Source organism: Lysinibacillus sp. NPDC056185 (genome assembly GCF_047737915.1).
Lineage (GTDB): Bacteria > Bacillota > Bacilli > Bacillales_A > Planococcaceae > Lysinibacillus.
The window spans coordinates 57672-115342 of sequence record NZ_JBLLLQ010000015.1; the positions used below are offsets into that span (position 1 = coordinate 57672).

Consider the following 57671-nt stretch of genomic DNA (forward strand, 5'->3'; position numbering starts at 1 on the left):
CATTTTCGGTGGAAGAGTGTTAGCTTATATTGATGAAATTGCTGCTATTACGGCAATGAAGCATGCGAAAGGGCATGTAGTTACAGCCTCTATTGATTCGGTTGATTTTTTATCGGCAGCACATGTAGGGGATATTTTAGAAATTGAAAGTATTGTTTCGTCAACTGGACGTTCTTCAATGGAAGTTTACGTTCGGGTTATTTCACGAAACATTGAAACTCGTGAGGAAAAATTAACGACGGAATCTTTTGTAACGATGGTTGCAGTTGATGATGACGGTAAACCTAAGCCAGTTCCTGCAATTTATCCTGAAACAGATGCAGAAAAACGTCTGTTTGAAACCGGCCCTGCAAGACGAGAACATCGTAAACAAAAACGGGAATTACCGCATTAACAGTGAAAAGGGAAATTGACGAATACTGTCAATTTCCCTTTTTCGTGCTTACATTTTTAACTCATTTACCACATTAATAAGTGAATCGGAAGAAGAAGAGACTAGTGTAGCTCCTTGTGACAGTTCAGTAATCAGGTTAGAGATTGCTGAAATATCTCTTGATGTATTTACATACTGCTGTTGAATTCCAGAAACAGCATCGGCGATATCATTAAATGATTTAGATAAACTGTTTTGAGTATCTACGCTATGTTGAATCTTTTGATCAACGTTAATAACTGAATTCGACATTGTTGTAATATTACTTTCTGTTTCTTTAATGAGATGAGAAACATTTTGTACAGCATTTTTTGTTTCTTCTGCAAGCTTCCGGACTTCCTCTGCTACAACAGCAAAACCTTTACCATGCTCACCTGCACGGGCTGCCTCGATAGAAGCGTTCAATGCTAATAAGTTAGTTTGATCGGCAATCCCTGTAACTAGCCCTACAATCTCTGATATTTTTTGAGAAGATGTGCGTAACTGGTTCATCGTAACTTCGAGACTGTTTACACTTTGCAAAATAACCTGTATTAAATCATTTTGATCTTGTAGCTGCTGCTGTCCGCGTCTGGATTTTTCCTGTGTATCAGCAACGAAGGTTAAGCCTTGCTTAGTAGCTACTGCGATATCGTCCGTTTGAGAAGAAATGACTAATAAAGAAGCTGCTGTTTCTTCACTAATCCCATTGAGTTCCTCTGCCGTTTTTTGAATGGTCGTAACAAGTGCATGTTTTGTGTCATCAGCTGCTGCTCGAATGCGTTCCTCTTCTTTTTCATAGGCTTCGATTACAAGCTGCTGCTCGAAGTTAATGATTTTGCAGAAGGCATTGATAGCACGTATGGCATCATTTTTCGATAAATCTAACTCATTTGTAAAGCGTGTAAATGTCGTTGTTAATGACTGGAATGAGGCGATATACCACTTCGATTGTAGACCAATTCGAACATGGACTTCGGCGATTGCCTTCCGTTCATCAATATAAGAGTCATTAATATGACTTTCAAAAATGTCACTCAAGTGCTTATGTAAAGTAACTTTTAAACGATCGATTTGTGACGTTCTGTTTATAATATCTAACAAATCTTGGCTCAAACTAATGGCTGCATAAAATTGATCCACCATTTCAGGAACTAAATCCTTAGCTAAAGGCTGTAGTTGTTTAATGATGGCTAAATCCTCAATTGTTAAATCTAAAAGCTGCAACTGTTTTAGAAGTCTTGGATGATTTGATACATCCAATTGTACATTGTGCTTATAATTTTCAGGTGCTAATGTAATTGAGTAGCTAGAATCGTTCTTTTTTGTAAACCAACTCATTGTCGTTTGCTCCATTCTTTATAAATGCATAGTAAGTATATAAAAAATCGAATTGCGTAGTCTGTTAATTTTTCGAAATATATGGTATTTAGTCTATTCTACTATTTTTTGTAGTAAATTTGGTTAAAATTTTACTTTATTTCTTTATTTTTTTATAGGTATTATAGATGACTGTCGATTAAAAGACATGAAATAGACTATTAAAAAGGTAATAGGTAAATTGAATTTGAAATAGGAAACCTGTAAAATACGAACTGTTTAGGTTGAACGTAACAATAGTTTTGGGGAGGTATTACATGGAAAAGAAACGTTTCAAATTTGTTATTCCGGTTATGGTAATTGTAGCAATTGGATCGGTTTACATGTTACGAAACTACTATGCTGAAGTACCAGACTTAGATCAACTATTAATTACTGTCTGTGCAACATTAGTATCTGGGGTACTCGCTTACTTTTTATTTCCACAGCAAGGCGAAGATAAAATTGATGATCGTGGTCCTTACTGACAGTAAAAAGGCACCTTAGAAAAATCTCTAAGGTGCCTTTAGCTTGTCGACAAAAGAATAGCTGGCTGATTGCTTGGCTTCGATCTGTGATGTTGGTCCCAAAGGAGTTATTAGCAATAAACTATCATTTTAAGATTTAAATAAACCGAACCATCCTTTAAGTTTAAAGACTCCCAACATAAATAAAACGATAAGAATCATAATTCCGAGTACAATAAAGTAGCTAAATTTCCCGTGTAGCTCTGGCATATAGTCAAAATTCATTCCATAAACACCAGCAATAAATGTCAGAGGAATAAAGATTGTTGAAACAATTGTTAGGGTCATCATGATGCCATTCATGCGACTAGAGCTCATCGCCATATAACTATCACGCATATCCGCCGTGAGCTCACGATTGGATTCGATCATTTCGGTGAGTTTAAGTAGATGATCGTAAATATCTCCGAAATAAGCTCGCTCTGATTTCTTTAGTGAAAATCGGTAAGAGTTAAGGATACGATATAATAGATCGCGCATTGGTAAAATGGTGCGTCGTAGATCCAGCAAATCACTACGGAATTCAAACACAACTTTCATAGCATTGGGGTTACTTTGATAAGTAAGCTCATCTTCTAGTGCATTTAAATGATCCTCAATCTTATAGACAAGCGGGAAATAGCTATCAACGATTTTATCGATTACCTGGTATGTTAAATATACTGTGCCGCGTTCCCAATTCTTTGGCTGTTTTTCTAACATCATTTGTACTCGATCTATTTCCGGAGCTCCGTTTTTATGAAATGTGACAATAAATTTATTAGAAACAAAAATGTTTACTTCCTCAGCTGTTAATTCTTCGTTAACTCTTTGGATAACAAAGAAATGAAAATCATCATAAAAATCGAGCTTTGGCCGCTGTAAACGCATTAAACAATCTTCTATAGCGAGTGGATGAAAGTGGAAAAATGTATCTAACAGTAGTTCTTCCTCATCGGTCGGACAATTAAAATCGACCCAGTACCATTCAAATTCGTTTTTGTATATATCTTCAAGCGGAAAATCCTTTATAAGCTTTTGATCTTTTGTAATTCCAATTGTGCGTATCACAGCATTCACCTCAATCCTGTTCATTCTATCCTAACAGGTGTATATATCTTCAAAAGAAACTTTCTTTATAACATATCCAACCACCAAATAAAGTCGTAGCAAAGAACCTAGATGGTTTTGTAAAGCCTGCCTGCTGTAATAGTGATAAAATGTCCTCTTCACGCATAAATGAAAGAGAACGTATGGATTTCTCCATTTCCGCTACGTCTGATGGTGATAGCTTTGTATGTTGTAGCCAATAAGCACGCCATAGATCAAATTGTAGCTCAGTTTCTATGGAACCAGGTTGCCCGTATTTTGAGACGAGGACAAATGGAGCACCGGGCTTTAAATTATTCGCTATTTCTTTTAATGTTGCAAGCTTCTCTTGATCATCTTGTATGAAATGAAGCACTAATAAACAGCTTGCTGCATCAAACTTCTCTGTAGGTAGCTGAGTGTCCAGTATAGTTCCTTGATATAAAGAAATATTATTAGGTAGAGATTTTAAACGTTCACTAGCTATTTGCAGCATCGATTCTGACGGATCTAAGCCAACAAATGACCAATGAGGTCTTTTCTCAGCGAGCTGTAAAATTTCATTGCCGCTTCCGGAGCCAACTACTAAAAATTCAGCTTTTTCATGTAACGCAGATTGGTAAAAGGTTTGTGTCAAACGTAGCATTGCATCATAGCTTGGGAGCGTGCGACGAATACCTTTTTCGTATTCGTTTGCAAGTTTGTTATTAAATTCCATCGGGTATCACATGCCTTTCAAAAAAATTTTTAAAATCCAATTTATATTTGAAACTATTTAAGGGATAGGTCCGTAAATAGTAGTACATAAAATAAAAAATCAAATGGAAGGGTTGATATAAATGGAAACTAAATGGTCTAAGGTAATCATACACGCAAGTGCGTTTTTTGCGCCATGGTTAGTACCAATTATATTTTTCTTAATTGGCTCGGATGAAGAGGTAAAGAGTCTCTCTGTGCAAGCTTTATTGTTCCAAGTTGTGATGATAGTGTTACTTACAATTTCGGGTATTTTCAGCGTCCTACTCATTGGGATACCGTTCTTGATTGTATTTGGTATTATGTATTTTATTGCGCCAATTATTGGTATTGTGAAGGCTTTATCTGATGAGCCTTGGCGTTATCCAATTGTTGGTCGATGGGTATAATTTTTATAGACGCAAGTATATGCTAGTTGCATATGCTTGCGTTTTTTCTATTGCTGAAACGGGTATCTTATAACTAAGGACAGGGCACTTTAATTTTTCTATGTGCGAATTAATTGCAATTATTTTCAAGCGTTTTGTATAATATACTCAAAGAAAGTCAAAGATAGTCAAAGTCAGTGGAGTAAGCGAGGTGTATTCCTAAAATGCGTAATATATCAGACATCATAGAAGGCTACTTAAAGCAAGTACTTGAATTAGGTGGAGAAGGGCATATTGAAATAAAACGTAGTGAAATCGCAGATAAATTTCAATGCGTGCCCTCACAAATAAATTATGTAATCAATACAAGATTTACTGCCGAACGAGGTTACCTTGTTGAAAGCAAACGTGGTGGTGGTGGATACATTCGAATTTTACGTGTCCGCGCGAATTCACAAATTGATTTAATCGATGATGTCCTCAGGCAAATAGAAGGTGGGGCATCGCAAATAATGGCAGAAGATTTAGTGTATCGACTAATTGATGAGCAGGTAATTTCAAAGCGAGAAGCGAAAATAATGTTAGCAGCAGTTGATCGCTCAACTATCGATTTGCAACTCCCGTTACGGGATAACATTCGAGCAAAAATTTTACGAGCGATGCTAACAACGATTAAATATGAACAGCAAAAATAAAAGAGGTGATGGAAATGATATGCGAACATTGCAAGCAGCGTAATGCGACAGTTACCGTAACACAAGTTCAAAGTGGCCAAAAAGTGGAGCATCATTATTGTGACGTCTGCGCCTCGCAGTTCCATCCATTTCATGCTGAATTTAAGCAAGAGCCAGTATCTATTCAACAGCTATTATCTAATTGGTTTGGCTCCCCTACATGGCAGCAACAACAAGTGGGTGAAAAACAGCAGGCACCACCACAACCGCAAACTTGCCCACAATGTGGATTTACCTATAAACAATTTTTAAAAGAAGGTAAATTTGGATGCCCTAGCTGCTATGACACCTTTAGCGAGCATTTGCCGAAGCTCTTTAACCGTATTCAGGCTGGCCCTCAACATATAGGGAAAATGCCCGGTGCTCGAAACAATGTTCATGTCATCAAAAAGCAAATTGAAGATATTCGTAAACGTATGAAAATTGCTGTAGTTGAAGAACAATTTGAAGAGGCAGCAAAGCTTCGTGATGAAGCGAAGGAACTTGAGAAGCAGCTACAATTTGAAGGTGGTGATGTGTCGTGATGATTGAGTCGTTTTTAGAGCGTGCTACACCAATATGGATGAGTGTAGAGGACGATTATTCAGATATTGTCATAAGTACACGCATCCGCCTTGCGCGAAATTTAGATGGTTATCGTTTTCCATTAGCCTTTACAGAGGATGAAGCATTACAGGTGGAACAGGCAGTTACACATGCAATTAAGGATAGTACAGAACTTCGAGAAAATTATTCATATTTTGCTATTAAAGACTTAACGTCTTTACAGCGTCAAATACTTGTGGAAAAGCACTTGATTAGTCCTCAGCTTGCAAAAAAAGAGCGAGTTGGCTCCATGCTCTTATCTGATGACGAATCAACTAGCATTATGGTGAACGAAGAAGACCATTTACGCATTCAATGTATGACAGCGAGTTTTCAACTTCAAAAGGCATACGAGCAAGCTAATAAAATTGATCGTACCCTAGAGAAAGCTTTGCCTTACGCATTTCGAGATACATTTGGTTATTTAACAAGTTGTCCAACAAATATTGGTACTGGTTTACGAGCATCTGTCATGATGCACCTGCCGGCCCTTACACTTACGGGTCAGATGAATCAAATCATTAATGCAATGACACGATTAGGAATGACCGTAAGAGGAATATATGGGGAGGGTAGCGAAAATATAGGGAATGTTTACCAAGTGTCAAATCAGATTACACTAGGAAAAACAGAGGATGATATTTTAGCCGATATCCAAAGTGTCGCTGAAAAAATAATTCAAAAAGAAAGGCATGCAAGAGGTAAGTTAATGGAAAAAGCAGAGCTTGCCTTAGAAGACCGTGTATACCGTGCTTTAGGGACATTAACTCATGCTCGAATTTTAACGAGTGAGGAAGCTGCTACCTGTTTATCTAATGTTCGTTTAGGGGTAGATTTACAGTTAATTGAAGGTATTAAAGCGACTAAATTAAACGAATGTGTAGTTAGTATGCAACCTGGATTTTTACAGAATTACGCAGGTGACGTTTTGCCACCTACTGAGCGAGATCGCGTACGAGCGGAAATGCTTCGTGAGGCACTATCTCGAGAAAATATGAGTAAGCCTATTATTCGGGGAAAAGGAGAGGATTCATTTGATGTTTAATCGTTTTACACAACGCGCGCAAAAAGTATTACAGCTTGCACAAGAAGAGGCAATTCATTGGAAACACGAATCAATTGGAACAGAGCATATTCTATTAGGCCTTATCCGTGAAGGTGGCGGTATTGCTGCAAAAGCATTAGAAGCCATTGATATTAGTCCTCAAATGATTGAAGCAGGTATTGAAGAGCTTGTAGGGAAAGGTAAAGAGGATGTTGGTCCGATTGTCCACTACACACCTCGAGCTAAAAAGGTAATAGAACTATCTGTTGATGAATCACGTAAATTAGGTCATTCCTATATCGGCACAGAGCATTTACTATTAGCGCTTATTCGTGAAGGTGAAGGTATAGCGGCCCGTGTATTAAATAATGCTGGTGTCGGATTGAATAAGGCTCGTCAGCAAGTGCTATTGTTATTAGGCAATAACGATAATGCTCAATCTGGTCAACAAGCTGCACAGGCTGCCAATACGCCAACATTAGATAGCCTTGCGCGTGATTTAACGCAAATTGCTCGTGAAGGCACTTTAGATCCAGTCATTGGTCGAAGCAAAGAAATTACACGTGTTATTGAGGTTCTGTCACGTCGTACAAAAAATAACCCTGTATTAATTGGGGAGCCAGGTGTTGGTAAAACAGCTATTGCTGAAGGCTTAGCACAGCAAATCATTAATAATGAAGTGCCAGAAATTCTCCGTGATAAACGTGTTATGACACTTGATATGGGGACAGTTGTTGCTGGAACAAAATATCGTGGTGAATTCGAGGATCGCTTGAAAAAAGTAATGGATGAAATTCGCCAAGCAGGAAATGTTATTTTATTCATCGATGAATTGCATACATTAATCGGTGCAGGTGGTGCGGAAGGTGCCATTGATGCGTCGAATATTTTAAAACCATCTTTAGCCCGTGGCGAGCTTCAATGTATTGGTGCAACAACTTTAGATGAGTATCGCAAATATATTGAGAAGGATGCGGCATTAGAGCGCCGTTTCCAACCAATTCAAGTTGATGAGCCAACTGTAGAAGAAGCGATTCAAATTATTCAAGGTTTACGTGATCGTTATGAAGCACATCACCGTGTGAAAATCACAGATGAAGCAATTGAAGCGGCAGCAAAAATGAGTGATCGATATATTTCTGATCGTTTCTTACCAGATAAGGCGATTGACTTAATCGATGAAGCGGGTTCTAAAGTACGCTTACGTTCATTCGCAGTGCCACCAAACTTAAAGGCACTTGAAGATAAGCTTGAAAATGTGCGCTCTGAAAAGAATGCTGCTGTCTCAGGTCAAGAATTTGAAAAAGCAGCGTCATTAAGAGATACAGAGCAAAAGCTAAAAGATGAAATTGAAACTACGAGAAAAAATTGGAAGGAAGAACAGGGTAAAGCCGAGTCAAAAGTTACAGTAGATGATGTAGCAGCGGTAGTATCTATGTGGACTGGAATTCCAGTTTCAAAAATTGCTTCAGAAGAATCTTCTAAGTTATTACAACTTGAAGAAGAGTTACACAAACGAGTTGTAGGTCAAGGAGAAGCGGTAGAGGCAATTTCTCGCGCAATACGTCGTGCAAGAGCTGGTTTGAAAGATCCGAAACGACCAATTGGCTCATTTATTTTCTTAGGCCCTACAGGGGTTGGTAAAACAGAGCTTGCTAGAGCACTAGCTGAGGTTATGTTTGGTGATGAGGACGCAATGATTCGCGTTGATATGTCTGAGTACATGGAAAAACATTCGACTTCACGTTTAGTTGGTTCACCTCCAGGCTATGTAGGCTTTGATGATGGCGGTCAACTAACAGAAAAGGTTCGTCGTAAACCGTATTCAGTAGTATTACTAGATGAAATTGAGAAGGCTCATCCAGATGTTTTCAATATCTTACTTCAAGTACTTGAAGATGGCCGTTTAACAGATTCTAAAGGTCGAGTAGTAGATTTCCGCAATACAGTTGTTATTATGACATCAAACGTTGGTGCAGATGCTTTAAAATATCGTAAAAACCTTGGTTTCAATGTAGGTAGTACTGATACGAAGTATAAAGATATGAAGGGTACAATGCTTGAGGAATTGAAAAAAGCATTCCGTCCAGAGTTCTTAAACCGTATCGACGAAATGATTGTCTTCCACTCACTAGAAAAAGAACATTTAAAAGAAATCGTAGCAATGATGGCGAATGCTTTAACAAAACGTCTGAAAGAGCAAGACATTTCGTTAGAGTTAACGGATTCGGCACTCGAGAAAATTGCTGAGGAAGGCTACGATCCTCAATACGGTGCTCGTCCACTACGTCGTTCATTGCAAAAACAAGTAGAAGACCGATTATCGGAAGAACTGCTGAAAGGCAATGTAGAGAAGGGCAACCAAGTTATCATTGATTACGTAAATGATGAGTTTGTTGTGAAGAAAAAAGAGGAAGTTTCTACTTCTAAATAATCTTCATCTGTGGGGGGCTTCTCCATCTCCCCTCTGCCCATTAAATGTTTATTTAAAAAGGACAGCGAGGCTTTAAGTGCCAAGCTGTCTTTTTTTATGTACAATAATAAATATAAGAACAAATATTCGAGGTGGATGCAATTTGGCAAAGAAAAAAACAAAATTTGTATGCTCAAGCTGTGGCTATGAATCTGCAAAATGGATGGGAAGATGTCCAGGGTGTGGGGAATGGAATAAGATGGTTGAAGAGGTGGAGGTCGTCGCGAAAGGGCCACGTGGGGCATTCCAACATTCTGCTACGGTTACCCAAAAGGCTCTCCCTATTATGCAGATTGAAGCTGCTGAGGAATCACGAGTTGCAACAGAAATGGGTGAGCTTAACCGAGTGTTAGGTGGAGGCATCGTGCCGGGTTCTCTTGTGTTAATTGGGGGAGATCCTGGGATTGGGAAGTCGACGTTGTTATTACAAGTATCTGCATTGCTATCGAATAAAGGGCATCGTGTGCTCTATATTTCTGGTGAGGAATCCATCCGTCAAACAAAGCTACGTGCAGAACGTTTAGGAGTGGTATCACAAGAGCTGTATATCTATTCTGAGACGAATTTAGAGTTTTTAAATCAGACCATTGACGATGTGCAGCCAAAGTTTGTTATTGTCGATTCTATTCAAACTGTTTTTCATCCGGAAGTAACGAGTGCACCTGGTAGTGTATCACAAGTGCGTGAATGTACAGCAGAACTTATGCGGATTGCAAAAACGAAGGGAATTGCAATTTTCTTAGTTGGACATGTAACAAAAGAGGGACAAATTGCAGGGCCACGTATTTTGGAGCATATGGTTGATACAGTATTGTATTTTGAAGGAGAACGCCATCATAATCACCGTATTTTACGCAGTCAAAAAAACCGTTTTGGCTCTACGAATGAAATTGCTATCTTTGAAATGCTCCAGGGGGGCTTAAAGGAAGTGTTAAACCCGTCTGAGTTGTTCTTACAGGAGCGTTCACAGGGAGCGGCAGGGTCAACAATCGTAGCCTCAATGGAAGGTACACGGCCAATTCTAGTTGAAATTCAGTCACTTGTAACACCAACAAGCTTTAATTATCCGAAACGAATGGCAACAGGTGTCGATCAAAACCGTGTACAACTGCTTATGGCCGTTCTTGAAAAGAGAATGGGCCTCATGCTACAGGCTCAGGATGCATATATTAAAGTTGCTGGCGGCGTGAAGCTTGATGAACCTGCAATTGATTTAGCGGTGTTAACAAGCATCGTTTCAAGTTTTAAGGATCAAGCTGTCAGAGCAACGGACTGCTTGATTGGGGAAGTAGGTTTGACAGGCGAGGTGCGTCGTGTATCTCGTATTGAACAACGTGTGATTGAGGCAGCAAAGCTCGGATTTAAACGGGTCTTCATACCGGCTTCGAATATCGGTGGATGGGATTTCCCGCAAGGTATTGAGATAGTTGGTGTGGAAACGATAAAGGATGCATTGACTGCTTGCTTTAGAGAGCTATAAAGAAGCTTGTGCATGTTGGACAATGTTCTGACATGCACTTTTAATTTATTTCAGCGGGTGTACAAACACCCGCTGAAATAAATTAAAGCCTAAGGCGGATGTCACGGAAATCGGCAAGGAGTTCTTTGTGCATGCACAAAGCCGATTCCGGACGCAATTATGCCGAGGCATAATTGATTTGCAAACTTTTGTAATTCAGAGATAGAAGGTAGGAAACTCTAAGAGGGGAAACGGCGTCTAAGATAACGTCTGTGAAAAGGCTCCTTTAATGCCCAGCAGATGCTTAAGCGTTTCTAATTTGAGTGTGAAGGATTTCGGTAATTGGTTTCCTCTTTCATTAGAATCGAAATGATTGTTCAAAAGAAGAGATATAATGATGCTTTGGTGGGTTCATAAAAGATTTTCTACAGTAAACTATGTATAATTATATATTAAAAATGGGAGGTGACAGTTTATGAAAAAATTTGTTCAAATTGCTTTTTTACTGATTGGAGGAGCATTAGGCCTTGTTTTCTTACCGCCATTATACGAATTGCTTCATTTATCATCTAATCCTTGGCTTGATAATCCCTACGTATCAGTAGCTTTAGGAGCGCTTTTACTGTTTACACTATCGTTTGCCTTTTCGGATTATTTCGTAAGGCTTATTAGTTGGATGGAAGAGGTGCTATTTAAAGTACCTGTTGGAGATTTATTATTTGGTACACTGGGACTTATTATCGGGCTAATCGTTGCTTATTTTTTAGGCTTTGCAATTGATAGTATGGATTTACCGAAATTTACAAAGGTTTTACCAGTTATACTGTCATTTGTGCTTGGCTATTTAGGGTTCCGTGTAGGCTTTAAAAAGCGAGATGAATTAATCCAGCTATTTACGTTACGTGGTAATAATACGAAGAAAAAATTAGCGGAAGGTGTAGAGTCTCAAGAAGTACGAGGCAGCTATAAACTGTTAGATACTAGTGTTATTATTGATGGTCGTATTGCAGATATTTCTGAAACAGGCTTTATAGAAGGTACTCTAGTTGTACCTCAATTTGTCCTTACTGAGCTTCAGCATATTGCTGATTCTTCGGATACATTAAAGCGTACAAGAGGTCGTCGCGGCTTAGATATTTTGAAGAAATTACAAGATGAACGTATGACGAAGGTACAGATTTCGGAAGAGGACTTTGAGGATGTGCAAGAGGTTGACTTAAAACTAGTACGCCTTGCAAAGAAAATGGGGCACGATACACAAATTGTGACGAACGACTTTAACCTGAACAAAGTTTGTGAGCTCCACCACGTTAAAGTGCTGAACATCAATGATTTAGCCAATGCAGTAAAGCCTGTCGTAATTCCAGGTGAGGATATGCAAGTGATGGTCATTAAAGATGGCAAAGAGCATAATCAAGGGGTTGCCTATTTAGATGACGGCACAATGATCGTTGTTGAAGGTGGACGTAGCTATATAGGACAGGCAATTACAGTAACCGTAACAAGTGTTCTTCAAACATCAGCAGGTCGTATGATTTTTGCTAAACCAAAGGATGACTAGGAAGTGGGAAATGTGCAATATGAAGTAGTGTTGCCTGCTGCGGGAAGCGGAAAGCGAATGGGTGCAGGGCAAAATAAGTTGTTTTTAAATCTTTTAGAAAAACCGATCCTCATACACACGCTGGAGGTATTTGAACAGGATAGCCAGTGTACAGGTATTTGGCTTGCAGTGAAGCCTGAAGAGCGTGTATTTATTCAAGAAATGCTAGAGAGGTATGGAATTACTAAAGTTAAAGGTTTACCTGATGGTGGTGCAGAGCGACAGCATTCCGTCCATTCGTGCATGAAAGAAATGAAGCAGGTTGATATTGTGCTTGTGCATGATGCTGCGCGTCCATTTATTACGCATGATATTATTGCGAATCTTGTACAAAGTGCGCATGGATTTGGCGCTGCGATTGCGGGAGTTCGTGCGAAGGATACAATGAAAAAAGTACGCAATGGTATTATTGAAGAGACAATTGATCGAGAAAGCTTATGGATGATTCAAACGCCACAAGCATTTCAATTTGATTTGATTGTCGAGGCGGAGGATGTCGCTGAGAAGGTAGGCTTCCTTGGAACCGATGAAGCAATGCTTGTTGAACGTCTCGGCCATGAGGTGCATATTGTAGAAAGCAGCTACGAGAACGTAAAGATGACAACGCAAGAGGATCTAGTTTTCGGTGAAGCGATATTGCGTAAACGTGCTTTGTATGAGAATAGTTGAGTGAGATATATTAGGTAAATTAAAATGGTAGCGGCTAGAGCAGCTATACAAAATCCCGTAAAGAAGTAGCACTATAACTTCTTATGGGATTTTATTTTAACTTCTTTCAGCTATGTTCTTAAATGCTTCAATTCCTCAAAATGTAAAGCTGTTAAGAAACTCTTTTTGCAGAGAAAATCCACTATTTCATAATACTCTTTAATTCCTCTATAAAAGCAGGGCGCTTTGGGTAAGTTTGCAGTAAATCAGTAATCAACCGTTCAGCTTCTACGGTATAGCCAGCCTTACGCATAATATTGATAGAACGACAGACATCTTTATAATTTTTTCGATTAGCGGAAGATTGAGCATCGATAGTGACGGCGTCAATAAAGAGTGCACAAACTTCTTCATAGTACTGCTCTTTAATGAATTGATAATAGTCCTCTATTCGTGTTGGGTATTCTTTGCAATAGTCTAGAATACGTTTAGATTGCTGTTCCTCTACAATAAGTCTTGCATATAATTGTGAATTGGTAAGGCTGTTTAATAATTCTTCCAGAACCTCCGGCCATTGTTCAGTAGAGTGAAGAGCTTTGAACTCCTTGTAAAAATCATAATCACCCTGTTGTAATAGCGTTAAAGCTAATTCGCGCATCTCTTCTGTATGCCCTAAATGCTGATGAGCTAGAAAGGCATAGCGTTGCCACATGCTCACAATTCCTGGGAGTTGTTGATCTTGCTGGATCCCATCTGCTGTTAATTGTAATATTTTTTCATATTCACCGCGGTTAATGGCAGATTGAATAATTTGTTCACGCATATGGTAGTCCTCAATATGCTTCTCCAAAAATGCCTCTACTTCCTTACTGCTGTATTTATCCTTTAGTAAATGAAGTTCAATCTGTTTTAACTCTTTATTTATATATTGTGCATTCCAATCATCTGATGTACTTTCCATTGAATGAATAAGGGTTTTAAACTGCTCCTCAATCGCATCATCCACACAAAGAGGAACACAGGCATGGAGTAAATGAATTCGACAGTCTACCCAGCCATCTAACTCGTGTTGCATTGCTTTTTGAATAACAAGTTCATAGACTGTTTCATACTGCTCTTTTGACCAAAGACTAGCTCCTTCTTCAATCGCTTGACTAATTAATTCAAGACTTTCATTTATGGCATCACCGAAATGACCATCGGAATCATCACCATATTGTAGTGCCTCTAATGTGTATTGAAGGCACAGAAAACTAAGCTCAATAGCTGTAATATAATTCTCTTCGTCAATATGCTCCTTAGCGTGTTGAAGTGTTGAGTAGACACCTTTTAGTGCTTTCGATGCCCGATGACGTGGGATAAAACCGCTACGCCCCTCCTGCCCGCTTTTTAGATGCTGGACAATCATTTTTTTAGCGGCCTTTACTATATCTGTTGGCTCTATTAGTCGCATTTCTAATTCTTGCAAAAAATTAGGGGAGTTCTCCCCAACTGTTAGAATTAGGCTTATTAAATTTTCTTTTGTTTGTGTTGTTAGCAATTGCTGTAATGTTGATTTTTTGACTTTAGATGATCTAGATACTGGTACAGGAGGATTGTTAAGTTGTTCCTTAATCGCGTATAGCACAGCGGCAATATGCTTGCAATCATCATCGTAAGGGCAGTCACAATTCGCATATGTAATATCGCCATTTGATGTGATGACGACGTCTACAGTATACGGTTCAGTTCCTTCAACCTCTGCCTGCCAATTGCTATTGTCAATTTGCATAATATCAATGACATGATTTTTTACATAATAATCGTGTCCACGCTGTATAATTACTTTTTTAAATTGCTTTTCAAAAGTATTGATGTTCATGTCAGTCCCGCCTTATCGTATTCGTATTAGATTAATGCAAGCATAACAAAAAATACGAGGGAAATGAGAGCCCAATAGTATATAACTTAGTCGAGACACTCATTTCCTAGGAAATATGTTAAAATGTGAGGGTATAATATAGAGTAAATATAAAAGTGAAAGAAGGTGAATGAGACTGCCTTATGAGCTGAATAGACGCTTTTTAAGTCTGCATATTTTTTGAAGTAAATAGGCTTCATGTGGTGGATTTTATTTATCTTATTAGACAGTCTCAAAATCATATGTTTCGAGTGGGACAAGGATTTGACGTGCATGCATTTGAAGAAGGGCGTCCATTAATTATTGGTGGTATAACAATTCCTCATGAAAAAGGGTTAGTAGGGCATTCGGATGCAGATGTTTTATTACACACTGTAACAGATGCAGCGTTAGGGGCTATTGGTGAGGGAGATATCGGTCGTCATTTCCCAGACACAGATCCCGCGTTCAAAGATGCTGATTCAGCAAAATTATTAGAGCATATTTGGAAGATTGTTGAGGACAAGGGTTATGTTTTAGGCAATGTGGATTGTACGATTATGGCACAACGTCCGAAAATGGCACCATATATTGAACAAATGCAAAATCGTATTGCTGAATTACTTCATGCAGAGCCTTCTCAAGTGAATGTTAAAGCAACAACAACTGAACGTTTAGGTTTTACAGGTCGCGAGGAAGGGATTGCGGCTATGGCGACAATCCTATTGATTAAGAAGTAAAAGCAGGCTCTCAGCGCTTTTATTTCCTGTAACAGAGTGGTAAAATGAACAAAGTCAATTTTTTGAACGAAAATTTAGGAGGCTTTTAATTATGGCGAAAGAAGTTCGTGTTCGTTACGCGCCATCCCCTACTGGTTTCTTACATATCGGTGGAGCGCGTACAGCGTTATTTAACTATTTATATGCAAAACATCATGACGGTAAATTCATCGTACGTATTGAGGATACAGATATTGAGCGTAATGTAGAGGGCGGAGAAGCATCTCAGCTAGATAATTTAAAATGGTTAGGTATTGAGTATGATGAGTCGATCGATATTGGTGGACCATATGCACCTTATCGCCAAATGGAGCGTCTTGATATTTATAAAGAGCACGCTGAAAAGCTACTAGAACAAGGTTTAGCTTACAAATGCTTCTGTTCTTCTGAGAAATTAGAAGCGTCTCGTGAAGAACAAAAAGCACGAGGTGTTGCAGCTCCAACTTATGATGGCACTTGTCGTCATTTATCAGCAGAGGAAGTTGCGGCTAAAGAAGCTGCTGGTGAACAATATACAATTCGTATGCGCGTACCTGAAAATGTAACATATGAATTTGAAGATTTAGTACGTGGACAAGTAGCATTTGAGTCAAAAGATATTGGTGATTGGGTTCTTGTTAAAGCAAACGGTATCCCAACGTATAACTACGCGGTAGTGCTAGATGATCACTTTATGGAAATTTCACATGTATTCCGTGGTGAAGAGCATTTATCGAATACACCAAAACAAATGATGATTTTTGATGCATTTGGCTGGGAATATCCACGCTTTGGTCATATGACATTAATCATTAATGAAAACCGCAAAAAATTATCAAAACGTGACGAATCAATTATTCAATTCGTTACGCAATATAAAGATTTAGGCTACCTACCTGAAGCGATGTTTAACTTCTTCGCATTACTTGGTTGGTCTCCTGAAGGGGAAGAAGAAATTTTCTCAAAAGAAGAATTTATTAAACTTTTTGATGAAAAACGTCTTTCAAAATCACCATCTATGTTTGATAAACAAAAGCTTACTTGGATGAATAACCAATACATTAAAAAACTATCTTTAGAAGAAGTGGTAGCATTATCTTTACCGCACTTACAAAAAGCTGGTTTATTACCAGAAGAGTTAACAGAAGAAGAACGTGCATGGGCTACAGATTTAATCGCACTTTATCATGAACAAATGAGCTTTGGTGCTGAAATTGTAGAACTATCTCGCCTATTCTTTAACGATCATATTGAATATGATGAAGAAGCAAAAGCAGTTTTAGCAGGGGAGCAAGTACCTGAGGTAATGGCTGCATTTAAAGCACAGCTTGAAGGTTTAGAGGAATTTACACCTGATACTGTCAAAGCGGCTATTAAAGCTGTTCAAAAAGAAACAGGTCACAAAGGTAAAAATCTATTTATGCCAATCCGCGTCGTAACGACAGGTGAAACGCATGGTCCAGAACTTCCTAACGCGATTTGCTTAATTGGTAAACAGAAAACAATTGACCGTGTAGAAAAATTTGCACAATAAGTAGAAATTGATTGACAATTTATTAGTTCGTTGTAAAATGTATTTACATTGAGAAAGCGTTGATAAGGAGAAGTAAGTGGCGCATGCTCCAAAGAGAGGACCATCACCGGCTGAAAGTGGTCTGAGCCTAGGCAAAACTGAAATGCACCTTTGAGTATAAAGCTGAACAACTAGTAGGCTTTATCGATTCGTTCCCGTTACAGAACGTCCAGAGTGGAAGGCTTTCGCCTTCAATCAGAGTGGAACCGCGCAAATTTAGCGTCTCTGTCATCCCTTTTTGGGATGATAGGGGCGCTTTTTTATTTTCTGGACAGTGAATTGAAGCGATGGATGCGCCGGATTCTACTCCATTAACTCTGTGATGAAATCAACGTCATCTATAGTATTTCAATGGCCAGGGATGCAAGTGGTTGTGTGGAATTAAAGCAGATCAAAATGAAAAGGGGGAGCTTTTTGTGTTTAAAAGAATGAAGGAAGATGTAGAAACAATTTTTGAGAATGATCCAGCGGCGCGTAGTGTATTCGAAGTTATACTAACATACTCAGGTTTGCACGCTACTTGGTCACACCGAGTTGCCCATTGGTTCTTTAAAAAGCGTTTTTATTTTATAGCCCGTACCATTTCACAAATTAGTCGCTTCTTTACTGGAATTGAAATTCATCCTGGAGCGAAAATTGGTCGACGTTTCTTTATTGACCATGGGATGGGCGTTGTAATTGGTGAAACATGTGAGATTGGTGATAATGTAACGTTGTATCAAGGTGTAACTTTAGGTGGTACAGGAAAAGAAAAGGGGAAACGCCACCCAACATTAGAGGATAATGTACTAGTTGCGACAGGTGCAAAAGTTTTAGGTTCTATTACAATTGGTGAAAATAGTAAAATTGGTGCAGGTTCAGTTGTCTTAAAAGAAGTGCCACCAAATGCTACAGTTGTCGGTATTCCTGGTAAAATAGTGATTAAGGATGGGGTTCGTCTAGAGAAAAAACTAGACCACCAAAATATACCTGACCCTGTAGAAGAACGTTGTCAAGCTTTCGAGAAGCAGATTGCAGCATTGAATCAGGAAATCGAGCGCTTACAAAAGGAGAGAGAAACACAATGAGTATTCAAATTTTCAACTCATTAACACGACAAAAAGAAACTTTCGTACCGCTGGAAGAAGGCAAAATAAAAATGTACGTTTGCGGTCCAACGGTTTATAACTACATTCATATTGGGAATTCACGTCCTGTAATTGTCTACGATACAGTGCGTCGTTATTTCCAATACAAAGGCTATGATGTGAAATTTGTTTCAAATTTCACAGATGTGGACGACAAAATTATTAAGGCTGCAAATGAGCTTGGAGAAGAAGTTCATGAATTAACGGAGCGCTTTATTGCCGCATACTTTGAAGATGTTTCAGCGCTAGGTTGCAAGAAAGCAGATGTACATCCGCGTGTAACAGAGCATATGGATGATATCATTCAATTCATTCAAGTTTTAGTCGATAAGGGCTATGCTTATGAGTCAGCTGGTGATGTCTATTACCGAACTCGTAAATTTAATGGTTACGGTAAATTATCTCACCAATCGGTGGATGATTTAAAAATTGGTGCTCGTATAGAAGCAGGCGAGAAAAAAGATGATGCGTTAGATTTCGCTCTATGGAAAGCTGTAAAGCCAGGTGAAATTTACTGGGAAAGTCCTTGGGGCAAAGGACGTCCGGGTTGGCATATTGAGTGCTCTGTAATGGCACGTGAGCATTTAGGAGATACTATTGATATTCATGCAGGTGGGCAAGATTTAACATTCCCGCATCATGAAAATGAAATTGCACAATCTGAAGCTCATAATGATAAAACATTTGCGCGTTATTGGATGCACAATGGGTATATTAATATTGATAATGAAAAAATGTCCAAATCCCTTGGTAATTTTATACTCGTTAATGATATTCGTAAACAAATTGACCCACAAGTTTTACGCTTCTTTATGCTCTCTGTGCATTACCGTCATCCGATTAACTTTGCGAAGGATTTAGTAGATGCAGCCGCAAATGGGTTAGAACGAATTCGTACTGCCTACAACAATGTGAAACACCGTTTAACAGCAACTGCGAGCTTAGGTGATCACTCAGAAGAATGGCTTGAAAAAATTGCTGAACAAAAAGCTTACTTTGAAGAAGCGATGGATGATGACTTTAATACAGCCAACGCCATTTCTGTATTATTCGAATTAGCGCGCATCGCAAATATTTATCTAAATGAAACGAATACTGATGAAAAAGTATTAGTAAGTTTTACTGAAACTTTTGAGGTGTTAGGTGACGTCTTAGGTATTGAATTTGCAAAAGAAGAAGAGCTATTAGACGAAGAAATTGAAGCACTGTTACAGGAACGTGTAGATGCACGTAAAAATCGTGATTTTGCTCGTTCGGATGAAATTCGTGACCATTTGCAAGCGCAAGGTATCATTTTAGAAGATACGCGACAAGGAACTAGATGGAAACGAGGGTAAGTAACTTGGATAAACTCCGCAACGAAGATGTTAAGCAATTGAATGCATTAGCGTTAGCCTATATGGGAGACGCAGTTTTAGAACAAAAGATACGAGAGCATTTATTACGTGCCGGCCGTGTCAAACCTAACACACTTCATAGAGAAGCGACGCGTTACGTATCAGCTAAAGCTCAATCTATGATTGTACATCGAATGATGGATGAAGGCTTTTTAACAGAGGAGGAGTTGGCTGTGTTCCGTCGTGGACGCAATGCCAAATCCGGCTCTGTGCCCAAAAATACAGATGTTCAAACATACCGTAATAGCTCAGGTTTTGAGGCTGTGCTCGGTAGTTTATATTTATTAAATGAATTAGAACGCGTCTATGCAATCATTGCATACGCTATTCAAATCATCGAGGAATCAAAAGGAGTGTCGAATTAATGGCAGAGCAAAATGGTGAAATTATTGCCGGTAAAAACCCAGTGTTAGAAGCACTTCGTTCAGGACGCGATATGAATAAAGTATGGATTGCAGAAGGTGTGAAAAAATCAGGGGTTAATGAACTCCTAGATTTAGCACGAGAACGTGGCGTCATCGTTCAATTTGTCCCGAAAAAAAAGGTGGATCAATTATCAGATGCCAACCACCAAGGAATAGTTGCCTCTGTTGCAGCATATAGATATGCAGAGTTAGAGGACTTATTTGCTGCAGCGGCAAAAAAACAAGAAGATCCATTCTTCTTAATTTTAGATGAGCTAGAGGACCCTCATAATCTGGGCTCTATTATGCGAACTGCTGATGCGATAGGTGCGCATGGTATTATTATTCCGAAGCGCCGTTCTGTGAGTTTGACAGCTGTAGTGGCAAAGGCATCGACTGGAGCAATTGAGCATGTACCTGTCGTGCGTGTGAATAACCTAGCGCAGACGGTGGATGAGCTGAAAGAGCGAGGGGTTTGGATTGCGGGTACAGATGCAAAAGGTTCTGCAGACTATCGTAAAATGGATGCAACATTGCCGCTTGCGATTATTATTGGTAGTGAAGGCAAAGGAATGGGCCGCTTATTAAAAGAGAAATGTGACTTTTTATATCATTTACCGATGGTTGGGCATGTCACATCACTAAATGCATCGGTAGCTGCTGCACTTTTAATGTACGAAGTGTATCGTAAACGTCAAGAAGCGAATGATTGACAATGAACAATATTTTGCTTGTTGACGGCTATAATATGATAGGAGCTTGGAAAGAGCTACGACCATTACGTGATACTAATTTTGAAGATGCCCGTAAGAGGTTGATTGAGCTTATGGCTGAGTATAAGGCAACTATGGGGTGGCGCGTAATTATAGTTTTTGACGCGCATCTTGTACCAGGTGTGGAGCAAACTTATTTAGAAAACGATGTCGAAATCATTTATACACGGAAAAACGAAACAGCAGATGAACGTATTGAAAAAATGACACACGAACTAAAGGCTAGAAATGTACAGATTCACGTAGCAACCTCCGATATGGCAGAGCAAAACGTTATTTTTGGTAATGGTGCTCTGCGAAAATCGGCAAGGGAGCTAGAAATTGAGATGGGTATTATCCAACATAAAATTTCTCATGATGTGAAACAAAAACATGATAGCAAACCGCCATCTCGCATGGAGCTTAAGCCGGATGTTGCTTTAGCCTTTGAAAAGTGGCGGCGTGGTTTGAAATGATTGATTGACTCATATTTTCCAATTCCGTTATACTGTTCCTATTATCTGTTGTGGCTGAGGTGATACCATGTTTAAAAATAATATTGTACAAGTGACACAAGATTTTGAACGATTCAATGATGAAGAACTTATTGAAATGGTGCATCAAGGTAATACAGATGCGTTGGATTATTTAATTACGAAATACCGTTTGTTAGTGAGAGCGAAGGCTAGATCTTATTTTTTAATTGGTGCAGATAAAGAAGACATTGTGCAAGAAGGCATGATTGGTTTGTATAAAGCCATTCGTGATTTTAAGGGAGATAAACTGGCTTCTTTTCGAGCTTTTGCTGAATTATGTATTACAAGACAAATTATTACGGCTATTAAAACAGCTACAAGACAAAAGCATATACCATTAAATTCTTATGTTTCTTTGGACAAGCCTATTTTTGATGAAGAGTCAGACCGTACATTAATGGATGTGTTAACCGGTGCTATTATGGATGATCCGGAAGAATTAATGATTCATAGAGAAGAGTTTGGCTACTTAGAAGAAAAGATGGGTGAGATTTTAAGTGAATTAGAGCTACAAGTGTTAGCGCTTTACTTAGATGGACAGTCTTATCATGAAATTTCTGAGAAATTAAATCGTCATGTGAAGTCTATTGACAATGCTTTGCAACGAGTAAAGCGTAAATTAGAGCGACATTTAGTTCTTGAAGAAATGTCTTAGCGGTTGTATGCCTTTGTTGACATTGACAAATATAGGTGTTAGTCTTGAAAAGACAAAGTGCCGAAAAGGTGATTATATGGCAAAAAAAGTCGTTCTAAATTGCGAAAAATGCGGATCGAGAAATTATACGTTTCCAGCTAAGGAAGATACAACTGTACGCCTCGAATTAAAGAAATTTTGCTCGCATTGCAATGAACATACAGTGCATAAACAAACGCTATAAAATAATTTGTAAATAGACAGATATGATTGATTCGGAGGTTAGGCTAGAATGGGCAAGATTAAAGGCTTTTTCAGCAATGTAATGTCGGAAATGCGCAAAACAAGCTGGCCAAAAAGTAAAGAACTGACGAAATATACAGTCGTTGTAATTTCAACTGTTGTAATTATGGCTTTATTTTTTGTGTTAGTAGACTTAGGTATTTCATCATTATTCCGCTGGTACTTAGAGTTATAATTTAGTAAATAGCATGTTAATACTTCTGAAATAGCCCGTCATTACAATAAACGGGTTTTTTCGTTTGTTTTATCTTCGTGAAGATAAAGCTTCCGAACGCATTGTTTATCTGCGCGTCAGCGGCAATTACGCCAAGGCGAAATTGAAGAAGTGGACAGCAGTAAAATATTCTCAATATGATAAGTAAGCTACTAGGGATAGTATGAGGGTAGCGATAGATGACTATGCTAGATTTGGTATATATCATCAGGCTTTCGCTAGCTATTAGCGAAAGCTATGTTTTTCTAATGAGCAGTTTGTGAAAAGAGTAAAGAATGCACTTAGCATATCGTGAATCATTTTCACTCTTATTTGTAAGGGAGGGACGGACGAGGAGTCCTAGTAGTTATGGAGAAAAATTGGTATGTTGTTCATACGTATTCAGGGTATGAAAACCGTGTAAAAGCAAACCTAGAGAAACGTGTAGAAACAATGGGTATGCAGGATAAGATTTTCCGTGTTATTGTACCTGAACATGAAGAAACAGAAATGAAGGATGGGAAAAAGCGTACTATGATGCGCAAAGTTTTCCCTGGTTATGTTTTAGTAGAGCTAATTATGACAGATGATTCATGGTATGTTGTACGCAATACGCCAGGTGTAACTGGCTTTATCGGTTCATCTGGTGGTGGTGCAAAACCGACACCTTTATTACCTGAAGAAGCGGATCGTCTACTTCAACAAATGGGAATGACTGACAAAATTGTCGAGATTGATATTTCTGTTGGAGAAGCAGTAGAAGTATTGGAAGGGCCTTTTGCTCACTTCCAAGGACGTGTTGAAGAAATTGACACTGAAAAAGGAAAAGTGAAAGTTTCTGTCGATATGTTTGGTCGCGAAACAATTATGGAACTAGATTTTGAGCAAATACAAAAAATGTAGTTCTAGTAACTAAAGTACATATGTCTAAGACGTATGTCGCAGATTTTGTTAATTACTACTTGCTTAAAAAAATTAAAAGTGGTATCATTTCTAGGTCAGATTGTCATACTTTGGTTTGACGTCTGCAATGATAATTTTAATGTTATCGGCAATTAGCTGACAGACAGATATTGAGTGGGAGGGGCAACCCAATTACCACATCACGGACTTAAGGAGGTGTGTCTCGTGGCTAAAAAAGTTATTAAAGTTGTTAAACTTCAAATCCCTGCTGGTAAAGCAAACCCAGCTCCACCGGTTGGTCCTGCATTAGGTCAAGCAGGTGTGAACATCATGGGATTCTGTAAAGAATTCAACGCGCGTACTGCAGATCAAGCTGGTCTTATCATTCCAGTTGAAATTTCAGTATTCGAGGACCGTTCATTCACTTTCATTACAAAAACTCCACCCGCAGCAGTACTACTTAAAGTAGCAGCTGGTATCCAATCTGGATCTGGTGAACCAAATCGTAAAAAAGTGGCAACGGTTAAACGTGATAAAGTTCGCGAAATCGCTGAAACTAAAATGCCAGACCTTAACGCTGCTTCAGTAGAAGCTGCAATGTTAATGGTTGAAGGTACTGCACGAAGCATGGGTATTGTTATCGAAGACTAATCCCATTACTTGATGATGTATTTGTTTTTTGGAAGGTTGCGGAGTTTCTTTGTGAACGCGCAACCTTTATTCGTGGGAGGTAAAATCCGCTATAACCACAATCAAGGAGGAATTATATAATGGCTAAAAAAGGTAAAAAACTGCAAGATGCAGCAAAATTAATCGACCGTAACGCATTATACGGCGCTCAAGAAGCAATCGAACTTGCTCAAAAAACTAGCTCAGTGAACTTCGACGCTACTGTAGAAGTTGCTTTCCGTCTAGGAATCGATACTCGTAAAAACGACCAACAAATCCGTGGTGCAGTAGTGTTACCAAACGGTACTGGTAAAACTCAACGCGTATTAGTATTCGCTAAAGGTGAAAAACTTAAAGAAGCTGAAGCTGCTGGTGCTGACTATGTAGGCGATGCAGAATACATCCAAAAAATCCAACAAGGTTGGTTTGATTTCGATGTAATCGTTGCAACTCCTGACATGATGGGTGAAGTTGGTAAACTTGGTCGCGTATTAGGACCTAAAGGTTTAATGCCAAACCCTAAAACTGGTACAGTTACTTTCGATGTAACAAAAGCTATCGCAGAAATTAAAGCTGGTAAAGTAGAATACCGTGCTGATAAAGCTGGTATCATCCACGCACCTATCGGTAAAGTTTCTTTCTCTACAGAAAAATTAGTTGAAAACTTCTTAACTGTATTCGATGTAGTGCAAAAAGCGAAACCTGCTGCAGCTAAAGGTACTTACATGAAATCTGTAAACGTTACAACTACAATGGGTCCAGCTCTTAAAGTTGATGCTTCAAGCGTAGTGGTAAAATAATTTAAGTTTTTATGTAAATCTGTTGACGGCGCTGTCTATCTATGATAAGATGGTTGCTGTTGTGAATCATCCATTTGTACCGTAGACAGTAGGAGTGACTTGTCACTTAATGATCCTACCGAGGACAGCGGAATTCGGAATCTTATTTTAAAGATGATGACTTTCAGCCTCTGTGTCTATTTGACCCAGAGGCTTTTCTTTTGTCGGTATAAATGACCCATTCTAATAGGAGGTGTCATCATGAGCAAAGTTATCGAAAACAAACAAGCACAAGTTCAAGAGATTACTGAGAAATTTCAAAATGCTGCTTCTGTAGTAATTGTGGATTACCATGGTCTTAACGTTACGCAAGTAACTGAACTTCGTAAACAACTTCGTGAAGCTGGCGTTGAGTTCAAAGTTTACAAAAACACTTTAACACGTCGTGCTACTGAAGCTGTTGGTCTTGAAGGAATCAATGACGTATTAGTTGGTCCTAACGCAATTGCGTTCTCAAATGAAGATGTTGTAGCTCCTGCTAAAATCATCAACGAGTTCGCTAAGAAAAACGAAGCTTTAGAAATTAAAGCGGGTATTATTGAAGGTACAATCTCATCTGTTGAAGATGTTAAAGCACTTGCAGAACTTCCATCACGCGAAGGTCTTCTTTCTATGCTTTTATCTGTACTTCAAGCTCCAGTGCGCAACTTCGCACTTGCAACAAAAGCTGTTGCAGAACAAAAAGAAGAACAAGGCGCGTAATATACGCACTATAACTTCCGCGGCCTGACCGCAACAATAAAACATTATCCAATTAGGAGGAAATTATAATGAATAAAGAGCAAATCTTAGAAGCTATCAAAGCTATGACAGTTCTTGAATTAAACGATTTAGTAAAAGCTATCGAAGAAGAATTCGGTGTAACAGCTGCTGCTCCTGTAGCAGTAGTAGGTGCTGCTGCTGGCGCTGCTGAAGAAAAAACTGAGTTTGACGTAGTATTAGCATCTGCTGGTGCTGAAAAAATCAAAGTAATCAAAGCGGTTCGTGAAATCACTGGTTTAGGTCTTAAAGAAGCTAAAGAAGTAGTAGATAACGCTCCTAAAGCTCTTAAAGAAGGCGTTTCTAAAGATGAAGCTGAACAAATCAAAGCTAAACTTGAAGAAGTTGGCGCATCTGTAGAAGTTAAGTAATCTCGCGTTACTTTTAAACAAAAGGAAAGCTCGTCATTGTGGCGGGCTTTTTTCTTCATTTTGAGGAGGCGTGGAAATGTCAGATCACTATTATACGAGTAAGCCTCAAACCGAGAGTAAACCTCGTCACTGGACATTCAAGTTGTTAGGGCATACGTTTTCCTTTGAAACGGATGCAGGTGTATTTAGTAAAAGCGAAGTAGATTTTGGATCCCGTGTTTTAATAGATGCTTTTCAAATGCCTGATATTGATGGTGCGATTTTTGATGTGGGGTGCGGGTACGGACCGATCGGATTATCGATTGCCAAAACAAACCCAGACCGTACCGTTCTTATGATGGATATCAATGAACGTGCTGTTGCACTCTCGCAAAAAAATGCGCAAGTAAACGGTGTTCAAAATGTACGGATATTTGTGAGTGACGGACTATCGATGGTTGACAATGATGTAAACGCCGCAGCTATTTTAACCAATCCTCCAATTCGCGCAGGAAAGGAAACAATTTTCCGCTTTTACGATGGAGCTTATGATAAGCTAGTGTCATCTGGTGAGCTGTGGGTAGTAATACAGAAGAAGCAAGGTGCACCATCAACGGTAAGTTACTTAGAAGAAAAATTTTCTGAAGTCGATGTTGTGGAGAAGAAAAAAGGGTACTGGATAGTACGCGCGAAAAAATAAGTGAAATATGCATAAATTATTGACTTGACAAATCGGCTATGATAACATGATACAATGCAAAAATATTATTTTGAGGTCGTATGCCCTTTTTGAATATGATTGTTATAATGTGGGTATACTTGCCAAGATAAGTTTAGTTAACCGAAAATGAGATCTTTTTGAAGACTCGTTTTCTTTTTGTCTTTCGAAATCATACACTATTTGTATGATTTTGCAAAGACCTAATATCGCTTTATTGAGGGGTGAATGAGTTGACAGGTCAACTAGTTCAGTATGGACAACACCGCCAGCGTAGAAGCTTTGCGCGTATTAACGAGGTGCTTGAGCTTCCAAATCTGATTGAGATTCAAACGGCGTCTTACGAGTGGTTCCTTGAAGAAGGTTTACGTGAAATGTTCCGTGACATTTCGCCGATCGAGGACTTTACAGGCAATCTTTCATTAGAATTCATCGATTATTCATTAGGAGATCCTAAATATGATGTTGATGAGTGTAAAGAGCGAGATGTTACTTACGCAGCTCCATTACGTGTGAAAGTACGTCTTTACAACAAAGAAACAGACGAAGTGAAAGAACAGGATGTCTTCATGGGTGACTTCCCATTAATGACAGAGACAGGTACGTTCATTATCAATGGTGCTGAACGTGTTATCGTTTCACAATTAGTTCGTTCACCAAGTGTGTATTTCCATGATAAAACTGATAAAAACGGTAAGAAAGGTTTCGGAGCGACAGTTATTCCGAACCGTGGTGCTTGGTTAGAATATGAAACTGACGCGAAAGATGTAGTATACGTGCGTATTGATCGTACTCGTAAGCTACCAGTAACAGTGTTACTTCGTGCATTAGGCTTCGGTTCAGACCAAGAAATTATCGATATTATCGGTGATAACGAATATTTACGTAATACGTTAGAAAAAGATAACTCTGAAAGTACTGAAAAAGCACTTTTAGAAATCTATGAACGTTTACGTCCAGGTGAGCCACCAACAGTTGAAAGTGCGAAGAGTTTATTATACTCTCGTTTCTTCGATGCAAAACGCTATGATTTAGCGAATGTTGGTCGCTACAAAATGAATAAAAAGCTTCATATTAAAAATCGTTTATTTAACCAAACGATTGCTGAAACGCTTGTAGACCCAGAAACAGGCGAAATTTTAGTAGAGAAGGGTACAGTTCTTGATCGTCGTACTTTAGATAAAATCTTACCGTATTTAGAAGATTCATCAAAAGGGATCGGTTACCGCACTTTATCACAAGTTGGCGGAGTACTTGAAGACGATGTAACAATCCAGTCTATTAAAATTTATGCACCAAAAGATGAAGCGCAAAAAGAAATCAATATTATTAGTAATGCGTACATCGATGAAGAAGTGAAGAATATTACGCCTGCTGACGTATTATCTTCAGTAAGTTATTTCTTCAACTTACTTTACCAAGTAGGGGCAACAGATGATATCGACCACTTAGGTAACCGTCGTCTACGCTCTGTTGGTGAGCTTTTACAAAACCAATTCCGTATCGGTTTATCCCGTATGGAACGTGTAGTACGTGAGCGTATGTCTATTAACGATACAGCTGCGATTGTACCACAGCAATTAATTAATATTCGTCCGGTAATTGCGTCAATTAAAGAGTTCTTTGGTAGCTCTCAATTATCACAATTCATGGACCAAACAAACCCATTGGCAGAGTTAACGCATAAGCGTCGTCTATCTGCATTAGGACCTGGTGGTTTAACACGTGAGCGTGCTGGTTTCGAAGTACGTGACGTTCACTATTCTCACTATGGTCGTATGTGTCCAATCGAGACACCAGAGGGTCCAAACATTGGTTTAATCAACTCTTTATCTTCATTTGCCAAAGTAAATAAATTTGGATTCATTGAAACACCTTATCGTCGTATTGACCATGAAACAGGTCAAGTAACGGATCAAATTGATTACTTAACAGCAGATGAAGAAGATAACTACTATGTAGCACAAGCGAACTCACTATTAAATCCTGATGGCACATTTGCTAAAGACGAAGTAGTAGGTCGTTTCCGTGGGGACAATACAGTATTTAACAAATCGCAAATGGACTACATGGATGTATCTCCTAAACAAGTAGTGTCAGCTGCGACTGCATGTATCCCGTTCTTAGAAAACGATGACTCGAACCGTGCACTTATGGGTGCCAACATGCAACGTCAAGCAGTTCCTCTTCTTAACCCAGAAGCACCATTCGTTGGTACTGGTATGGAACACGTTGATGCGCGTGACTCAGGTGCGGCTGTAGTAGCGAAATATGATGGTATTGTTGAGCACGTTGAAGCTCGCTCTATCCGTGTTCGCCGCATTGAAGTCGTTGACGGTAAAGAGGTAAAAGGCGATTTAACAAAATATAAATTACAAAAATTCATTCGTTCTAACCAAGGTACTTCATACAACCAACGTCCACTTGTAAAAGTTGGCGAACGTGTGAAACCTCGTGACATTTTAGCAGACGGTCCATCTATGGAAAATGGTGAACTTGCTCTTGGTCGTAACGTACTTGTTGCGTTCATGACTTGGAACGGCTATAACTATGAGGATGCTGTTATCATGAGCGAACGCCTTGTAAAAGACGATGTTTATACATCTGTTCATATTGAAGAATATGAATCAGAGTCTCGTGATACAAAATTAGGACCTGAAGAAATCACTCGTGATATTCCAAACGTTGGGGAAGATGCGCTTCGTAACTTAGACGAACGCGGTATTATCCGCATCGGTGCAGAAGTACGTGATGGTGACATTCTTGTAGGTAAAGTAACACCTAAAGGGGTTACAGAATTAACTGCTGAAGAACGTTTATTACATGCTATCTTCGGTGAAAAAGCTCGTGAAGTTCGTGATACTTCATTACGTGTACCACATGGTGCTGGCGGTATTATTCTTGACGTTAAAGTATTTAACCGTGAAGATGGCGATGAATTACCACCGGGTGTTAACCAATTAGTTCGTGCTTACATTGTTCAAAAACGTAAAATTCGCGTAGGGGACAAAATGGCCGGACGTCACGGTAACAAAGGGGTTATCTCTCGTATCTTACCGGAAGAGGATATGCCATTCATGCCAGACGGTACTCCTGTTGATATCATGTTAAACCCACTTGGCGTACCTTCTCGTATGAACATCGGACAAGTTTTAGAGCTACACTTAGGTATGGCTTCTCGTTACTTAGGCGTTCATATGGCAACTCCAGTATTTGATGGTGCCAACGAGGAAGATGTTTGGGAAACGATGGAAGAAGCAGGTATGAACCGCGATGGTAAAACAATCCTGTATGATGGACGTTCAGGTGAACCATTCGATAACCGTGTATCGGTTGGTGTCATGTACATGATCAAACTTGCTCACATGGTTGATGATAAACTTCACGCACGTTCAACTGGTCCTTATTCACTTGTTACTCAACAGCCACTTGGTGGTAAAGCACAGTTCGGTGGACAACGCTTTGGTGAGATGGAAGTATGGGCACTTGAAGCATACGGTGCTGCTTACACACTTCAAGAAATCTTAACAGTTAAATCCGATGATGTTGTTGGTCGTGTGAAAACATACGAAGCAATCGTTAAAGGTGAAAGTGTACCAGAGCCAGGCGTTCCTGAATCATTCAAAGTATTGATTAAAGAACTTCAATCTCTTGGTATGGATGTGAAAATGTTAACAGTTAATGATGAAGAGGTAGAGCTTCGCGACTTAGACGAAGAAGAAGATCTTCAACCAGCTGACGCACTTAACATTGCACCACAGCAAGAAAAAGAAGAAGAGCCAGTAGAGTCTTTTGAATAATGGAAAACGTTAGTTCACACCTTTGTGAACACGGTCAAAGTTATTTTTCAAATTAGTCGGGCAGGATTTAATGCCCTGCCCGGCTTTTTCTTTCAATAAATCATTCTATTTTTAATCTTTTGCCAAAGAGACATGATTCTTGCAAACGATTATCGAGCTGCGTAAAAGAGTCTTTATAAAGACCTATACTAGAGGGAGGTAGGCTCCTTGATAGACGTTAATGAATTTGAATATATGAAAATCGGTTTAGCTTCTCCTGACAAGATCCGTTCTTGGTCATACGGTGAAGTCAAAAAACCTGAAACAATCAACTATCGTACTTTAAAACCAGAAAAAGATGGTTTATTCTGTGAGCGTATTTTCGGTCCAACTAAGGACTGGGAGTGTCATTGTGGTAAATACAAACGTGTACGCTATAAAGGCGTAGTTTGTGATCGTTGTGGAGTAGAAGTAACACGCGCCAAAGTTCGTCGTGAACGTATGGGCCACATCGAATTAGCAGCACCAGTATCTCATATCTGGTACTTCAAAGGTATTCCTAGCCGTATGGGTCTTATTTTAGATATGTCCCCACGTGCACTAGAAGAAGTAATTTACTTTGCTTCTTACGTTGTTATCGAACCAGGTGCTACAAACTTAGAAAGTAAGCAACTACTTTCTGAAAAAGAGTACCGTGCATATCGCGAAAAATTCGGCAACACATTCGAAGCATCTATGGGTGCGGAAGCAATTAAAAAATTATTAGGCAAAATTGATCTTGAAGATGAAACTTATTCTTTAAAAGAAGAGTTAAAATCAGCACAAGGTCAACGCCGTACACGTGCAATTAAACGTCTTGAAGTTGTTGAATCATTCCGTAACTCAGGTAACTCTCCTGAATGGATGATTTTAGATGTATTACCGGTTATTCCGCCAGAGCTTCGTCCGATGGTGCAATTAGATGGTGGTCGTTTTGCAACTTCTGACTTAAATGATTTATATCGTCGTGTAATCAACCGTAATAACCGTTTAAAACGTTTACTTGACCTTGGTGCTCCAAGCATCATCGTACAAAACGAAAAACGTATGTTACAAGAAGCTGTTGATGCATTAATCGATAATGGTCGTCGTGGTCGTCCTGTAACAGGTCCTGGTAACCGTCCATTAAAATCACTTTCACATATGCTGAAAGGTAAACAAGGTCGTTTCCGTCAAAACTTACTTGGTAAACGTGTTGACTACTCTGGTCGTTCGGTTATCGTAGTAGGTCCAAACTTAAAAATGTATCAATGCGGTCTACCGAAAGAAATGGCAATTGAGCTATTTAAGCCTTTCGTAATGAAAGAGTTAGTAGAACGTGGTCTTGCTCATAATATTAAATCTGCTAAACGTAAAATCGAGCGTTTAAACAACGATGTATGGGACGTTTTAGAAGATGTAATTCGTGAGCATCCAGTATTACTAAACCGTGCACCTACTCTTCACCGTCTTGGTATTCAAGCGTTTGAACCAACACTAGTTGAGGGTCGTGCTATTCGTCTTCACCCATTAGTATGTACAGCTTATAACGCTGACTTCGATGGTGACCAAATGGCGGTTCACGTACCATTATCAGCAGAAGCACAAGCAGAAGCTCGTCTTCTAATGCTTGCTGCACAAAACATCCTGAACCCGAAAGACGGGAAACCGGTTGTAACACCATCTCAAGATATGGTATTAGGTAACTACTACTTAACACTTGAGCGTGAAACAGCTCGCGGCGAAGGAACAACTTTCTATGGACCAAACGAAGTATTAATTGCATATGATACAGGTCATGTTCATTTGCATACTCGTATTGCGATTAAAGCAAGCTCGTTAAATAACCCAACATTTACTGAGGAACAAAATAATATGTTCCTATTAACGACTGTTGGTAAAGTAATCTTTAACGAAATCTTGCCTAAATCATTCCCATACATTAATGAGCCAACTGCATTCAACTTAGAACAAGAAACACCAGACAAATACTTTGTTAATTTAACAATTGATGAAGAAACGTTAAAAGAACTTGAAGCAGATGCTACTTATAATGGGCTTGATGAAAAAGGTAAAGTTGATGCACAACGCACAGCTGTACTGCGTAAACACTTTGCATCAGTACCAGTTGTAAACCCATTCCGCAAAAAATTCTTAGGTAATATCATTGCTGAAGTATTTAAACGTTTCCACATCACTGAAACATCTAAAATGCTTGACCGCATGAAGAACTTAGGATTCAAATATTCAACACGTGCTGGTATCACTGTAGGTGTATCTGACATCGTCGTATTACCAGACAAAGGCGAAATTTTAGCGGTAGCTCAAGAAAAAGTAGATAAAGTTCAAGCGCAATTCCGTCGTGGTTTCATCACGGAAGAGGAGCGTTATGATCGCGTTATCTCAAGCTGGAGTGCTGCGAAAGATGAAATTCAATCAAAGCTAATGAAGTCGCTTGAGAAAACAAACCCAATCTTTATGATGTCTGACTCAGGTGCCCGTGGTAACGCATCTAACTTTACACAGTTAGCTGGTATGCGTGGTCTGATGGCCAACCCGGCTGGTCGTATCATCGAACTTCCAATTAAATCTTCATTCCGTGAAGGTTTAACGGTATTAGAGTACTTCATCTCAACTCACGGTGCTCGTAAAGGTCTTGCCGATACAGCCCTAAAAACTGCCGATTCAGGTTACTTAACACGTCGTCTTGTTGACGTAGCACAAGATGTTATCGTTCGTGAGGATGACTGTGGAACTGACCGTGGTTTAACAATCGGTGCGTTAATGGAAGGCACAGAGTTAATTGAAGCGTTAGATGAACGTATTATCGGTCGTCATACGAAGAAAACAATCATGCATCCAGAAACAGGTGAAGTTATCTTAGAAAAAGATGGCTTAATCGATCAAGATATCGCGCGTGCGGTTATCGAGATTGGTATCGAGGAAGTAACAATCCGTTCAGCATTCACATGTAATACAAAACATGGTGTATGTAAAAAATGTTACGGCATGAACTTAGCAACAGGTGAAGAGGTTGAAGTTGGAGAAGCAGTTGGTATTATTGCGGCTCAATCAATCGGTGAACCAGGTACACAATTAACAATGCGTACATTCCATACAGGTGGGGTTGCCGGGGATGATATTACACAAGGTCTTCCACGTATCCAAGAGATTTTTGAAGCACGTAATCCTAAAGGTCAATCAGTTATTTCTGATATCGCGGGTACTGTTTCAGACATCACTGAAATCCGCGAAGGTCTAAAAGAGATTACAATTGAAGGTGAAGTAGAAACACGTAAATACGCAGCACCTTACAATGCTCGTCTAAAAGTACAAGAAGGCGACTTTGTAGAACGTGGTCAAGTATTAACAGAAGGTTCTATTGATCCAAAACAATTATTAAAAGTTAAAGACGTTTCAACAGTTCAAGAATACCTGTTAAAAGAAGTACAAAAAGTATACCGTATGCAAGGGGTAGAAATTGGAGACAAACATATCGAGGTAATGGTTCGCCAAATGCTTCGTAAAGTTCGTGTAATCGAAGCTGGTGATACAGAATTATTACCAGGCTCATTACTAGATATTCACCAATTCTCAGAAGCAAATGCAGATGCTGTGCTAAAGGGCAAAAACCCTGCAACTTGTCGTCCTGTTATCCTAGGTATTACAAAAGCGTCTCTTGAAACAGAATCATTCTTATCCGCTGCATCATTCCAAGAAACAACTCGTGTGTTAACGGATGCTGCTATTAAAGGAAAACGTGATGAACTTCTTGGTCTGAAGGAAAACGTAATTATCGGTAAACTTGTTCCTGCAGGTACTGGTATGCAACGTTACCGTCAAATCCGTATTGAAAAAGATGAGCTTGACACAGAAGACCTAATTTCTGCTGAATAATCATTAAAATAAGTGCCGAAGAGATGTATTTTAATCATCTCTTCGGGCTTTTTAAAGATATTAGTTGACAGTCGAAATTGGTAATGATAATATATTGAAGGTTGATAGTTAACTGTCTGTACTTCGGAGGATATGAAAATGTCTTATGATAGAGTAAGGGATAGTCAAACAATCATAGGTACAAAGCAAGCAGTAAAAGCAATGCAAGCTGGTTCAGTGAAAGAACTTTTTGTGGCACTTGATGCAGACAATTGGGTAACCGATTCGGCCATATCTTTCGCGAGAGAAATCGGTATACCAGTTATTCTTGTTGAGTCCAAAAAGGAACTGGGCAAGGCCTGTGGAATCCACGTTGGAGCTGCGGTAGTTGCGATCACTGTAGAGTAGTTTTTGTGTATTGAACACAAAGACTTTGTTTTTACCCAAAAAATGAACCACCTGGATGTGTGGTATTAACAAGGAATAAATGAAGGGAGGAAATACCGATGCCTACAATTAACCAATTAGTACGTAAGCCTCGTCAATCTAAAATCACGAAATCAAAATCACCAGCGTTAAACAAAGGATATAACTCATTTAAAAAATCTTTAACTGATGTTAAATCTCCACAAAAACGCGGTGTTTGTACTCGTGTAGGTACAATGACACCTCGTAAACCAAACTCAGCGTTACGTAAATACGCTCGTGTACGTTTAACTAACCAAATTGAGGTTACAGCTTATATCCCAGGTGAAGGCCACAACTTACAAGAGCACAGTGTTGTTCTTATCCGTGGCGGACGCGTAAAAGACTTAGCGGGTGTTCGTTACCATATCGTACGTGGTGCTCTTGATACAGCTGGTGTAAACGGTCGTTTACAATCACGTTCTAAATACGGAACAAAACGCCCTAAAGAAAAAAAATAATTTAACATTATTGAGCGTTGCTTAATAATGGACTTGAAGTAGTAGTCGCAAATTTCCAACCTTGCTAGCAGATTGGAAATTTGCCTGGCAACTATGACAAGGTAATTCTTATAAAATAAATCGATAATTATTCGAAAGGAGGAAAACACATGCCTCGTAAAGGTCCTGTTTCCAAACGTGACGTGTTACCAGATCCAATTTATAGTTCAAAACTAGTAACTCGTTTAATTAATAAAATGATGGTTGATGGTAAAAGAGGTACTTCTCAAAAGATTTTATACGGTGCGTTCGATCTAGTTAAAGAACGTTCTGGTGAAAATCCAATTGAAGTATTCGAAGCTGCTCTAAACAACGTAATGCCAGTTCTTGAAGTTCGTGCTCGCCGTGTTGGTGGTTCTAACTACCAAGTGCCAGTAGAAGTACGTCCAGAACGTCGTACAACTTTAGGTCTTCGTTACCTAGTTAACTACGCTCGTCTTCGTGGTGAAAAAACAATGGAAGAGCGTTTAGCTAACGAAATCCTTGATGCTTCTAACAACACTGGTGCATCAGTTAAAAAGCGTGAAGATATGCACAAAATGGCAGAAGCGAACAAAGCATTCGCTCACTACCGTTGGTAATCTAAACATCGCATAAGCCCAATATGGAAGGAGAAATACCTTATGAAACGCGAATTCTCTCTTGAGAATACTCGTAATATTGGGATCATGGCTCACATTGATGCTGGTAAAACAACAACTACTGAGCGTATCCTTTATTACACAGGTAAGATTCACAAAATCGGTGAAACTCACGAAGGCGCTTCTCAAATGGACTGGATGGAGCAAGAGCAAGAACGTGGTATCACAATCACTTCTGCTGCAACAACAGCTCAATGGGACGGCCACCGTGTAAACATCATCGATACTCCTGGACACGTAGACTTCACTGTAGAAGTTGAACGTTCATTACGCGTACTTGATGGTGCTGTAACAGTTCTTGATGCTCAATCTGGTGTTGAACCTCAAACTGAAACAGTATGGCGTCAAGCTACAACTTACGGCGTTCCACGTATCGTGTTCATTAACAAAATGGATAAAACAGGAGCAGATTTCCTATATTCTGTAGGAACTCTACACGAACGTTTACAAGCAAACGCTCATCCTATCCAATTACCTATCGGAGCTGAAGATCAGTTCTCAGCAATCATTGACTTAGTTGAAATGAAAGCTACTTTCTACGGCGACGAAAAAGGTACAGCAGTAACTGAAGGTGAAATTCCTGAAGAACACCGCGCACAAGCTGAAGAATACCGTGAAAAATTAATCGATGCTGTTGCAAGTGTTGATGAAGAAATCATGGAAAAATATTTAGAAGGTGAAGAAATTTCTGTTGCTGAACTTAAAGCGGCTATCCGTCGTGCTACGATCGCAGTAGAATTTTACCCAGTAATCTGTGGTACAGCATTCAAACACAAAGGCGTACGCCCAATGTTAGATGCAGTTATCGATTACTTACCATCTCCATTAGATGTACCAGCAATCAAAGGTACTGATGTTGATGGTGACGAGGAATTAGAACGTCATTCTTCAGATGAGGAGCCATTCTCAGCTCTTGCATTTAAAGTTATGACTGACCCATTCGTAGGTAAATTAACTTTCTTCCGTGTGTATTCTGGAACTTTAGAATCAGGTTCATACGTACAAAACTCTTCTAAAGGTAAACGTGAACGCGTAGGCCGTATCCTACAAATGCACGCAAACTCTCGTGAAGAGATTTCTAAAGTATTCGCTGGGGACATCGCAGCAGCAGTAGGTCTTAAAGATACTACTACTGGTGATACTCTATGTGACGAGAAAAACCTAGTTATTCTTGAATCAATGGAATTCCCTGAGCCAGTAATTTCTCTTTCTGTAGAACCAAAATCAAAAGCTGACCAAGATAAAATGGGTCAAGCTTTACAAAAACTTCAAGAAGAGGATCCAACTTTCCGTGCTCATACTGACACAGAAACTGGTCAAACAATCATCTCAGGTATGGGTGAGCTTCACCTTGATATCTTAGTTGACCGTATGCGCCGTGAATTTAAAGTAGAAGCTAACGTAGGTGCTCCAATGGTATCTTACCGTGAAACATTCCGTAGCTCTGCAAAAGTTCAAGGTAAATTCACTCGCCAATCTGGTGGTCGTGGACAATACGGAGACGTAACGATTGAGTTCTCTCCAAATGAAGAAGGTAAAGGCTTTGAATTCGAAAACGCTATCGTTGGTGGTGTAGTACCTCGTGAATACATTCCTGCAGTAGAAGCTGGTCTTCGTGACTCTCTTGACCGCGGTGTAGTAGCTGGTTACCCACTTATCGACATTAAAGCGAAATTAGTATTCGGTTCTTACCATGACGTTGACTCGAATGAGATGGCGTTCAAAATCGCTGCATCTATGGCTCTTAAAGAAGCTTCGAAGCAATGTGATGCAGTTATTTTAGAACCAATGATGAAAGTAGAAGTTGTAATTCCAGAAGAATACCTTGGTGATATCATGGGTAACATTACTTCTCGTCGCGGACGCGTAGAGGGTATGGAAGCTCGCGGTAACTCTCAAGTTGTTCGTGCAATGGTTCCTTTAGCGGAAATGTTTGGTTATGCAACAACTCTTCGTTCAGCAACGCAAGGTCGTGGTGTATTCTCAATGACATTCGATCATTATGAAGAAGTACCAAAATCAATCGCTGCTGAAATCATCAAAAAAAATAAAGGTGAATAATTGAATTTTCATCTTGCATAAAGTATAACTAATTTGTAAGCTATGATTGTGGGATAGAGGATGGGCCCGTTCTCTATCAGCATTCATTCTATAAATTTTAAAATTAAAACATATAATTTTGAGGAGGCAATCTCTAATGGCTAAAGAAAAATTCGACCGTTCAAAAACGCATGCTAACATTGGTACAATCGGACACGTTGACCATGGTAAAACTACTTTAACTGCTGCTATCGCAACAGTTCTTTCTAAAAAAATGGGTGGGGAAGCTAAATCATACGCTGATATCGATAACGCTCCAGAAGAAAAAGAACGTGGTATTACAATCAATACTTCTCACGTAGAATATGAAACTGATACTCGTCACTATGCACACGTTGACTGCCCAGGACACGCTGACTATGTTAAAAACATGATCACTGGTGCTGCACAAATGGACGGCGGTATCTTAGTAGTATCTGCTGCTGATGGCCCAATGCCACAAACTCGTGAACACATCCTTTTATCTCGTCAAGTAGGTGTTCCTTACTTAGTAGTATTCATGAACAAATGTGATATGGTAGACGACGAAGAATTATTAGAATTAGTAGAAATGGAAATCCGTGACCTACTTTCTGAATATGACTTCCCAGGTGACGATCTTCCTGTAATCAAAGGTTCTGCTCTTAAAGCTCTTGAAGGCGAAGCAGAATGGGAAGAAAAAATCGTTGAATTAATGGACGCTGTAGATTCTTACATCCCAACTCCAGAACGTCAAACTGACAAACCATTCATGATGCCAGTAGAGGACGTATTCTCTATCACTGGTCGTGGTACAGTTGCAACTGGCCGTGTTGAACGTGGTCAAGTTAAAGTTGGTGACGTAATTGAAATCATCGGTATCACTGAAGAAGCTAAATCTACTACTGTAACTGGTGTAGAAATGTTCCGTAAATTATTAGACTACGCTGAAGCTGGTGACAACATCGGTGCTTTACTTCGTGGTGTAGCTCGTGAAGAAATCCAACGTGGTCAAGTATTAGCTAAACCAGGCTCAATCACTCCACACACTAACTTCAAAGCTGAAGTTTATGTTTTATCAAAAGAAGAGGGTGGCCGTCATACTCCATTCTTCTCTAACTACCGTCCTCAGTTCTACTTCCGTACAACTGACGTAACAGGTATCTGTAACTTACCAGAAGGCGTTGAAATGGTAATGCCTGGCGATAACATCGAAATGACAGTAGAACTTATCGCTCCAATCGCTCTTGAAGAAGGTACTAAATTCTCTATCCGTGAGGGTGGCCGTACTGTAGGCGCTGGCGTAGTTGCTTCTATCCAAAAATAATTTTAGCGCAAGCTAATTTACGAAACCAATCTGTAGGGACGCTTACAGATTGGTTTTTTTGTGTTAAAATATGTAAAGAATATTTGGTAATCTTAGTTGAATTAGATTATTTTATGTATACATAATGGGTGAAATACCGAAAAAATACAAATAGCGTTTTTTTACACCGCTAGAGATGAAAGCTAATACCATCGGACGCCCCAGTCGGAACGGAAATCAGCCTCAGGTTATGACGATGAGCTTATTTAATACATATAAACATTTCATGAAAGGAGAAGTTGCAAATGGAGATGAAAATATTGCTGATTGAAGACGATCCATCAATTTTCGAAATGATTCAGACACGTTTTGCACAATGGTCGCTTCAGGTTGTAGGTCCTAAAGATTTTCAAAAGGTGATGGATGATTTTATTGAACAAAAGCCACAGCTTGTATTGATTGACATTCAGCTTCCAGCCTATGATGGCTTTCATTGGTGTCGTGAAATACGTCATATCTCAAAGGTGCCAATTCTCTTTCTATCTTCACGAGACCACCCAATGGATATGGTAATGGCAATGCAAATGGGTGCGGATGACTTTGTACAAAAGCCTTTCCATATGGAAGTATTACTAGCAAAGGTACAAGCTATTTTACGCCGTACATATGATTATATAGAAGAATCCATGGATGTCACACGGTTTAATGGTGCAGTTATTGACTATGCACGCAGTGAAATTATGTATGGAGGTAACCTTGCTTCGCTAACAAAAAATGAACTCTTTATTTTACGCATTTTAGTGGAGAAGGCCGATCAAATAGTTTCTAGAGATGATTTAATGAGAAAGTTATGGGATGATGAGCGCTTTGTCAATGATAATACATTGTCGGTAAATGTTAATCGATTACGCACTAAGCTAGAGGATATAGGTTTACAAGAAGCGATTTTAACTAAAAAGGGACTTGGTTATATGGCTGTAACACAAGGGACGTGAGTGACAATGCTAATTCTATTTTTAAGAGAACGGCTCGCTTGGATAGGCTTTTTCGCTTTTATCATCGTTATGATCAATGTTTTATTTTCTTTAGACGCTGGATTTGTGGGAATATCAATTTGGTATATGAATATTAGTGTGCTTATTAGTTTTATGGTCTTTCTTATTTGGCGATATATACTAGAAGTAAGGCAGCTAAAGGATTTCCTGGGAAATGTGGAAAGTCAACTCGATGATGTGCATAGCAATAGTATGTCGTTATCACCTTTTCAAACAGCATACCTGACGAAAATTGAAGATGTTTTTTACGACAAGAACACAGAGTTAAATCAAGCGAAGGTACAGCTGCAGGAATATTCGGATGAACTCCTAGCGTGGGTTCATGAAGTAAAGGCACCTTTGACTTCAATTAATTTAATGCTGGATCACGTAGAAGATTTGACACTACGTCGTAAATTGGAGACTGAGTGGTTAAGACTACATTTATTAGTTGATCAGCAGCTGCACCAAACACGTTTAGCTTCTATTGAAAAAGATAATTATATGTCAGAGGTCGAGTTAAGAACTGTGGTCTATAAGGAAATAAGAGCTATGCAGGCATGGTGTATTGAAAAAGGTATTGGTTTCGATGTTGCAGAGTTAACAGAGGCAGTGATGACGGATGGTAAATGGTTAGCCTTTATAATCCGACAAATTCTGTCTAATGCCATTAAATATAGTCCTACAAACTCAGAGGTATCGATTTTTACGGAAGTAGATGTAACTGGAGCAACACTACTACATATAAAAGATGCAGGTGTTGGCATTCGTAAGGAGGATCTACCTCGAATTTTTTATAAATCGTATACTGGGACAGCCGGAAGAGAATCAGCACAATCGACAGGTATGGGCTTATATTTAGCCTATAATGTGGCGCAGAAAATCGGTGTTCGTATTACTGTTCAATCCAGTGTTGGTGAAGGCTCGATATTTACATTGCGTTTTCCATTGCAAAATGAATATGTCAAACTAACAGGTAGATGACGAAATTGTCACCTACCTTTTTATATTGTCATGTAAAACGCACGAATTAACGACATAGACAGGGTACACTTGAACTATAGAAAGGGGCGTTTACAAGTGGCGGTTTTAATTGGTCGTAAAGTAAAAAAAGTATATGGTAAAAAATCAACAGCCCAAGAGGTGTTAAAGGGTATTGATGTAGAAGTGAATCAAGGTGAATTTGTTGGCATTATGGGACCTTCAGGCTCTGGGAAGACAACACTCTTAAATGTTCTGTGTTCAATTGACTTTGCAACTGAAGGTGTTATTGAAATAAATGGTCAAAACTTACGTGGTATGAAGGAGAAGGCGTTAGCTAATTTCCGTCGTGAACAATTGGGATTCATTTTCCAAGATTATAATTTATTAGATACACTAACGGTGAAAGAAAATATTTTACTACCATTAGCTATTGGGAGGCTACCAAAGGCTGTTGCAGAGAGCCGTATAAAGGAGCTTACACATTTATTAGGTATTGCTGAGATTTTAAATAAATATCCAAACGAAATATCAGGTGGTCAAAAGCAACGTACATCAGCGGCTCGGGCACTAATTACAAATCCTTCGCTTGTATTTGCTGATGAACCTACAGGCGCACTTGATTCAAAATCAGCTACTGCACTTTTAAAAAATCTACAAAGTATTAATGAGTCAAAAAAAGCAACGATTATGATGGTTACGCATGATGCAGTAGCAGCGAGTTTTTGTACACGTGTTTTATTTTTGAAGGACGGGCTTATTTATAGTGAGCTATATAAAGGAGATAAAACGAGACAAGCATTTTTTCAAGAGATCATGCATACGCAAAGTGTGCTAGGCGGTGACGGCTATGAGTCTTAGTAAACTCGTACTACGCAGTATGAAGAAAAATATGAAGCATTATTATTTATATTTTTTCGCACTTATTTTTAGTGTTACTTTATATTTTTCTTTTGTGACATTGCAAAATAATGCTGAAGTGTTGGCTACAGTAGACAAGAGCGGTACCGCCAAAGCGGGATTTGCTGCGGCAACCTATATGCTGTACTTTATTGTCTTGTTTTTCGTCCTATATGCCAACCATCTATTTATGAAGCGTCGCAGTAAGGAAATAGGCTTGTATCAGCTAATAGGGATGACAAAGGGGCTCATCGTACGCTTATTAGCGGTAGAAAGTATCCTCTTATTTGTAGGAGCAATCGTTTTAGGGATGCTTGCAGGGTTCTTTAGTTCGCGCTTATTTGCAATGATATTACTGCGGGTACTCGAAAAAGAGGCGCTTGTGACGATGACATTTAGTACAGAGGCATTACAGCAGTCTATCGTAGTATTTGCCATTCTACTAGTAATTGTACTTGTGCAAATGGCTTGGATGATTTATCGCGTATCATTACTATCATTATTCAGTGCTTCCAAGCAAGCCGATGAGCGCGTAAAGCGTTTCAACCCATTACAAATGGTTATTGGTTTTTTAGGACTTGTATTTATTGCATATGGCTACTATGCATCAACGAAGCTTTTCGATATTAACTCTCAGGGTAATTTAACGCTTAATATGATTATTATTTTAACAACTACCATTGGTGGAACATTCCTTGTTTTCCGTTTCTCTGTAGCATTTATTATAAATTCAATTCGTCTTAAGAAAAATGGACATTTAACTGTCCGTGATGTATTAGCATTAACACCGATTATGCATCGTATGAAAGGCAATGCGAAATCCTTAACGCTTATTACAGTTTTAACGGGTTTTTCACTTGGGCTTACAACTTTAGCATATATTTCGTATTATTCATCAGAATCGTCGGCATATAGCCAAGTGCCTGGTGATTATGTATTACTTGAAGATAAGGGCCAGGAATTTTTAAAGAAGCTAGAAGAAAATAATATTGCTTTTGATAAAAGAGATTACCGATTACAGAGTGTTTCAGCTTCGTTTACACAATTATTATCTGATAGTCAGCAAAATGAGGATAATCCCCTTTTTGGTTTAGATGGAATCATTTATACAATTCCACTTTCTGATTATCAACAATTAGTTCCTGAAGCTTCCGTTTCGGATAATGATGTTATATTAACAAACTATGGTGGTTATATGGCAGAGATGTTTCCGCTTGAAAAGGATCGTGATGTAGTTGTCACACCAAGAGGTCCAGAGGGGACTAAGGAAGAAACGCTTCATGTTAAAGAGGTTCGAGATGAAAGTATTATAAGTGGTACTGTGACTTCTGGGCCGGGGGGGCCAATTTTTGTAGTTCCAGATGCACTGTTTGAAAAGTTAGCTGCTCATGATGTACCTGATATGTGGCAAAATCAAACTACTATAAATCTAAAGAATAAAAGTGATTTAGCTCTAGCAGAGAAATTATATATGCAATCAAATGGCGAAAACTTTATACAATCCTATGAAGAAGAGCGGAAGGTGAATATCGAAACGTTAGGAATAACGATATTTACAGTAGCATTTTTAGGCTTAGCGTTTTTAATGACAACAGGTAGTATTTTATACTTTAAACAAATGTCTGAGGCTGAAGAGGAGCGAGGTTCTTATACGATATTAAGAAAGATTGGCTTCGCTGAAAAAGATATTATGAAAGGCATATATATGAAACAAGCTTTTAATTTTGGTGTTCCATTAATAATAGGGCTGCTCCATAGTTACTTTGCTGTAAAGTCGGGCTGGTTTTTATTCGGCTCAGAGTTAACTGCGCCATTGTGGATAGCTATGAGCTGCTATATAGCGTTATACGCTATCTTCGCTATACTTTCCGTTGGCTATTATAAAAAAGTCATTCGTGAATCATTATAATAGGAAGAAACCTAAAAGCAGTATGATTATTTAAGATCATACTGTTTTTTTGTCGTTTAAATTAGGAAGATTATTATAGGGGCATAAAAATATCTTGACTTTCAATTATTAGACGGTTAAAGTTTAACGTATTAGTAATCTAGTGTACGAAAGTGAAGTGTTGAAATGAACGCAGTAATTGTGGCAGTAGCTGTCATGTTAATATTAAGCTTGCTCCGTATCAATGTTGTTCTTTCTCTTGTGTTGGGGGCCTTTGCGGGAGGTCTAACAAGTGGCATGGGCATTGAAGCAACTGTAAAATCATTTACAGAAGGATTAGGAGCAGGGGCAACTATTGCTTTAAGCTATGGGTTGCTTGGTGGTTTTGCTATCGCCATTTCAAAAACAGGAATTCCTGAATTAATGATTGCAGGGATTTTAAAGATATTAAATAAAAACGGTACAAGTAATCGAAAAGGTTTAGTAAAGGTTTTAATCTTCTTACTGATCTTTATGATGTCTATTTTCTCACAAAATTTAATTCCAATTCATATAGCCTTTATCCCATTATTGGTACCTCCACTTTTAAAAGTTTTAAATATGCTAGAGGTTGATCGACGAATTATCGCAACACTAATTGCTGTTGGTTTAATAGGAACATATAGTTTCGTTCCCGCTGGCTTCGGGGCTATATTCCAAGACATCGTTTCGACGCAAGTATCCAAGGCTGGTATGGAGGCATCTTCACGTGATGTACCAGTAGCAATGGCTATACCCGTTCTAGGGATGCTAATTGGGTTATGTGTAGCCTTTTTCGTTTACCGAAAGCCTCGACAATATCAAAATAACGATGTGGAGACAGAGTCTTTAAATGTAAATGTTAGTAAGTTTGTAATTGTTTCTACGACTGTGGCTTTAATTATCTCTCTATGTGCACAAATTTATACTGATTCGATGATTGTAGGTGCTTTTGCTGGCATTATGATTATGTATTTCACTGGTGCACTTAAATGGAAAGAAGCAGATGAGATTCTTTCCGAGGGAATGAAGATGATGGCCTTTATTGGTTTTGTCATGATCGCAGCAAATGGCTTTGCATCAGTTATTAACGCCACCGGTCATGTAGATAGCTTAATTAGTGGTTCGATAAACATTCTTCAAGGGAATACGAGTCTAGCTATATTAATTATGTTGGTCATTGGTTTAATTGTGACGATGGGAATCGGATCTTCCTTTGCGACGGTACCTATCATCGCGACCTTATTTGTTCCTCTTGCACAAGGGTTAGGAATGAGTCCTTTGGCGATTATTTGTCTAATAGGTACAGCAGGTGCTTTAGGTGATGCAGGCTCTCCTGCTTCAGATTCTACTCTTGGACCAACTGCGGGTTTAAATGTAGATGGACAGCATAATCACATTTGGGATACATGTGTGCCAACATTTATTTTTATTAACATCCCACTTATTATATTTGGCTGGATTGCATGTGTGTTTTTCTTATAAAGTAATAGAAAGAGCAGTTTCTAACTATTAGAGGCTGCTTTTTTTATTGTCATTATGAAATTATAGATTCTTAATGATGGCATAATTAAGTGCATCGTTTTCGTCTAGGATAAAGTGCATCATCTACAAATTGAGTTTCACCAGTGCTTTAGCGAACACGTTCTTGCAGCTGATTATTGTTAGAAATATTCGAAAACGTTGATATAACAACCTTATGTGTTGCAATGTTCATGGGAATTTTATATACTAGTAAACGGCTTAGATAAGCGAGAAATATTAGTAGTAAGAATATCTGCAACATTTAAAAGAATTTAGCGAAAAGCCTTGCTTATTCTTTTTTTATTGTGTATAATGTTGAATGTTGGTCTTTGACTGCGATGAAACGAGAGGTTGCCGACACACCCGGCCGCTTTGCCATGGCGGTGTGTGGGAAAATTTTCGTGGAGAATGTCTAGAAAATAGGCGAGAAGGAGGGAAAATAATGGCAAAACAAAAGATTCGTATTCGTTTAAAAGCGTATGATCACCGTATTTTAGATCAATCTGCTGAGAAAATTGTGGAAACTGCAAAACGTTCAGGTGCAAGTGTATCAGGTCCGATTCCACTTCCAACTGAGAAGTCTGTGTACACAATTCTTCGTGCTGTTCACAAGTATAAAGATTCTCGTGAACAATTCGAAATGCGTACGCATAAACGTCTGATCGATATCGTTAACCCAACACCACAAACTGTTGATGCGTTAATGAAACTTGATTTACCATCTGGCGTTGATATCGAAATCAAACTTTAATGGTAAAAAATATAACTTTTTTAAAACTTACAGGAGGTGTGACAAATGACTAAAGGAATCTTAGGTAGAAAAATTGGTATGACACAAGTTTTCGCTGAAAACGGCGATTTAATCCCGGTAACAGTTATCGAGGCTGCTCCAAACGTAGTACTTCAAAAGAAAACTGTTGAAACAGACGGCTACGAAGCTATCCAAGTTGGTTTTGAAGACAAGCGTGTTAAGCTTTCTAACAAACCAGAACAAGGTCACGTAGCAAAAGCGAACACTGCTCCTAAGCGCTTCATCCGTGAATTCCGCAACGTAAACGTTGGAGAATACGAAGTTGGTCAAGAAGTCAAAGTAGAAATTTTCGCAGAAGGCGATGTAATTGATGTAACAGGTGTTACTAAAGGTAAAGGTTTCCAAGGTGTAATTAAACGCCATGGTCAATCTCGTGGTCCTATGGCCCACGGTTCTCGTTACCACCGTCGTCCTGGTTCAATGGGTCCAGTTGCTCCGAACCGCGTATTCAAACAAAAGAAATTACCTGGTCAAATGGGTGGCACTGTAGTTACAATCCAAAACTTAGAAATCGTGAAAGTTGATGCGGAACGTAACTTACTACTTGTTAAAGGTAATGTTCCTGGTTCTAAAAAAGCTCTAGTTACAGTTAAAACTGCAATTAAAGCTAAGTAATCACCTAAGGAAAGGAGGAAACAGGAATGACAAAAGTATCTGTACTTAGTCAAACAGGTGCTTCAGTTGGTGAAATCGAATTAAACGATGCGATTTTTGGAATCGAGCCAAATGAAGCAGTATTATTCGACGCTGTAGTAGCTCAACGTGCTTCTCTTCGTCAAGGTAATCACAAGGTTAAAAACCGTTCTGAAGTTGCTGGTGGTGGTCGTAAACCATGGCGTCAAAAAGGAACTGGTCGTGCTCGTCAAGGTTCTATCCGTTCTCCACAATGGCGCGGTGGTGGTATCGTATTCGGTCCAACTCCACGTAGCTACTCTTATAAATTACCGAAAAAAGTTCGCCGCTTAGCTCTTAAATCAGCTTTATCAGCTAAAGTAGTAGAACAAAACTTCTTAGTTCTTGATGCTCTTACATTAGCAGCACCAAAAACAAAAGAATTCACAAAAATTCTTAAAGATCTTTCTTTAGAGAAAAAATCTTTATTCGTAACTGCTGACCTAGATGAAAACGTAGCATTATCTGCTCGTAACATCCCTGGTGTAACAGTTTTAACTGCAAATGGAATCAACGTTCTTGATCTATTAGGTCATGAAAAAGTTGTATTCACAAAATCTGCAGTAGAAAAAGTTGAGGAGGTGCTTGGATAATGGAAGCACGTGATATTTTAAAACGTCCGGTCATTACTGAGCGTTCTTCAGAACTTATGGCAGAGAAAAAGTATACTTTCGAAGTAGACACTCGCGCTAACAAAACTCAAGTAAAAGACGCTGTAGAAGAAATCTTTGGTGTAACAGTTGAGAAAGTAAACGTTCTTAACTACAAAGGTAAATTCAAACGCGTAGGCCGTTACGGTGGTTACACTAACAAACGTCGTAAAGCGATTGTTAAATTAACTGCTGATAGCAAAGAAATCGAATTATTCGAAATGTAATCCTTTATGGATTTATGATTTGAACAATCAAGAAGGAGGGAAACACAATGGCGATTAAAAAGTATAAACCTACCTCTAATGGTCGTCGTAATATGACGTCTTTAGACTTTGCGGAAATTACAACTAACAAGCCTGAGAAATCATTGCTTGAACCAACTAAACGCAAAGCTGGTCGTAACAACCAAGGTAAAATCACTGTTCGTCATCATGGCGGTGGACATAAGAAGCAATACCGTGTTATCGATTTCAAACGTGTAAAAGATGGCATTCCGGCTAAAGTTGCTACTATTGAATATGATCCAAACCGTTCTGCGAATATCGCATTAATCAACTACGCTGATGGAGCAAAAGCTTACATCTTAGCACCAAAAGGTCTAGAGGTTGGTCAAACAATCGTATCTGGTCCAGATGCTGATATTAAAGTAGGTAACGCATTACCATTAGCAAACATTCCAATGGGTACTACAATCCATAACATCGAGTTAAAACCTGGTAAAGGTGGACAATTAGTACGTTCTGCAGGTACTTCTGCTCAAGTACTTGGTCGTGAAGACAAATACGTAATCGTTCGTCTACAATCTGGTGAAGTACGTTTAGTGTTAGCTACTTGCCGCGCTACAATCGGTCAAGTTGGTAACGAACAACACGAACTAGTACACATCGGTAAAGCAGGTCGTAGCCGTTGGTTAGGTAAACGCCCAGAAGTTCGTGGTTCTGTAATGAACCCTAACGATCACCCACACGGCGGTGGTGAAGGACGTTCTCCAATCGGACGTAAATCACCAATGACTCCTTGGGGTAAACCAGCACTTGGTTACAAAACTCGCAAGAAGAAAAACAAATCGGATAAATTCATCATCCGTAGTCGTAAAAAATAAAGTGGTTAAACTACGGTTCTATGTGAGAGCCGTGGTGGAATCACGGAGGGAGGTTCCTACATGGGTCGCAGCTTGAAAAAAGGACCTTTTGTCGATGACCACTTAATGAAAAAAGTGGAAGCGCAAGAGGCTTCTGAGAAAAAACAAGTTATTAAAACTTGGTCTCGCCGTTCTACAATTTTCCCGACATTCATCGGTTTAACTATTGCTGTTTATGATGGACGTAAACACGTTCCTGTATACGTAACAGAAGATATGGTAGGCCATAAACTTGGTGAGTTCGCACCGACACGCGCTTACAAAGGTCACGGTGCAGACGACAAGAAAACAAGACGCTAATTTTGAGAGGAGGTAAATCCTAATGACACAAGCTAAAGCTATCGCTCGTACTGTTCGCATTGCTCCTCGTAAAGTCCGTCTAGTTGTAGACTTAATCCGAGGCAAGCAAGTTGGTGAGGCAGTTGCAATTTTACGTCATACTCCAAAAGCGGCGTCTCCAGTCGTTGAAAAAGTATTAAAATCTGCAGTTGCTAACGCTGAACACAACTACGATCTTGACATCAACTCTTTAGTAGTTTCTGAAGTTTTCGTTGATGAAGGTCCAACATTAAAACGTTTCCGTCCACGTGCACAAGGACGTGCAAGCGCAATTAACAAACGCACAAGCCACATCACGCTAGTGGTATCTGAGAAGAAGGAGGGTTAATCCGTGGGTCAAAAAGTACATCCAATAGGACTACGCGTTGGTATTATTCGTGACTGGGAGTCAAAATGGTACGCTGAAAAAGACTATGCAACTCTACTTCACGAAGACATCAAAGTGCGTAAATATATTGAAACGGCTCTTAAAGACGCTTCTGTTTCTAAAGTAGAAATCGAACGCGCTGCAAACCGTGTAAACATTACAATTCACACTGCGAAACCAGGTATGGTAATCGGTAAAGGTGGTTCTGAAGTTGAAAATCTTCGTAAATACCTTAGCGATTTAACTGGTAAACGTGTACACATCAACATTATCGAAATCAAACGTGCTGATCTTGACGCTCGTCTAGTAGCTGAAAACATCGCTCGTCAATTAGAAAACCGTGTATCATTCCGTCGTGCGCAAAAGCAAGCGATCCAACGCACAATTCGTGCTGGTGCAAAAGGAATTAAAACACAAGTATCTGGTCGTTTAGGTGGCGCTGATATCGCGCGTGCTGAACACTATAGTGAAGGAACTGTTCCACTTCATACTCTACGTGCTGACATCGACTATGCACACGCAGAAGCTGACACTACTTACGGTAAATTAGGCGTTAAAGTATGGATATACCGTGGTGAAGTTCTTCCTACGAAGAAATCTGTGGAAGGAGGCAAATAATATGTTATTGCCTAAACGCGTAAAATACCGTCGTGAACACCGCGGAAACATGCGTGGCGAAGCGAAAGGCGGTAAAGAAGTATCTTTCGGCGAATGGGGCTTACAAGCTCAAACAGCTAGCTGGATTACTAACCGTCAAATCGAATCTGCACGTATCGCGATGACTCGTTACATGAAACGTGGCGGTAAAGTTTGGATTAAAATCTTCCCGCACAAACCTTACACTAAAAAACCTCTAGAAGTCCGCATGGGTTCTGGTAAAGGTTCTCCTGAAGGTTGGGTTGCAGTAGTAAAACCAGGAAAAGTAATGTTCGAAATCGCTGGTGTATCTGAAGAGATCGCACGTGAAGCACTTCGTTTAGCATCACATAAGCTTCCTGTTAAATGTAAGATCGTAAAACGTCAAGAAACTGGTGGTGAATCTAATGAAAGCTAATGAAATCCGTGACCTTGCCACTTCTGAATTAGAATTGAAAGTGAAATCACTGAAAGAAGAGCTTTTCAACCTTCGCTTCCAATTGGCGACTGGTCAATTAGAAAACACAGCTCGTATTCGTGAAGTGCGTAAAGCAATCGCGCGTATGAAAACTGTTATTCGTGAAAGAGAAATCAGTGCAAATAACTGATAAAGGAGGTTTTCAAGTATGACTGAGCGTAATCAACGCAAAGTTTACACGGGCCGCGTTGTTTCAGATAAAATGGACAAAACTATTTCTGTTTTAGTTGAAACTCACAAAAAGCACAAGCTTTATGGTAAACGTGTAAAATACTCAAAAAAGTTTAAGGCTCATGATGAGTTAAACACAGCGAAAATCGGTGATATCGTACGTATCATGGAAACTCGCCCGCTATCAGCTACTAAACGTTTCCGTCTAGTTGAAGTTGTAGAAAAAGCGGTTATTATTTAATAACTATTTCGGAACAACCAATTTCCGAAGGGAGGTAACCTAAGTGATCCAACAAGAAAGTCGTATGAAAGTTGCTGACAACTCAGGTGCACGTGAAGTTCTTACAATTAAAGTCCTTGGTGGCTCTGGCCGTAAAACTGCTAACATCGGTGATATCGTTGTTTGTACAGTTAAGAAAGCAACACCAGGTGGCGTTGTTAAGAAGGGTGACGTTGTTAAAGCTGTTATCGTTCGTACTAAATCAGGCGTACGTCGTAAAGATGGTACGTACATCAAATTTGATGAAAATGCTTGTGTAATTATTCGTGATGATAAATCACCACGCGGAACTCGTATTTTCGGACCTGTTGCACGTGAATTACGTGACAGCAACTTCATGAAAATCGTTTCTCTAGCTCCAGAAGTTCTTTAATTTCATGACAGTGCCAATCAAGGAGGTGCGACAGCATGCATGTAAAAAAAGGTGACAAGGTTAAGGTTATCACTGGTAAGGATAAAGGCAAAGAAGGCGTTATTCTTGCTGCTTACCCTAAACAAGATCGCGTTCTTGTTGAAGGTGTGAACATCGTGAAAAAACACGTAAAACCTAACCAATTGAATCCACAAGGTGGTATTGTAAGCCAAGAGGCTGCAATTCACATTTCGAACGTAATGCTAATCGATCCTAAATCTGGCGAGCCGACTCGTGTAGGTTATAAAATCGAAAACGGTAAAAAAGTTCGTGTTGCAAAAAAATCAGGTGCAGTAATCGACTAATTTCTATAAAAGAAGGGAGGTACACAAATGAGCCGCCTAAAAGAAAAATATTTAAATGAAGTTTCTCCTGCTCTTATGAGCAAGTTTGGATATAAATCAGTTATGCAATTGCCGAAAGTTGAGAAAATCGTTATCAACATGGGTGTTGGTGACGCAGTTCAAAACTCAAAAGCATTAGACGCAGCTGTAGAAGAATTAACAATTATCACTGGTCAAAAACCAGTTGTAACTAAAGCAAAAAAATCGATTGCAGGTTTCCGTCTACGTGAAGGTATGCCTATCGGTGCAAAAGTTACATTACGCGGTGAGCGTATGTATGAATTCTTGGACAAATTAATCTCAATTTCACTACCTCGTGTACGTGACTTCCGTGGTGTTTCTAAAAAAGCATTCGATGGTCGCGGTAACTACACTTTAGGTGTTAAAGAGCAATTAATTTTCCCAGAAATCGATTACGATAAAGTTTCAAAAGTACGCGGTATGGACATCGTGATCGTAACGACAGCGAATTCTGATGAAGAAGCTCGCGAGTTATTGACACAATTCGGTATGCCGTTCCAAAAGTAATTTAAACAAGGAGGGCGAAAACGTGGCTAAAAAATCTATGATCGTTAAACAACAACGTAAGCAAAAGTTTAAAGTGCAAGAATATACACGTTGTGAACGCTGTGGTCGTCCACACTCTGTATATCGCAAATTCAAACTTTGCCGTATTTGTTTCCGAGAACTTGCATATAAGGGACAAATTCCTGGCGTGAAAAAAGCCAGCTGGTAATCCCCTAATTTGGGAAGGAGGTAAATGTAATGACAATGACTGATCCGATTGCAGATATGCTTACTCGCATTCGTAATGCGAACATGGTTCGTCACGAGAAGTTAGAAGTACCAGCTTCCAACGTGAAAAAAGAAATCGCTGAAATTTTAAAGCGTGAAGGTTTCGTACGTGACGTAGAATACGTGGAAGACAACAAACAAGGTATCATCCGTATCTTCTTAAAATACGGTAAAGATAACGAGCGCGTTATCACTGGTTTAAAACGTATTTCTAAACCTGGTCTACGAGTATATGCAAAAACAAATGAAGTTCCTAAAGTACTGAACGGTCTTGGTATCGCTTTAGTGTCAACTTCACAAGGTTTATTAACAGATAAAGAAGCTCGCGCTAAACAAGTTGGCGGCGAAGTTCTAGCATACGTTTGGTAATTAGCAATAAATGAATGGAGGTGCAACTAAATGTCTCGTGTAGGTAAAAAAATTATCGAGGTACCAGCTAACGTAACTGTTACTGTTGCAGCTGACAACTCAGTTACCGTTAAAGGTCCTAAAGGCGAACTTGTTCGTTCTTTCCACCAAGATATGAAAATTGAGCAAGAAGGTAACGTAATCTCTGTATCACGTCCTTCTGACTCAAAAGAACACCGCACAAACCACGGTACAACTCGTGCGCTATTAGCGAACATGATTACTGGTGTTTCTGCAGGTTTCGAAAAATCATTAGAACTTATCGGTGTTGGTTACCGTGCGCAATTACAAGGTAAAAAACTTGTTCTTAACGTAGGTTATTCACATCCAGTTGAGTTCACACCTGAAGATGGTCTAGAAGTTGAAGTTCCTTCAAACACTAAAATCATCGTTAAAGGTATCAGCAAAGAACGTGTTGGTGCTCTTGCATCTAACATCCGTGACGTGCGTCCACCAGAGCCTTACAAAGGTAAAGGGATCCGTTATGAAGGCGAATACGTTCGTCGTAAAGAAGGTAAAACAGGTAAATAATGCTGCTTAAGCATTAGAAAGGAGTGACCCTTGTGATTACGAAACAAGATAAAAATCAGGTTCGTAAAAAACGTCATGCACGCGTACGTTCTAAAATTTCGGGTACTGCTGAGCGTCCACGCTTAAACGTATTCCGTTCTAACAAGAACATCTACGCTCAACTTATCGATGACGTAGCAGGCGTAACAATCGTTAGCGCATCTTCTCAAGAAAATGGTTTTGAAAGTGCTGGTAGCAATGTTGATGCTGCAACTAAAGTCGGTGAAACAATCGCAAAACGCGCTACGGAAAAAAATATTACTGCTGTAGTATTTGACCGTGGTGGTTACTTATATCATGGACGTGTAAAAGCTTTAGCTGAAGCTGCACGTGAGAACGGTTTACAATTTTAATAAAAAGGAGGGACACATTTCATGAGTCGAATTGACGCAAACAAACTTGGAGAACTTGAAGAACGCGTAGTTACTATTAACCGTGTTGCTAAAGTTGTTAAAGGTGGACGTCGCTTCCGCTTCACAGCATTAGTTGTAGTTGGCGATAAAAACGGTCACGTTGGTTTCGGTACTGGTAAAGCTCAAGAGGTGCCAGATGCTATCCGTAAAGCTGTTGAAGATGCGAAGAAAAACTTAATCGAAGTGCCACGCGTAGGTGGAACAACTCCACACTTAGTGCAAGGTCGCTTTGGTGCAGGAGAAATCCTAATTAAACCTGCTGCTCCTGGTACAGGAGTTATCGCTGGTGGTCCAGTACGTGCCGTACTAGAACTTGCTGGTATTACTGATATTCTTTCAAAATCACTTGGAACTAACACACCAATCAATATGGTGCGTGCAACTATTCAAGGTTTAACTGAATTAAAACGCGTAGAGGACGTAGCTAAATTACGTGGTAAATCAGTGGAAGAAATATTAGGATAAGGGGGGAAAGATAATGGCTAACAAATTAGAAATCACCCTTACAAAATCTGTGATTGGTTCTAAACCAGCACAACGTAAAACTGTAGAAGCTCTAGGTTTACGTAAATTAAACCAAACTGTTGAGAAAGCTGACAATGCAGCAACTCGCGGTATGATTGATGTAGTAGCTCACTTAGTTACTGTAAAAGAAAACTAATTTTTAATTAACGAACAAGGAGGTGCCATCCAATATGAAACTTCATGAGTTAAAACCAGCAGAAGGATCCCGTAAAGTACGTAACCGCGTAGGTCGCGGTATCGGTTCTGGTAACGGTAAAACTGCAGGTAGAGGTCATAAAGGTCAAAACTCTCGTTCTGGCGGCGGTGTACGCCCAGGATTCGAGGGTGGTCAAAACCCTTTATTCCGTCGTTTACCGAAACGCGGCTTTACTAACATTAACCGTAAAGAGTACGCGATCGTTAATCTTGACACATTAAATCGTTTTGAAGATGGTGCAGAGGTAACAACTGCATTATTACTTGAAACAGGTTTAGTGAGCAATGAAAAAGCTGGAATTAAAGTTCTTGGAAACGGAACTCTTGATAAAAAGCTTACAGTAAAAGCTCATAAATTCTCAGCTTCAGCTAAAGAAGCAATCGAGAATGCCGGCGGAACTACTGAGGTGATTTAATGTTTCAGACGATCTCTAACTTTATGCGTGTTCGAGATATACGAAATAAAATCATTTTCACTCTTTTAATGTTAATCGTTTTCCGTATTGGTACGTTTGTACCGGTACCAAACGTTGACGCTAATGTATTAAAGGCAACTGATGAGTTCAGTCTCGTTGGTTTCCTAAATACTTTTGGCGGTGGTGCTTTGAGTAACTTCTCTATCTTTGCGATGGGAATTATGCCTTACATCACTGCTTCAATTATTGTTCAGTTATTGCAAATGGACGTAGTACCGAAATTTGCTGAGTGGGCAAAGCAAGGTGAAGTCGGAAGACGAAAACTTGCACAATTTACTCGTTACTTTACAATTATTCTTGCTTTTATCCAATCCTTCGCAATGTCATTTGGTTTTAACAGAATGTACGGCGGATCATTGATTAAAGAAGAAGGAATTTTAACATATGTTACGATTTCTATTGTATTAACGGCGGGTACAGCATTCCTAGTATGGCTTGCTGAACAAATTACTGCACATGGCGTTGGAAATGGTATTTCTATTGTAATTTTCGCAGGTATTACTGCGGCATTACCGAATGCCGTTAACCAAATCTATGCACAGCAAATCGAGGGTGCTGGGGATAAACTATTTATCAATCTAGTTATTCTTGGATTGCTTGTTTTAGTTATGCTTGCAGTTGTTGTTGGAGTTATCTACGTGCAACAAGCACTGCGTAAAATTCCAATTCAGTATGCTAAACGAGTTACTGGACGCAACCAACAAACAGGTGCTCAACAAACGCATTTACCGTTAAAAGTAAATGCTGCAGGGGTTATTCCGGTAATCTTTGCATCAGCGTTTCTGACGACACCACGTGTGTTAGCTCCATTCTTTGGTGAAGGTGCTGTAGCATCATTCATTGAACACTCGTTTAATAATGCTAATCCTGTTGGGATGGTTATTTACATTGTATTGATCGTCGCGTTCACATATTTCTATGCATTCGTACAAGTGAATCCAGAAAATGTGGCAGATAACTTGAAAAAGCAAGGTGCTTACATTCCGGGTATTCGTCCGGGTGAAAGTACGCAAACGTATTTAACAAGCGTGTTATATCGTCTGACATTTGTCGGTGCGATTTTCTTAACTGTTATTTCAGTAATGCCGATTATACTCATGAACATTATGAAACTACCTGCCACAGTGCAGATCGGTGGTACTAGTATTATTATCGTAGTCGGCGTAGCGCTGGAAACGATGAAACAGCTAGAATCTCAACTTGTTAAACGTCACTACAAAGGCTTTATGAAGTAATGTTGGTTTTTAGGGAACGTTCTATCGTTTCCTGAAATCAGCAAACCTTTTGTGGGAGGATTATTTCCGTATGAATATCGTTTTAATGGGTCTGCCAGGTGCTGGTAAAGGTACACAGGCAGATAAAATTGTTGAGAAGTACGCGATTCCTCATATTTCTACAGGCGATATGTTCCGTGCTGCTATTAAAGATGGTACAGAACTAGGCTTGCAGGCTAAATCGTTTATGGATCAAGGTGCTCTAGTGCCGGATGAAGTAACGATTGGTATTGTTCGTGAACGACTTGCTAAACATGATTGTGAAAAGGGCTTCTTATTAGATGGATTCCCACGTACTGTTCCTCAAGCTGAAGCTTTAGACAGCATTCTTGCTGATCTTGGTAAAGCTATTGAACATACAATTAACATCCAAGTTGAAAAAGATGAGCTAGTTGCTCGTCTATCAGGTCGTCGTATTTGTAAAACTTGTGGTACATCTTATCATCTTGTTTTCAATCCTCCAGCTGAGGAAGGAAAATGTGATAAAGATGGTGGCGAGCTTTATACGCGTGCGGATGATAATCCTGAAACGGTTGCAAACCGTCTGGAAGTAAATATGAAACAAGCACAACCTTTACTTGACTACTATGAAGTAAAAGGTGTGTTAACAAATATAGATGGACAGCAAGATATTAACAAAGTGTTTGCTGATCTTGATGCTCTATTACAGGGCAGCCGCAGCTGATACCCGGCTCCGGGCGCAGAATACTGCTTCCGCGGGAGGCATGCGGGAGCAACAACGAAACATAATTTTTTGAGAGTTGCAAAAGCATATTGTGCCCGGTATATATTTCTTTTAAAAAGTGCAACATTACTTTTGAAAGAGTATAATGGGTTTCGTGGAAGCATCTGTGTAACGGGTATGAATATCTCATCAAAGACATTCCGGTATTCG

At 39.3% G+C, this 57671-nt stretch carries 65 protein-coding genes and 2 other annotated features (1 of these 67 only partly in view); of the genes, 61 read left to right on the plus strand and 4 right to left on the minus strand.

What is annotated here, in order from left to right; all coding sequences use genetic code 11:
- A protein-coding gene (locus ACMZ42_RS15265; protein ID WP_053482846.1) for an acyl-CoA thioesterase crosses the window boundary here: on the plus strand, positions 1 to 394 show its 3' portion. It extends 86 nt beyond the left edge of the window; only the last 394 of its 480 coding nucleotides appear in the window; its start codon lies off the left edge, out of view; it ends in the stop codon at positions 392 to 394.
- Between the two features lie 48 nt (positions 395 to 442).
- Here ACMZ42_RS15265 and ACMZ42_RS15270 read toward each other — a convergent pair whose 3' ends face one another.
- The gene (locus tag ACMZ42_RS15270) at positions 443 to 1753 is read right to left on the minus strand and encodes a protoglobin domain-containing protein (protein WP_415731955.1); all 1311 of its coding nucleotides are present in this window, start codon (positions 1751 to 1753) and stop codon (positions 443 to 445) included.
- Between the two features lie 296 nt (positions 1754 to 2049).
- On the opposite strand from ACMZ42_RS15270, the gene ACMZ42_RS15275 reads away from it, so the two are divergent.
- Complete coding sequence (locus ACMZ42_RS15275; RefSeq protein ID WP_370077775.1) at positions 2050 to 2259, plus strand: hypothetical protein; 210 nt, start codon at positions 2050 to 2052, stop codon at positions 2257 to 2259.
- Between the two features lie 129 nt (positions 2260 to 2388).
- Here the strand turns inward: ACMZ42_RS15275 and corA are convergent, their stop codons facing one another.
- Together corA and ACMZ42_RS15285 are read right to left on the minus strand one after the other, a co-directional pair.
- Positions 2389 to 3348 carry a magnesium/cobalt transporter CorA gene (gene corA, locus ACMZ42_RS15280; RefSeq protein ID WP_370077773.1) on the minus strand — a complete coding sequence of 320 codons (960 nt, stop codon included), beginning with the start codon at positions 3346 to 3348 and terminating at the stop codon, positions 2389 to 2391.
- A gap of 49 nt (positions 3349 to 3397) precedes the next feature.
- Positions 3398 to 4084 carry a class I SAM-dependent methyltransferase gene (locus ACMZ42_RS15285; protein WP_370077771.1) on the minus strand — a complete coding sequence of 229 codons (687 nt, stop codon included), beginning with the start codon at positions 4082 to 4084 and terminating at the stop codon, positions 3398 to 3400.
- 121 nt (positions 4085 to 4205) lie between these two features.
- Between ACMZ42_RS15285 and ACMZ42_RS15290 the strand changes: the two genes are divergently transcribed.
- From ACMZ42_RS15290 to ispD, 8 genes are all read left to right on the plus strand, one after another.
- Positions 4206 to 4511: a DUF4870 domain-containing protein gene (locus ACMZ42_RS15290; RefSeq protein ID WP_370077769.1), complete on the plus strand. Its 306-nt coding sequence runs from the start codon at positions 4206 to 4208 to the stop codon at positions 4509 to 4511.
- Positions 4512 to 4714: 203 nt separating this feature from the next.
- On the plus strand, positions 4715 to 5185 hold the full coding sequence (locus ACMZ42_RS15295; RefSeq protein ID WP_049662772.1) for a CtsR family transcriptional regulator: 471 nt from the start codon (positions 4715 to 4717) through the stop codon (positions 5183 to 5185).
- Between the two features lie 14 nt (positions 5186 to 5199).
- Positions 5200 to 5748 (plus strand): UvrB/UvrC motif-containing protein, encoded by a 549-nt coding sequence (locus ACMZ42_RS15300; RefSeq protein WP_415731956.1) that lies wholly within the window; start codon positions 5200 to 5202, stop codon positions 5746 to 5748.
- Complete coding sequence (locus ACMZ42_RS15305; RefSeq protein WP_403005824.1) at positions 5745 to 6854, plus strand: protein arginine kinase; 1110 nt, start codon at positions 5745 to 5747, stop codon at positions 6852 to 6854. The genes ACMZ42_RS15300 and ACMZ42_RS15305 overlap by 4 nt, the downstream gene beginning before the upstream one ends.
- Entirely contained in the window at positions 6844 to 9288 is a 2445-nt protein-coding gene (locus ACMZ42_RS15310) for an ATP-dependent Clp protease ATP-binding subunit (protein WP_370077763.1), read from the plus strand. The genes ACMZ42_RS15305 and ACMZ42_RS15310 overlap by 11 nt, the downstream gene beginning before the upstream one ends.
- Positions 9289 to 9430: 142 nt before the next feature.
- Positions 9431 to 10807 (plus strand): DNA repair protein RadA, encoded by a 1377-nt coding sequence (gene radA, locus ACMZ42_RS15315; protein ID WP_415731957.1) that lies wholly within the window; start codon positions 9431 to 9433, stop codon positions 10805 to 10807.
- Between the two features lie 454 nt (positions 10808 to 11261).
- A complete protein-coding gene (locus ACMZ42_RS15320) occupies positions 11262 to 12347 on the plus strand; it encodes a PIN/TRAM domain-containing protein (protein WP_415731958.1) in 1086 nt (361 codons plus the stop codon).
- 12 nt (positions 12348 to 12359) lie between these two features.
- A complete protein-coding gene (ispD, locus tag ACMZ42_RS15325; protein ID WP_370077969.1) occupies positions 12360 to 13055 on the plus strand; it encodes a 2-C-methyl-D-erythritol 4-phosphate cytidylyltransferase in 696 nt (231 codons plus the stop codon).
- Positions 13056 to 13236: 181 nt separating this feature from the next.
- Here the strand turns inward: ispD and ACMZ42_RS15330 are convergent, their stop codons facing one another.
- Positions 13237 to 14895 (minus strand): SWIM zinc finger family protein, encoded by a 1659-nt coding sequence (locus ACMZ42_RS15330; RefSeq protein WP_415731959.1) that lies wholly within the window; start codon positions 14893 to 14895, stop codon positions 13237 to 13239.
- Positions 14896 to 15176: 281 nt separating this feature from the next.
- Between ACMZ42_RS15330 and ispF the strand changes: the two genes are divergently transcribed.
- The 51 genes from ispF (at position 15177) to ACMZ42_RS15585 (ending at position 57461) form a co-directional block, all read left to right on the plus strand.
- Positions 15177 to 15653: a 2-C-methyl-D-erythritol 2,4-cyclodiphosphate synthase gene (gene ispF, locus ACMZ42_RS15335; RefSeq protein ID WP_370044013.1), complete on the plus strand. Its 477-nt coding sequence runs from the start codon at positions 15177 to 15179 to the stop codon at positions 15651 to 15653.
- A gap of 91 nt (positions 15654 to 15744) precedes the next feature.
- Positions 15745 to 17205: a glutamate--tRNA ligase gene (gene gltX / locus ACMZ42_RS15340; RefSeq protein ID WP_370077755.1), complete on the plus strand. Its 1461-nt coding sequence runs from the start codon at positions 15745 to 15747 to the stop codon at positions 17203 to 17205.
- A 50-nt stretch (positions 17206 to 17255) separates the two neighbouring features.
- Positions 17256 to 17474, plus strand: a binding site (T-box leader).
- A gap of 186 nt (positions 17475 to 17660) precedes the next feature.
- Positions 17661 to 18311, plus strand: a complete 651-nt coding sequence (gene epsC, locus ACMZ42_RS15345; protein WP_323648541.1) for a serine O-acetyltransferase EpsC — start codon at positions 17661 to 17663, stop codon at positions 18309 to 18311.
- Positions 18308 to 19708 carry a cysteine--tRNA ligase gene (cysS, locus tag ACMZ42_RS15350; RefSeq protein WP_370077753.1) on the plus strand — a complete coding sequence of 467 codons (1401 nt, stop codon included), beginning with the start codon at positions 18308 to 18310 and terminating at the stop codon, positions 19706 to 19708. Before epsC ends, cysS begins: the two co-directional genes overlap by 4 nt.
- Positions 19709 to 19713: 5 nt before the next feature.
- Positions 19714 to 20133, plus strand: a complete 420-nt coding sequence (locus tag ACMZ42_RS15355; RefSeq protein WP_053482829.1) for a Mini-ribonuclease 3 — start codon at positions 19714 to 19716, stop codon at positions 20131 to 20133.
- Entirely contained in the window at positions 20133 to 20885 is a 753-nt protein-coding gene (gene rlmB, locus ACMZ42_RS15360; protein WP_053482828.1) for a 23S rRNA (guanosine(2251)-2'-O)-methyltransferase RlmB, read from the plus strand. Before ACMZ42_RS15355 ends, rlmB begins: the two co-directional genes overlap by 1 nt.
- Before the next feature lie 2 nt (positions 20886 to 20887).
- The gene (locus tag ACMZ42_RS15365; protein ID WP_415731965.1) at positions 20888 to 21400 is read left to right on the plus strand and encodes an NYN domain-containing protein; all 513 of its coding nucleotides are present in this window, start codon (positions 20888 to 20890) and stop codon (positions 21398 to 21400) included.
- Between the two features lie 67 nt (positions 21401 to 21467).
- The gene (gene sigH / locus ACMZ42_RS15370; protein WP_370077748.1) at positions 21468 to 22115 is read left to right on the plus strand and encodes an RNA polymerase sporulation sigma factor SigH; all 648 of its coding nucleotides are present in this window, start codon (positions 21468 to 21470) and stop codon (positions 22113 to 22115) included.
- Positions 22116 to 22191: 76 nt separating this feature from the next.
- A complete protein-coding gene (rpmG, locus tag ACMZ42_RS15375) occupies positions 22192 to 22338 on the plus strand; it encodes a 50S ribosomal protein L33 (RefSeq protein ID WP_132362667.1) in 147 nt (48 codons plus the stop codon).
- Between the two features lie 48 nt (positions 22339 to 22386).
- Entirely contained in the window at positions 22387 to 22572 is a 186-nt protein-coding gene (gene secE, locus ACMZ42_RS15380) for a preprotein translocase subunit SecE (RefSeq protein ID WP_053596042.1), read from the plus strand.
- Positions 22573 to 22959: 387 nt separating this feature from the next.
- Positions 22960 to 23493, plus strand: a complete 534-nt coding sequence (gene nusG / locus ACMZ42_RS15385; protein WP_049662801.1) for a transcription termination/antitermination protein NusG — start codon at positions 22960 to 22962, stop codon at positions 23491 to 23493.
- Between the two features lie 225 nt (positions 23494 to 23718).
- A complete protein-coding gene (gene rplK / locus ACMZ42_RS15390) occupies positions 23719 to 24144 on the plus strand; it encodes a 50S ribosomal protein L11 (protein ID WP_004233593.1) in 426 nt (141 codons plus the stop codon).
- 119 nt (positions 24145 to 24263) lie between these two features.
- Positions 24264 to 24962 (plus strand): 50S ribosomal protein L1, encoded by a 699-nt coding sequence (gene rplA, locus ACMZ42_RS15395; protein WP_370077746.1) that lies wholly within the window; start codon positions 24264 to 24266, stop codon positions 24960 to 24962.
- Positions 24963 to 25023: 61 nt separating this feature from the next.
- Positions 25024 to 25170: a sequence feature (ribosomal protein L10 leader region), on the plus strand.
- A gap of 32 nt (positions 25171 to 25202) precedes the next feature.
- Positions 25203 to 25703 carry a 50S ribosomal protein L10 gene (rplJ, locus tag ACMZ42_RS15400; protein ID WP_415731960.1) on the plus strand — a complete coding sequence of 167 codons (501 nt, stop codon included), beginning with the start codon at positions 25203 to 25205 and terminating at the stop codon, positions 25701 to 25703.
- A gap of 68 nt (positions 25704 to 25771) precedes the next feature.
- A complete protein-coding gene (gene rplL, locus ACMZ42_RS15405; protein WP_049662812.1) occupies positions 25772 to 26131 on the plus strand; it encodes a 50S ribosomal protein L7/L12 in 360 nt (119 codons plus the stop codon).
- Positions 26132 to 26207: 76 nt separating this feature from the next.
- Complete coding sequence (locus ACMZ42_RS15410; protein ID WP_370077741.1) at positions 26208 to 26810, plus strand: class I SAM-dependent methyltransferase; 603 nt, start codon at positions 26208 to 26210, stop codon at positions 26808 to 26810.
- A gap of 242 nt (positions 26811 to 27052) precedes the next feature.
- Positions 27053 to 30628: a DNA-directed RNA polymerase subunit beta gene (gene rpoB / locus ACMZ42_RS15415; protein ID WP_370077739.1), complete on the plus strand. Its 3576-nt coding sequence runs from the start codon at positions 27053 to 27055 to the stop codon at positions 30626 to 30628.
- 207 nt (positions 30629 to 30835) lie between these two features.
- Positions 30836 to 34522 (plus strand): DNA-directed RNA polymerase subunit beta', encoded by a 3687-nt coding sequence (gene rpoC / locus ACMZ42_RS15420; protein ID WP_415731961.1) that lies wholly within the window; start codon positions 30836 to 30838, stop codon positions 34520 to 34522.
- Positions 34523 to 34660: 138 nt separating this feature from the next.
- The gene (locus tag ACMZ42_RS15425; RefSeq protein ID WP_142509905.1) at positions 34661 to 34909 is read left to right on the plus strand and encodes a ribosomal L7Ae/L30e/S12e/Gadd45 family protein; all 249 of its coding nucleotides are present in this window, start codon (positions 34661 to 34663) and stop codon (positions 34907 to 34909) included.
- A gap of 98 nt (positions 34910 to 35007) precedes the next feature.
- Positions 35008 to 35427 carry a 30S ribosomal protein S12 gene (gene rpsL, locus ACMZ42_RS15430; RefSeq protein WP_010860613.1) on the plus strand — a complete coding sequence of 140 codons (420 nt, stop codon included), beginning with the start codon at positions 35008 to 35010 and terminating at the stop codon, positions 35425 to 35427.
- 149 nt (positions 35428 to 35576) lie between these two features.
- A complete protein-coding gene (rpsG, locus tag ACMZ42_RS15435; RefSeq protein ID WP_100542814.1) occupies positions 35577 to 36047 on the plus strand; it encodes a 30S ribosomal protein S7 in 471 nt (156 codons plus the stop codon).
- 42 nt (positions 36048 to 36089) lie between these two features.
- Positions 36090 to 38168, plus strand: a complete 2079-nt coding sequence (gene fusA / locus ACMZ42_RS15440; protein WP_370077734.1) for an elongation factor G — start codon at positions 36090 to 36092, stop codon at positions 38166 to 38168.
- 136 nt (positions 38169 to 38304) lie between these two features.
- On the plus strand, positions 38305 to 39492 hold the full coding sequence (gene tuf, locus ACMZ42_RS15445; protein ID WP_370077732.1) for an elongation factor Tu: 1188 nt from the start codon (positions 38305 to 38307) through the stop codon (positions 39490 to 39492).
- Between the two features lie 290 nt (positions 39493 to 39782).
- A complete protein-coding gene (locus ACMZ42_RS15450; protein WP_370077965.1) occupies positions 39783 to 40466 on the plus strand; it encodes a response regulator transcription factor in 684 nt (227 codons plus the stop codon).
- Between the two features lie 6 nt (positions 40467 to 40472).
- On the plus strand, positions 40473 to 41489 hold the full coding sequence (locus ACMZ42_RS15455) for a sensor histidine kinase (protein WP_415731962.1): 1017 nt from the start codon (positions 40473 to 40475) through the stop codon (positions 41487 to 41489).
- Between the two features lie 96 nt (positions 41490 to 41585).
- Positions 41586 to 42347 (plus strand): ABC transporter ATP-binding protein, encoded by a 762-nt coding sequence (locus ACMZ42_RS15460; protein WP_415731963.1) that lies wholly within the window; start codon positions 41586 to 41588, stop codon positions 42345 to 42347.
- The gene (locus tag ACMZ42_RS15465) at positions 42337 to 44295 is read left to right on the plus strand and encodes an FtsX-like permease family protein (protein WP_370077726.1); all 1959 of its coding nucleotides are present in this window, start codon (positions 42337 to 42339) and stop codon (positions 44293 to 44295) included. Before ACMZ42_RS15460 ends, ACMZ42_RS15465 begins: the two co-directional genes overlap by 11 nt.
- A 165-nt stretch (positions 44296 to 44460) precedes the next feature.
- A complete protein-coding gene (locus ACMZ42_RS15470) occupies positions 44461 to 45777 on the plus strand; it encodes a Na+/H+ antiporter family protein (protein WP_415731964.1) in 1317 nt (438 codons plus the stop codon).
- 481 nt (positions 45778 to 46258) lie between these two features.
- Positions 46259 to 46567, plus strand: coding sequence for a 30S ribosomal protein S10 (gene rpsJ, locus ACMZ42_RS15475; RefSeq protein ID WP_004233624.1), 309 nt, complete (start codon positions 46259 to 46261; stop codon positions 46565 to 46567).
- Positions 46568 to 46612: 45 nt separating this feature from the next.
- The gene (gene rplC / locus ACMZ42_RS15480; protein ID WP_370077722.1) at positions 46613 to 47242 is read left to right on the plus strand and encodes a 50S ribosomal protein L3; all 630 of its coding nucleotides are present in this window, start codon (positions 46613 to 46615) and stop codon (positions 47240 to 47242) included.
- Positions 47243 to 47268: 26 nt separating this feature from the next.
- Positions 47269 to 47892, plus strand: a complete 624-nt coding sequence (rplD, locus tag ACMZ42_RS15485; protein WP_012296062.1) for a 50S ribosomal protein L4 — start codon at positions 47269 to 47271, stop codon at positions 47890 to 47892.
- On the plus strand, positions 47892 to 48176 hold the full coding sequence (gene rplW, locus ACMZ42_RS15490) for a 50S ribosomal protein L23 (protein ID WP_053482811.1): 285 nt from the start codon (positions 47892 to 47894) through the stop codon (positions 48174 to 48176). The genes rplD and rplW overlap by 1 nt, the downstream gene beginning before the upstream one ends.
- Positions 48177 to 48223: 47 nt before the next feature.
- A complete protein-coding gene (gene rplB / locus ACMZ42_RS15495; protein WP_036124661.1) occupies positions 48224 to 49054 on the plus strand; it encodes a 50S ribosomal protein L2 in 831 nt (276 codons plus the stop codon).
- A 60-nt stretch (positions 49055 to 49114) separates the two neighbouring features.
- Entirely contained in the window at positions 49115 to 49393 is a 279-nt protein-coding gene (gene rpsS, locus ACMZ42_RS15500) for a 30S ribosomal protein S19 (protein WP_049662848.1), read from the plus strand.
- A 22-nt stretch (positions 49394 to 49415) separates the two neighbouring features.
- Entirely contained in the window at positions 49416 to 49760 is a 345-nt protein-coding gene (rplV, locus tag ACMZ42_RS15505; protein ID WP_004233639.1) for a 50S ribosomal protein L22, read from the plus strand.
- A gap of 3 nt (positions 49761 to 49763) precedes the next feature.
- Positions 49764 to 50417, plus strand: coding sequence for a 30S ribosomal protein S3 (gene rpsC, locus ACMZ42_RS15510; RefSeq protein WP_049662850.1), 654 nt, complete (start codon positions 49764 to 49766; stop codon positions 50415 to 50417).
- A gap of 1 nt (position 50418) precedes the next feature.
- Positions 50419 to 50853, plus strand: a complete 435-nt coding sequence (gene rplP, locus ACMZ42_RS15515) for a 50S ribosomal protein L16 (RefSeq protein ID WP_010860599.1) — start codon at positions 50419 to 50421, stop codon at positions 50851 to 50853.
- A complete protein-coding gene (gene rpmC / locus ACMZ42_RS15520; RefSeq protein ID WP_049662852.1) occupies positions 50843 to 51043 on the plus strand; it encodes a 50S ribosomal protein L29 in 201 nt (66 codons plus the stop codon). The genes rplP and rpmC overlap by 11 nt, the downstream gene beginning before the upstream one ends.
- A gap of 18 nt (positions 51044 to 51061) precedes the next feature.
- Positions 51062 to 51325 carry a 30S ribosomal protein S17 gene (gene rpsQ, locus ACMZ42_RS15525; protein WP_053482810.1) on the plus strand — a complete coding sequence of 88 codons (264 nt, stop codon included), beginning with the start codon at positions 51062 to 51064 and terminating at the stop codon, positions 51323 to 51325.
- 43 nt (positions 51326 to 51368) lie between these two features.
- Positions 51369 to 51737 (plus strand): 50S ribosomal protein L14, encoded by a 369-nt coding sequence (rplN, locus tag ACMZ42_RS15530; protein ID WP_004233650.1) that lies wholly within the window; start codon positions 51369 to 51371, stop codon positions 51735 to 51737.
- Positions 51738 to 51772: 35 nt separating this feature from the next.
- A complete protein-coding gene (gene rplX / locus ACMZ42_RS15535; protein WP_049662858.1) occupies positions 51773 to 52081 on the plus strand; it encodes a 50S ribosomal protein L24 in 309 nt (102 codons plus the stop codon).
- 27 nt (positions 52082 to 52108) lie between these two features.
- The gene (gene rplE, locus ACMZ42_RS15540) at positions 52109 to 52648 is read left to right on the plus strand and encodes a 50S ribosomal protein L5 (RefSeq protein ID WP_004233654.1); all 540 of its coding nucleotides are present in this window, start codon (positions 52109 to 52111) and stop codon (positions 52646 to 52648) included.
- A gap of 22 nt (positions 52649 to 52670) precedes the next feature.
- The gene (locus tag ACMZ42_RS15545; RefSeq protein ID WP_004233656.1) at positions 52671 to 52856 is read left to right on the plus strand and encodes a type Z 30S ribosomal protein S14; all 186 of its coding nucleotides are present in this window, start codon (positions 52671 to 52673) and stop codon (positions 52854 to 52856) included.
- A 29-nt stretch (positions 52857 to 52885) separates the two neighbouring features.
- A complete protein-coding gene (gene rpsH / locus ACMZ42_RS15550; protein WP_008181717.1) occupies positions 52886 to 53284 on the plus strand; it encodes a 30S ribosomal protein S8 in 399 nt (132 codons plus the stop codon).
- A 30-nt stretch (positions 53285 to 53314) separates the two neighbouring features.
- On the plus strand, positions 53315 to 53854 hold the full coding sequence (gene rplF / locus ACMZ42_RS15555; protein WP_323648588.1) for a 50S ribosomal protein L6: 540 nt from the start codon (positions 53315 to 53317) through the stop codon (positions 53852 to 53854).
- A 32-nt stretch (positions 53855 to 53886) separates the two neighbouring features.
- Complete coding sequence (rplR, locus tag ACMZ42_RS15560; RefSeq protein ID WP_323654727.1) at positions 53887 to 54246, plus strand: 50S ribosomal protein L18; 360 nt, start codon at positions 53887 to 53889, stop codon at positions 54244 to 54246.
- Between the two features lie 21 nt (positions 54247 to 54267).
- Positions 54268 to 54771, plus strand: a complete 504-nt coding sequence (rpsE, locus tag ACMZ42_RS15565; RefSeq protein WP_053482806.1) for a 30S ribosomal protein S5 — start codon at positions 54268 to 54270, stop codon at positions 54769 to 54771.
- 13 nt (positions 54772 to 54784) lie between these two features.
- The gene (gene rpmD / locus ACMZ42_RS15570; protein ID WP_323654726.1) at positions 54785 to 54967 is read left to right on the plus strand and encodes a 50S ribosomal protein L30; all 183 of its coding nucleotides are present in this window, start codon (positions 54785 to 54787) and stop codon (positions 54965 to 54967) included.
- 34 nt (positions 54968 to 55001) lie between these two features.
- Entirely contained in the window at positions 55002 to 55442 is a 441-nt protein-coding gene (gene rplO, locus ACMZ42_RS15575; RefSeq protein ID WP_323654724.1) for a 50S ribosomal protein L15, read from the plus strand.
- Positions 55442 to 56737 carry a preprotein translocase subunit SecY gene (secY, locus tag ACMZ42_RS15580; protein ID WP_402870005.1) on the plus strand — a complete coding sequence of 432 codons (1296 nt, stop codon included), beginning with the start codon at positions 55442 to 55444 and terminating at the stop codon, positions 56735 to 56737. The genes rplO and secY overlap by 1 nt, the downstream gene beginning before the upstream one ends.
- 70 nt (positions 56738 to 56807) lie before the next feature.
- On the plus strand, positions 56808 to 57461 hold the full coding sequence (locus tag ACMZ42_RS15585; RefSeq protein WP_370077713.1) for an adenylate kinase: 654 nt from the start codon (positions 56808 to 56810) through the stop codon (positions 57459 to 57461).
- Positions 57462 to 57671 lie beyond the last annotated feature (210 nt).

Coding starts and splice junctions, on each gene's coding strand:
- ACMZ42_RS15300 (WP_415731956.1), top strand. CDS start 5,200: ATGATATGCGAACATTGCAAGCAGCGTAATGCGACAGTTACCGTAACA.
- cysS (WP_370077753.1), top strand. CDS start 18,308: ATGAGTATTCAAATTTTCAACTCATTAACACGACAAAAAGAAACTTTC.
- ACMZ42_RS15585 (WP_370077713.1), top strand. CDS start 56,808: ATGAATATCGTTTTAATGGGTCTGCCAGGTGCTGGTAAAGGTACACAG.
- ACMZ42_RS15270 (WP_415731955.1), bottom strand. CDS start 1,753: ATGAGTTGGTTTACAAAAAAGAACGATTCTAGCTACTCAATTACATTA.
- ACMZ42_RS15425 (WP_142509905.1), top strand. CDS start 34,661: ATGTCTTATGATAGAGTAAGGGATAGTCAAACAATCATAGGTACAAAG.
- rplX (WP_049662858.1), top strand. CDS start 51,773: ATGCATGTAAAAAAAGGTGACAAGGTTAAGGTTATCACTGGTAAGGAT.
- secY (WP_402870005.1), top strand. CDS start 55,442: ATGTTTCAGACGATCTCTAACTTTATGCGTGTTCGAGATATACGAAAT.
- rplF (WP_323648588.1), top strand. CDS start 53,315: ATGTCTCGTGTAGGTAAAAAAATTATCGAGGTACCAGCTAACGTAACT.
- ACMZ42_RS15450 (WP_370077965.1), top strand. CDS start 39,783: ATGAAAATATTGCTGATTGAAGACGATCCATCAATTTTCGAAATGATT.
- ACMZ42_RS15455 (WP_415731962.1), top strand. CDS start 40,473: ATGCTAATTCTATTTTTAAGAGAACGGCTCGCTTGGATAGGCTTTTTC.
- ACMZ42_RS15465 (WP_370077726.1), top strand. CDS start 42,337: ATGAGTCTTAGTAAACTCGTACTACGCAGTATGAAGAAAAATATGAAG.
- rpsJ (WP_004233624.1), top strand. CDS start 46,259: ATGGCAAAACAAAAGATTCGTATTCGTTTAAAAGCGTATGATCACCGT.
- rpsQ (WP_053482810.1), top strand. CDS start 51,062: ATGACTGAGCGTAATCAACGCAAAGTTTACACGGGCCGCGTTGTTTCA.
- secE (WP_053596042.1), top strand. CDS start 22,387: ATGGGCAAGATTAAAGGCTTTTTCAGCAATGTAATGTCGGAAATGCGC.
- rplW (WP_053482811.1), top strand. CDS start 47,892: ATGGAAGCACGTGATATTTTAAAACGTCCGGTCATTACTGAGCGTTCT.
- rplV (WP_004233639.1), top strand. CDS start 49,416: ATGACACAAGCTAAAGCTATCGCTCGTACTGTTCGCATTGCTCCTCGT.
- rpmC (WP_049662852.1), top strand. CDS start 50,843: ATGAAAGCTAATGAAATCCGTGACCTTGCCACTTCTGAATTAGAATTG.
- sigH (WP_370077748.1), top strand. CDS start 21,468: ATGTTTAAAAATAATATTGTACAAGTGACACAAGATTTTGAACGATTC.
- rpmG (WP_132362667.1), top strand. CDS start 22,192: ATGGCAAAAAAAGTCGTTCTAAATTGCGAAAAATGCGGATCGAGAAAT.
- ACMZ42_RS15470 (WP_415731964.1), top strand. CDS start 44,461: ATGAACGCAGTAATTGTGGCAGTAGCTGTCATGTTAATATTAAGCTTG.
- tuf (WP_370077732.1), top strand. CDS start 38,305: ATGGCTAAAGAAAAATTCGACCGTTCAAAAACGCATGCTAACATTGGT.
- rplD (WP_012296062.1), top strand. CDS start 47,269: ATGACAAAAGTATCTGTACTTAGTCAAACAGGTGCTTCAGTTGGTGAA.
- rpsE (WP_053482806.1), top strand. CDS start 54,268: ATGAGTCGAATTGACGCAAACAAACTTGGAGAACTTGAAGAACGCGTA.
- ACMZ42_RS15295 (WP_049662772.1), top strand. CDS start 4,715: ATGCGTAATATATCAGACATCATAGAAGGCTACTTAAAGCAAGTACTT.
- ACMZ42_RS15290 (WP_370077769.1), top strand. CDS start 4,206: ATGGAAACTAAATGGTCTAAGGTAATCATACACGCAAGTGCGTTTTTT.
- rplB (WP_036124661.1), top strand. CDS start 48,224: ATGGCGATTAAAAAGTATAAACCTACCTCTAATGGTCGTCGTAATATG.
- ACMZ42_RS15330 (WP_415731959.1), bottom strand. CDS start 14,895: ATGAACATCAATACTTTTGAAAAGCAATTTAAAAAAGTAATTATACAG.
- fusA (WP_370077734.1), top strand. CDS start 36,090: ATGAAACGCGAATTCTCTCTTGAGAATACTCGTAATATTGGGATCATG.
- rplA (WP_370077746.1), top strand. CDS start 24,264: ATGGCTAAAAAAGGTAAAAAACTGCAAGATGCAGCAAAATTAATCGAC.
- gltX (WP_370077755.1), top strand. CDS start 15,745: ATGGCGAAAGAAGTTCGTGTTCGTTACGCGCCATCCCCTACTGGTTTC.
- ACMZ42_RS15365 (WP_415731965.1), top strand. CDS start 20,888: ATGAACAATATTTTGCTTGTTGACGGCTATAATATGATAGGAGCTTGG.
- rplO (WP_323654724.1), top strand. CDS start 55,002: ATGAAACTTCATGAGTTAAAACCAGCAGAAGGATCCCGTAAAGTACGT.
- rpsH (WP_008181717.1), top strand. CDS start 52,886: ATGACAATGACTGATCCGATTGCAGATATGCTTACTCGCATTCGTAAT.
- nusG (WP_049662801.1), top strand. CDS start 22,960: ATGGAGAAAAATTGGTATGTTGTTCATACGTATTCAGGGTATGAAAAC.
- rplC (WP_370077722.1), top strand. CDS start 46,613: ATGACTAAAGGAATCTTAGGTAGAAAAATTGGTATGACACAAGTTTTC.
- ACMZ42_RS15285 (WP_370077771.1), bottom strand. CDS start 4,084: ATGGAATTTAATAACAAACTTGCAAACGAATACGAAAAAGGTATTCGT.
- rpsG (WP_100542814.1), top strand. CDS start 35,577: ATGCCTCGTAAAGGTCCTGTTTCCAAACGTGACGTGTTACCAGATCCA.
- ACMZ42_RS15320 (WP_415731958.1), top strand. CDS start 11,262: ATGAAAAAATTTGTTCAAATTGCTTTTTTACTGATTGGAGGAGCATTA.
- ACMZ42_RS15410 (WP_370077741.1), top strand. CDS start 26,208: ATGTCAGATCACTATTATACGAGTAAGCCTCAAACCGAGAGTAAACCT.
- rplE (WP_004233654.1), top strand. CDS start 52,109: ATGAGCCGCCTAAAAGAAAAATATTTAAATGAAGTTTCTCCTGCTCTT.
- rplL (WP_049662812.1), top strand. CDS start 25,772: ATGAATAAAGAGCAAATCTTAGAAGCTATCAAAGCTATGACAGTTCTT.
- rpsL (WP_010860613.1), top strand. CDS start 35,008: ATGCCTACAATTAACCAATTAGTACGTAAGCCTCGTCAATCTAAAATC.
- rpmD (WP_323654726.1), top strand. CDS start 54,785: ATGGCTAACAAATTAGAAATCACCCTTACAAAATCTGTGATTGGTTCT.
- ispF (WP_370044013.1), top strand. CDS start 15,177: ATGTTTCGAGTGGGACAAGGATTTGACGTGCATGCATTTGAAGAAGGG.
- ACMZ42_RS15275 (WP_370077775.1), top strand. CDS start 2,050: ATGGAAAAGAAACGTTTCAAATTTGTTATTCCGGTTATGGTAATTGTA.
- rlmB (WP_053482828.1), top strand. CDS start 20,133: ATGGCAGAGCAAAATGGTGAAATTATTGCCGGTAAAAACCCAGTGTTA.
- rplJ (WP_415731960.1), top strand. CDS start 25,203: ATGAGCAAAGTTATCGAAAACAAACAAGCACAAGTTCAAGAGATTACT.
- rplP (WP_010860599.1), top strand. CDS start 50,419: ATGTTATTGCCTAAACGCGTAAAATACCGTCGTGAACACCGCGGAAAC.
- rpsS (WP_049662848.1), top strand. CDS start 49,115: ATGGGTCGCAGCTTGAAAAAAGGACCTTTTGTCGATGACCACTTAATG.